At 39.4% G+C, this 57,671-nt stretch carries 49 protein-coding genes and 1 pseudogene (1 of these 50 running past the window's edge); 24 read left to right on the top strand and 26 right to left on the bottom strand.

The features are described 5' to 3' along the window. Both H5186_RS17720 and H5186_RS17715 read left to right on the top strand, forming a co-directional pair. Positions 1-707, top strand: partial view of a TIGR01777 family oxidoreductase gene (locus H5186_RS17720; protein WP_182794743.1) — the 3' portion only. The gene continues 187 nt to the left of window position 1, outside the view; 707 of the gene's 894 nt are visible here — the last part of the coding sequence; its start codon lies off the left edge, out of view; its stop codon occupies positions 705-707. Between the two features lie 221 nt (positions 708-928). After that, on the top strand, positions 929-1,978 hold the full coding sequence (locus H5186_RS17715) for a GGDEF domain-containing protein (RefSeq protein WP_182718898.1): 1,050 nt from the start codon (positions 929-931) through the stop codon (positions 1,976-1,978). A 59-nt stretch (positions 1,979-2,037) separates the two neighbouring features. Here the strand turns inward: H5186_RS17715 and H5186_RS17710 are convergent, their stop codons facing one another. After that, the gene (locus H5186_RS17710) at positions 2,038-2,502 is read right to left on the bottom strand and encodes an N-acetyltransferase (RefSeq protein ID WP_259400365.1); all 465 of its coding nucleotides are present in this window, start codon (positions 2,500-2,502) and stop codon (positions 2,038-2,040) included. Between the two features lie 483 nt (positions 2,503-2,985). Between H5186_RS17710 and H5186_RS17705 the strand changes: the two genes are divergently transcribed. The 3 genes from H5186_RS17705 to H5186_RS17695 all read left to right on the top strand — a co-directional run bounded on the left by H5186_RS17705 (position 2,986) and on the right by H5186_RS17695 (position 9,098). Next, complete coding sequence (locus tag H5186_RS17705; protein WP_149980989.1) at positions 2,986-5,958, top strand: TonB-dependent receptor; 2,973 nt, start codon at positions 2,986-2,988, stop codon at positions 5,956-5,958. 106 nt (positions 5,959-6,064) lie between these two features. Next, positions 6,065-7,600, top strand: a complete 1,536-nt coding sequence (locus H5186_RS17700; RefSeq protein WP_182739222.1) for a tryptophan halogenase family protein — start codon at positions 6,065-6,067, stop codon at positions 7,598-7,600. 7 nt (positions 7,601-7,607) lie between these two features. Next, the gene (locus H5186_RS17695; RefSeq protein WP_182739221.1) at positions 7,608-9,098 is read left to right on the top strand and encodes a tryptophan halogenase family protein; all 1,491 of its coding nucleotides are present in this window, start codon (positions 7,608-7,610) and stop codon (positions 9,096-9,098) included. 71 nt (positions 9,099-9,169) lie between these two features. On the opposite strand, the gene H5186_RS17690 is transcribed toward H5186_RS17695, so the two are convergent. Beyond that, on the bottom strand, positions 9,170-11,746 hold the full coding sequence (locus tag H5186_RS17690; protein WP_182794742.1) for an exo 1,3/1,4-beta-D-glucan glucohydrolase: 2,577 nt from the start codon (positions 11,744-11,746) through the stop codon (positions 9,170-9,172). Between the two features lie 321 nt (positions 11,747-12,067). Between H5186_RS17690 and H5186_RS17685 the strand changes: the two genes are divergently transcribed. Genes H5186_RS17685 through H5186_RS17675 form a run of 3 tightly spaced genes read left to right on the top strand, consistent with a single transcriptional unit; the run spans position 12,068 to position 16,026 of the window. Next, on the top strand, positions 12,068-13,396 hold the full coding sequence (locus H5186_RS17685) for a GH1 family beta-glucosidase (protein ID WP_182734311.1): 1,329 nt from the start codon (positions 12,068-12,070) through the stop codon (positions 13,394-13,396). Positions 13,397-13,439: 43 nt separating this feature from the next. Next, entirely contained in the window at positions 13,440-14,966 is a 1,527-nt protein-coding gene (locus tag H5186_RS17680; protein WP_182794741.1) for an MFS transporter, read from the top strand. Between the two features lie 58 nt (positions 14,967-15,024). Continuing rightward, positions 15,025-16,026, top strand: a complete 1,002-nt coding sequence (locus H5186_RS17675) for a LacI family DNA-binding transcriptional regulator (protein WP_145233053.1) — start codon at positions 15,025-15,027, stop codon at positions 16,024-16,026. Between the two features lie 38 nt (positions 16,027-16,064). On the opposite strand, the gene H5186_RS17670 is transcribed toward H5186_RS17675, so the two are convergent. Further along, positions 16,065-17,030, bottom strand: a complete 966-nt coding sequence (locus H5186_RS17670) for a LysR family transcriptional regulator (protein WP_182718892.1) — start codon at positions 17,028-17,030, stop codon at positions 16,065-16,067. Between the two features lie 130 nt (positions 17,031-17,160). Between H5186_RS17670 and H5186_RS17665 the strand changes: the two genes are divergently transcribed. Continuing rightward, positions 17,161-18,108 carry a sodium-dependent bicarbonate transport family permease gene (locus tag H5186_RS17665; RefSeq protein WP_182718891.1) on the top strand — a complete coding sequence of 316 codons (948 nt, stop codon included), beginning with the start codon at positions 17,161-17,163 and terminating at the stop codon, positions 18,106-18,108. A 45-nt stretch (positions 18,109-18,153) separates the two neighbouring features. Here the strand turns inward: H5186_RS17665 and H5186_RS17660 are convergent, their stop codons facing one another. The 3 genes from H5186_RS17660 to H5186_RS17650 all read right to left on the bottom strand — a co-directional run bounded on the left by H5186_RS17660 (position 18,154) and on the right by H5186_RS17650 (position 22,636). Then, positions 18,154-21,075, bottom strand: a complete 2,922-nt coding sequence (locus H5186_RS17660) for a UvrD-helicase domain-containing protein (protein WP_182794740.1) — start codon at positions 21,073-21,075, stop codon at positions 18,154-18,156. 86 nt (positions 21,076-21,161) lie between these two features. Further along, positions 21,162-21,671 (bottom strand): M23 family metallopeptidase, encoded by a 510-nt coding sequence (locus H5186_RS17655; protein ID WP_182794739.1) that lies wholly within the window; start codon positions 21,669-21,671, stop codon positions 21,162-21,164. A gap of 20 nt (positions 21,672-21,691) precedes the next feature. Further along, entirely contained in the window at positions 21,692-22,636 is a 945-nt protein-coding gene (locus H5186_RS17650; RefSeq protein ID WP_182718888.1) for a Gfo/Idh/MocA family protein, read from the bottom strand. Positions 22,637-22,937: 301 nt separating this feature from the next. Here H5186_RS17650 and H5186_RS17645 point away from each other — a divergent pair, with 301 nt between their 5' ends. After that, positions 22,938-24,107: an MFS transporter gene (locus tag H5186_RS17645; RefSeq protein WP_149980981.1), complete on the top strand. Its 1,170-nt coding sequence runs from the start codon at positions 22,938-22,940 to the stop codon at positions 24,105-24,107. A gap of 75 nt (positions 24,108-24,182) precedes the next feature. Here the strand turns inward: H5186_RS17645 and H5186_RS17640 are convergent, their stop codons facing one another. Continuing rightward, a complete protein-coding gene (locus tag H5186_RS17640; RefSeq protein WP_149980980.1) occupies positions 24,183-24,590 on the bottom strand; it encodes a hypothetical protein in 408 nt (135 codons plus the stop codon). Positions 24,591-25,051: 461 nt separating this feature from the next. On the opposite strand from H5186_RS17640, the gene H5186_RS17635 reads away from it, so the two are divergent. The 4 genes from H5186_RS17635 (at position 25,052) to H5186_RS17620 (ending at position 30,664) form a co-directional block, all read left to right on the top strand. Beyond that, complete coding sequence (locus H5186_RS17635) at positions 25,052-25,873, top strand: AraC family transcriptional regulator (protein WP_182718886.1); 822 nt, start codon at positions 25,052-25,054, stop codon at positions 25,871-25,873. Between the two features lie 16 nt (positions 25,874-25,889). Further along, positions 25,890-26,486: a LysE family translocator gene (locus tag H5186_RS17630; RefSeq protein ID WP_182718885.1), complete on the top strand. Its 597-nt coding sequence runs from the start codon at positions 25,890-25,892 to the stop codon at positions 26,484-26,486. Positions 26,487-27,059: 573 nt separating this feature from the next. After that, the gene (locus H5186_RS17625; protein WP_182794738.1) at positions 27,060-29,009 is read left to right on the top strand and encodes a methyl-accepting chemotaxis protein; all 1,950 of its coding nucleotides are present in this window, start codon (positions 27,060-27,062) and stop codon (positions 29,007-29,009) included. 296 nt (positions 29,010-29,305) lie between these two features. Continuing rightward, positions 29,306-30,664 carry a GGDEF domain-containing protein gene (locus H5186_RS17620; RefSeq protein ID WP_182794737.1) on the top strand — a complete coding sequence of 453 codons (1,359 nt, stop codon included), beginning with the start codon at positions 29,306-29,308 and terminating at the stop codon, positions 30,662-30,664. An 82-nt stretch (positions 30,665-30,746) separates the two neighbouring features. On the opposite strand, the gene H5186_RS17615 is transcribed toward H5186_RS17620, so the two are convergent. Both H5186_RS17615 and H5186_RS17610 read right to left on the bottom strand, forming a co-directional pair. Beyond that, positions 30,747-31,574, bottom strand: a complete 828-nt coding sequence (locus H5186_RS17615; protein WP_182794736.1) for a phytanoyl-CoA dioxygenase family protein — start codon at positions 31,572-31,574, stop codon at positions 30,747-30,749. Between the two features lie 115 nt (positions 31,575-31,689). Further along, positions 31,690-32,583 (bottom strand): LysR family transcriptional regulator, encoded by an 894-nt coding sequence (locus H5186_RS17610; protein WP_182768022.1) that lies wholly within the window; start codon positions 32,581-32,583, stop codon positions 31,690-31,692. A gap of 91 nt (positions 32,584-32,674) precedes the next feature. Between H5186_RS17610 and H5186_RS17605 the strand changes: the two genes are divergently transcribed. Together H5186_RS17605 and H5186_RS17600 are read left to right on the top strand one after the other, a co-directional pair. Further along, positions 32,675-33,598: a DMT family transporter gene (locus H5186_RS17605; protein WP_182739213.1), complete on the top strand. Its 924-nt coding sequence runs from the start codon at positions 32,675-32,677 to the stop codon at positions 33,596-33,598. 172 nt (positions 33,599-33,770) lie between these two features. Then, positions 33,771-34,016, top strand: coding sequence for a hypothetical protein (locus tag H5186_RS17600; RefSeq protein ID WP_182718880.1), 246 nt, complete (start codon positions 33,771-33,773; stop codon positions 34,014-34,016). Positions 34,017-34,108: 92 nt separating this feature from the next. Here the strand turns inward: H5186_RS17600 and H5186_RS17595 are convergent, their stop codons facing one another. The 3 genes from H5186_RS17595 to H5186_RS17585 all read right to left on the bottom strand — a co-directional run bounded on the left by H5186_RS17595 (position 34,109) and on the right by H5186_RS17585 (position 36,462). Next, complete coding sequence (locus tag H5186_RS17595; RefSeq protein ID WP_149980966.1) at positions 34,109-35,458, bottom strand: SPFH domain-containing protein; 1,350 nt, start codon at positions 35,456-35,458, stop codon at positions 34,109-34,111. Beyond that, complete coding sequence (locus H5186_RS17590) at positions 35,451-35,789, bottom strand: methanolan biosynthesis protein EpsI (RefSeq protein ID WP_145233034.1); 339 nt, start codon at positions 35,787-35,789, stop codon at positions 35,451-35,453. Before H5186_RS17590 ends, H5186_RS17595 begins: the two co-directional genes overlap by 8 nt. A 265-nt stretch (positions 35,790-36,054) precedes the next feature. Next, on the bottom strand, positions 36,055-36,462 hold the full coding sequence (locus H5186_RS17585) for a hypothetical protein (protein WP_182718909.1): 408 nt from the start codon (positions 36,460-36,462) through the stop codon (positions 36,055-36,057). Between the two features lie 941 nt (positions 36,463-37,403). Between H5186_RS17585 and sbcB the strand changes: the two genes are divergently transcribed. Next, positions 37,404-38,849, top strand: a complete 1,446-nt coding sequence (gene sbcB / locus H5186_RS17580) for an exodeoxyribonuclease I (RefSeq protein WP_182757574.1) — start codon at positions 37,404-37,406, stop codon at positions 38,847-38,849. A gap of 47 nt (positions 38,850-38,896) precedes the next feature. Here the strand turns inward: sbcB and H5186_RS17575 are convergent, their stop codons facing one another. The 11 genes from H5186_RS17575 to H5186_RS17525 all read right to left on the bottom strand — a co-directional run bounded on the left by H5186_RS17575 (position 38,897) and on the right by H5186_RS17525 (position 47,991). Beyond that, entirely contained in the window at positions 38,897-39,559 is a 663-nt protein-coding gene (locus H5186_RS17575; RefSeq protein ID WP_246175522.1) for a hypothetical protein, read from the bottom strand. 38 nt (positions 39,560-39,597) lie between these two features. Then, complete coding sequence (locus tag H5186_RS17570) at positions 39,598-40,338, bottom strand: iron transporter (protein ID WP_182719151.1); 741 nt, start codon at positions 40,336-40,338, stop codon at positions 39,598-39,600. Next, a complete protein-coding gene (locus H5186_RS17565) occupies positions 40,325-40,651 on the bottom strand; it encodes a cupredoxin domain-containing protein (protein ID WP_246175520.1) in 327 nt (108 codons plus the stop codon). The genes H5186_RS17570 and H5186_RS17565 overlap by 14 nt, the downstream gene beginning before the upstream one ends. Before the next feature lie 13 nt (positions 40,652-40,664). Continuing rightward, positions 40,665-41,969, bottom strand: coding sequence for an ATP-binding protein (locus tag H5186_RS17560; RefSeq protein ID WP_182719150.1), 1,305 nt, complete (start codon positions 41,967-41,969; stop codon positions 40,665-40,667). After that, on the bottom strand, positions 41,969-42,628 hold the full coding sequence (locus tag H5186_RS17555) for a response regulator transcription factor (RefSeq protein WP_182719149.1): 660 nt from the start codon (positions 42,626-42,628) through the stop codon (positions 41,969-41,971). The genes H5186_RS17560 and H5186_RS17555 overlap by 1 nt, the downstream gene beginning before the upstream one ends. A 1-nt stretch (position 42,629) precedes the next feature. Then, on the bottom strand, positions 42,630-43,277 hold the full coding sequence (locus tag H5186_RS17550; RefSeq protein WP_182785294.1) for a hypothetical protein: 648 nt from the start codon (positions 43,275-43,277) through the stop codon (positions 42,630-42,632). Between the two features lie 2 nt (positions 43,278-43,279). Next, the gene (locus H5186_RS17545) at positions 43,280-44,074 is read right to left on the bottom strand and encodes an SDR family oxidoreductase (protein ID WP_182719147.1); all 795 of its coding nucleotides are present in this window, start codon (positions 44,072-44,074) and stop codon (positions 43,280-43,282) included. Continuing rightward, positions 44,071-44,760 (bottom strand): TenA family transcriptional regulator, encoded by a 690-nt coding sequence (locus H5186_RS17540; RefSeq protein WP_145233019.1) that lies wholly within the window; start codon positions 44,758-44,760, stop codon positions 44,071-44,073. The genes H5186_RS17545 and H5186_RS17540 overlap by 4 nt, the downstream gene beginning before the upstream one ends. Continuing rightward, the gene (locus H5186_RS17535; protein ID WP_182785295.1) at positions 44,757-46,229 is read right to left on the bottom strand and encodes an AMP-binding protein; all 1,473 of its coding nucleotides are present in this window, start codon (positions 46,227-46,229) and stop codon (positions 44,757-44,759) included. The genes H5186_RS17540 and H5186_RS17535 overlap by 4 nt, the downstream gene beginning before the upstream one ends. Continuing rightward, positions 46,229-46,867, bottom strand: coding sequence for a thermostable hemolysin (locus tag H5186_RS17530; protein WP_149980952.1), 639 nt, complete (start codon positions 46,865-46,867; stop codon positions 46,229-46,231). Before H5186_RS17530 ends, H5186_RS17535 begins: the two co-directional genes overlap by 1 nt. 242 nt (positions 46,868-47,109) lie before the next feature. Beyond that, on the bottom strand, positions 47,110-47,991 hold the full coding sequence (locus H5186_RS17525; protein WP_182719145.1) for an NAD(P)-dependent oxidoreductase: 882 nt from the start codon (positions 47,989-47,991) through the stop codon (positions 47,110-47,112). Between the two features lie 122 nt (positions 47,992-48,113). Here H5186_RS17525 and H5186_RS17520 point away from each other — a divergent pair, with 122 nt between their 5' ends. The 7 genes from H5186_RS17520 to tnpA all read left to right on the top strand — a co-directional run bounded on the left by H5186_RS17520 (position 48,114) and on the right by tnpA (position 55,106). Next, positions 48,114-48,635, top strand: coding sequence for a glutathione peroxidase (locus H5186_RS17520; RefSeq protein ID WP_182731252.1), 522 nt, complete (start codon positions 48,114-48,116; stop codon positions 48,633-48,635). After that, positions 48,595-49,581 (top strand): 2-hydroxyacid dehydrogenase, encoded by a 987-nt coding sequence (locus H5186_RS17515; protein WP_149981180.1) that lies wholly within the window; start codon positions 48,595-48,597, stop codon positions 49,579-49,581. Before H5186_RS17520 ends, H5186_RS17515 begins: the two co-directional genes overlap by 41 nt. Positions 49,582-49,997: 416 nt before the next feature. Continuing rightward, complete coding sequence (locus H5186_RS17510) at positions 49,998-52,142, top strand: hypothetical protein (protein WP_182785296.1); 2,145 nt, start codon at positions 49,998-50,000, stop codon at positions 52,140-52,142. Then, entirely contained in the window at positions 52,129-52,431 is a 303-nt protein-coding gene (locus H5186_RS17505) for a hypothetical protein (protein ID WP_182785297.1), read from the top strand. Before H5186_RS17510 ends, H5186_RS17505 begins: the two co-directional genes overlap by 14 nt. Positions 52,432-53,144: 713 nt before the next feature. Then, positions 53,145-53,588, top strand: a complete 444-nt coding sequence (locus H5186_RS17500) for a hypothetical protein (RefSeq protein ID WP_182794735.1) — start codon at positions 53,145-53,147, stop codon at positions 53,586-53,588. 140 nt (positions 53,589-53,728) lie between these two features. Further along, entirely contained in the window at positions 53,729-54,790 is a 1,062-nt protein-coding gene (locus tag H5186_RS17495) for a hypothetical protein (protein ID WP_182785009.1), read from the top strand. Between the two features lie 124 nt (positions 54,791-54,914). Then, entirely contained in the window at positions 54,915-55,106 is a 192-nt protein-coding gene (gene tnpA, locus H5186_RS17490) for an IS66 family insertion sequence element accessory protein TnpA (RefSeq protein ID WP_259399704.1), read from the top strand. Positions 55,107-55,300: 194 nt separating this feature from the next. Here the strand turns inward: tnpA and H5186_RS17485 are convergent. The 3 genes and pseudogenes from H5186_RS17485 to H5186_RS17475 all read right to left on the bottom strand — a co-directional run bounded on the left by H5186_RS17485 (position 55,301) and on the right by H5186_RS17475 (position 57,530). Next, positions 55,301-56,275, bottom strand: a pseudogene (locus H5186_RS17485) (transposase). 286 nt (positions 56,276-56,561) lie between these two features. Continuing rightward, complete coding sequence (locus tag H5186_RS17480; protein ID WP_182785010.1) at positions 56,562-57,119, bottom strand: hypothetical protein; 558 nt, start codon at positions 57,117-57,119, stop codon at positions 56,562-56,564. Positions 57,120-57,143: 24 nt separating this feature from the next. Beyond that, positions 57,144-57,530, bottom strand: a complete 387-nt coding sequence (locus tag H5186_RS17475; protein ID WP_182794734.1) for a hypothetical protein — start codon at positions 57,528-57,530, stop codon at positions 57,144-57,146. Positions 57,531-57,671: the final 141 nt, after the last annotated feature.

Genomic DNA, 57,671 nt, shown 5'->3' with positions numbered 1-57,671 from the left:
ATTTAGCCGGTGAACCCATCGTAAATAAACGCTGGAGCGACAAACAAAAACAAATACTGCGAGACAGCCGTATTTCGCTCACTCAACAAATTAGCGCTGCAATTAACCAATGCGATACACCGCCGCATACTTTTATATCAGGCAGTGCGGTCGGATTTTACGGTCGCCAATCCACCAGTGTAATTGACGAAAGCTTTGTTGATGTGACCCCTGAATTTAGTCATCAACTATGCCATGATTGGGAACAAGCCGCCCTGCAAGCAGAATCAGTCAATACTCGAGTATGTTTATTACGTACCGGTATCGTTTTAGCTAACAATGGTGGTGCATTAGCCAAAATGTTACCACCATTTAAATTAGCACTAGGTGGTCCTATTGCTGATGGCCAGCAAGGCATGTCATGGATACATATCGAGGATATGATTAATTTAATTATACATATTATCAATAACGTGCAACTCAGCGGCGCAATTAATATGACCGCTCCAACACCTGTATCAAATAGCGAATTTAGTCAAAGTTTAGGTAAGGTATTAAATCGACCAGCAAAAATAACTATGCCTGCATGGGTACTAAAATTAGTAATGGGTGAAATGGCAGATTTGCTGCTTTACGGACAATATGTACAACCAACTAAAGCACTTGATAGCAACTATTGCTTTCGTTATAAAAAATTAGACAGTGCACTTACAAACCTATTACAATAAATGCAGCAATTTAATACTACCTTGCTATTTAAATACTAATACATAATAATTATAACAACAGTGACTAAAGCAGCTCGATTAAACAAGGCAGATTCATAATGCTACATTTACCTACTGTGATGAGCATATCATTACTTTTGAATGTCCTGATCGGCGGCTTTTTTTTTACCGTTTATAATTATAAAAAACAACCCTGTTATTTATACTTAGGCGGGTCGTGTATGGTATTTGTGGCCGCGCAAATTTTAGCATGCCTGCGAATAGTGCTTGATAACCCTTTTATTACGCACTATCTGGCTGATATGTGCATCATAATTAGTCCTATACTCGCTCTTATTGGTTTGCAGAAAGTAACTAACCTCACTAAAAATACTAACCGGCACTTTTTAACCTTAGTGATTGTCAGTGCAATTGTGTTACTACCAATCTATGCTATTACAGCAGGCCAATTGGTGACAAGTATTGTTATTGCAACACTCTTTATTTACGGCGCATGTTTAGTTCATAAGATGAAATGCGTAGCACCAATGCAACAAAAAATCTTGTCCGGCTGTTTTATTAGCCATTGTTTGATCATGTATATACAAGCATTTATGTTATTAGCTCCTTTGGTTAGTAATTCTGCAACTGATTATAGTCTTTGGCTACAAATAATTTTAGTAAGCCATGTCATTCTAGCGACTGCTACAGCTTTGGTATTGCCGTTTTTATTATTTGTAAATATTGAAGAAAACCTTCAGCGACTAGTCAATCACGATGTGCTCACCCGCCTCTTAAATAGACGTGGTTTTTTTATGCAAGGTGAAAAACTCCTCAAACAAGGCGTTGCATATCAGCAATCATTTTCGATAGTTATGATCGATATTGATTACTTCAAAAGTGTTAATGATAAATATGGTCACAGCACAGGTGATACCGCTATTAAATGGATCGCGCAACATATCATGGCACAGCTAAATGATAACGATATTGCTGCGCGAATTGGTGGTGAAGAGTTTGCTTTATTACTCCCTGATCAATCTCTTAATCAAGCTCAGGTAACTGCTCAAAAACTCTGTGATGCAATTAGAGGGCATAGCTTACGTTTTAAAGGAAACACTATTAATTTATCAGTAAGTGTGGGAATTAGCAGTAGTTATGATGCCAATGCTTCAATTAAAACACTGTTAGATCAAGCCGATAAACGCTTATATATCGCTAAAGCAAAAGGGAGAGATCAAGTGGTTATTAGTGATCAACAAACCGACCATGTTGCCAACGGTGTTATGTAACCGAACTGAATTGTAATTTTTTAAGCACTGAGTCCACTGAGTATAACCACTGATTAAACTTAGCCTGGTGTCTTTGTCATATACAAACAATTAGCAAGTGGTATTGGCTCTGGGTAATCAGCAAGCACAAAGCCAAGTTTTTTATACGCTTTAATCGCACTTTTGTTATGAGCTAATACAAATAAAGAACATGTTTGCGTAGCTAAAGTTGATTGACCTAGTTCACTGAGCTGCGTAATTAGTGTTGCTACAATGCCACCACCACGATACTCAGGGTTAACCACTAACCTACCTAGATGACAACGACCAATACGTAAATAAAACTGACCAAAAGCCATTAGCGTATTATCATCAGCAAGCAATACAAATGAGTTTATTTCATCAAGTTTTAAACCCTTTTTGAAAGAATTAAAATCGTACGGGTATCTAAAATTAGGCCCAGCCCATGCATGAACTTCTTCTTCATTTAAAAACCATGACATGATTTCTTTTATGTGGGTATTTCTGACGTGAGTTAACAACATAACGACTCTTACTTAATCTCGGGAAGTACGATATATTCCATGTTAATTGATAACAAACAATACGTTATAAATATACCAACCGCAATTAGATAATAACAATAAGGTACTTTTTACTTATGCTAATTGCTACTCCATCATTCAATTAGCCTCCCGTTTAAGTTCAGTTGTTTTCATATTTATGGGCATAAAAACCATGCGAACACTCATTTACCTAATAAAGTTACAAAGATGAAAATAAAAAATAATTGACCGATAATTATATATAAAACAATAAACACCACATCCAAATAAACAAATTTAATACATTTTAGCTGCAATAAATTAAACACAGTTGTTGACGCAACATAAAAATTACACTAGCCTTTCTGGAAGCGCTTCCACAGAAATTAATACAAGCCGCTATGGAAGCGCTTCCACACACAGTGATACCGCCGCATTTTTGTGGCGAGTAAATAATAATGATAACAGTACGAGGGAAGTCTAATGTCCAAGCATATTTTAATGAAAACAAAGTTAGCCACCAGCTTATCTTTGATTTTAGGTGCCGCAACCACTATGTCTACGTTTGCCGCCGAGGTTGAACAACAAAGTGAATTAGAAGTGATTCAAGTCACCGGTTTTAAAGGCAGTATCAAAGAATCAACTCAGCTTAAGCGTTACTCTTCTGGGGTTGTTGATGCCATTTCTGCAGAAGACATTGGTAAATTTCCAGACACTAATTTAGCTGAATCGCTGCAACGCATTACCGGTGTTTCAATTGACCGCAGCAATGGTGAAGGTTCTAAAGTGACGGTGCGTGGTTTTGGTCCAGATTATAATATGGTGACATTAAACGGACGTACAATGCCTGCGGCCTCTCTTCCTGCTGGTGGTGGTGCTCCAAACTCTCGAGCCTATGATTTTGCTAATCTTGCCTCAGAAAGTGTGAAATCAGTGGAAGTATATAAAACAGGTAAAGCAAGCATCGCATCTGGTGGCATTGGTGCAACCATTAATATCAATACTGCTCGTCCGCTTGATAACCCTGGCCTAGTTGCCAATATTGGTGTTAAAGCACAGCACGATACAACTAACCGTGTCGGCGATGATGTTACTCCAGAAATTTCAGGGATCTTTAGCTGGACAGATGAAGATGCTAAATTTGGTGCTTCACTCACAGCAAGTATGCAACAGCGTGATAGTTCAGCAACCGGGGCATTTGTTGGCGAATGGCGCACCACAGAATATGATGGCACCATCCCTCAAGCAGCAGATGACATTGTATTAGAAAATGCTCCTGCGATGGGCCAGTATTATTCAATGCCATCAGACTTGCGCTACACCATTGCAGATCGTGAGCGAACTCGTACTAATGCTCAATTAACATTGCAATACAGCCCTATTGACTCGTTTACCGCAACACTTGATTATACTTACTCACAGCAAGAGTTATTTGAAGCCCGTGCAGAGCAATCAATTTGGATGGACAACTATAAAACCCATTTAACATTTGATGACAATGCTGTTAAAACACCTATTTATTACCGTGAAGAACGCCGCGACTTATCCACTCGCGACTTAGGCTTAGCATTACAAGAGCAAAATCAAGTAAACGAAAATAATTCAATCGGTTTAAACCTTCAATACTACTTTAGTGATCAACTGAACTTTACGTTTGATGCCCACAGCTCAAAAGCCACCAGCAAACCCGATGCGCCTTATGGTAGTTGGATAAATGCAGGCTTAGGTGCCAATGTCGTGGCCGCACAACAAGTTGACTTTAGCCGTGACTTACCCTCTATGGTAATAGATTTCGATGACTGTAGTCGCACAAATCTAAACTGCTCAGGAGCGCTTGATCAAGCTGATGTAGGTAGCTCAATTTTAGATGCAAACTTTGCAAGTCAAGAATCAACCGTTGATGAATTTCGACTACACGGTAGTTATCTCATAGACAACGGCAGTATCGACTTTGGTATTGAGTCACGCTCAATGGAAAGTCACTCTTTACAATCGCTAACACGTAATACAATGGGTAACTGGGGCATTGAAAACCCTGGTGAACTACCCGATGGCTATTTAGATCCAACTAATTTTTTAGCCGAATTTGATGATTACGATACCAGTGGTTCGTTTGATCAAGGCTTTACCGGTAGTGCTTCACAGATTGGTTACTGGGCGGCAGATCAATACGGGTTCAATTTTGCGGCTGATGGCGCCTTTGCAACAAATCGCACTATTGAAGAAGATATTCAAGCGGCATTTGTACAATATAATTACAGTAACGAAATCAATGGTATGGTATTTAACCTTGTGATTGGTGCGCGCTATGAAACAACCGATATTACCTCAACTGCTAATATTGATTTACCTGATGCAGTTGCATGGGAAGGTAACAACGACTTTAATGTGCGTTACGGCACCAATAAAGATGACTATTCCTTGAGCTCAAGCTATAACCATTTTTTACCTAGCTTAGATTTTAACATTAACGTTATTGAGGATGTGACTCTTCGCGCCTCTTACAGTACCACTATTGCCCGCCCTACTTACGACAATTTAAGTTCTGCGGCAACGGTAGGTGTACCTACCGGCCCTTCGATCATTCCAGGCACCACTAATGCACCAGCAGCAACTGGTAACCCTAGCCTTGTCCCACTTGAATCGAATAATTTTGATGTATCTGCTGAGTGGTACTTCACTGATCTAAGTTATGTGTCGATTGGTTACTTTAATAAAAAAGTAGATAATTTTATTGGTCTATCACCAATGACTCAAAACTACTACGGCTTACGCGATGCATCTGCGGGTCCAAGAGCACAAGCAGCCAAAGCAGAGCTTGAGGCACAAGGTCTTGCGTTTACTGATTCAAATTTATTCCAAATGGTCGCTGCAATGGAAAATGGTGTAGCATTTGACTCGATGAGCTATGAAGAATTTGAAGCCGCTTACGACGTTCTACCAAACAGTGATGACCCACTGATGGACTTTACGGCACAAGTACCAACCAACAGTAAAGATGCCAAAATTGATGGTTATGAATTTGCCGTACAACACTTCTTTGGCGACACGGGTTTTGGCTTACAAGCTAACTACACCATAGTAAATGGTGATATTGATTATAATGTAGCCGCTGATCCAACCGTCACACAATTTGCCCTCGTTGGCTTAAGCGACACAGCTAACTTTATAGCCATGTACGAAAACGATAAGTTTCAGGCGCGTATCGCCTATAACTGGCGTGATAAATTCTTAAACAGTGCTGCCCGTTACGTTAACGAACCGGGCTTTACAGAAGAGTATTACCAAATTGATTTTAATATTGCTTACAACTACAGTGAACAAATGTCGTTCTTTGTCGAAGGGCTTAACATTACTGAACAAAATATGCGCCAACATGGCCGGTATGAAGCACAGTTATGGAATTTAGAACAAAATGGTGCACGCTATAATATTGGTATGCGTTATAACTTCTAAGCAAGGGTTATTGACTCATTAACGCCATGAGTATTAAGCCGCTAGTTGTTAGCGGCTTTTTGCGTTGCAGGTTAATAGCAATTTTATTAAAACAACAGAGCACACAATGAATAATAAAATACAACACATTGTGGTATTAGGTGGTGGCGCAGCAGGTTGGCTAAGTGCAGGGCTATTAGCCGCTGAACACCCTAAACAAAAGGTTACCTTAATAGAGTCTGCAAACATTGCTATTTCAGGTGTAGGCGAAGGCACTTGGCCGTCTATGCGCAATACGCTCAAGCGAATTGGTATCGAAGAAATAGATTTTATACGTCACTGCGATGCTTCATTTAAGCAAGGTTCAAAATTCATAAACTGGCGTAACATAAATATAGGCGAAAACTACTATCATCCGTTTATGACTCCCGAAGGCTATTTAGAAACCGATTTACACGCTTACTGGCAACATCATGCAAGCACTCAAAAATATGCCGACGCCGTTAATATGCAAAGCTTTGTTTGCCAAGCAGCACTTGCACCTAAGCAGTTACACACACCAGAATACGCGGCGGTCACTAATTACGGCTATCATCTTGATGCCGGTAAGTTTGCCACATTTTTAAAACACCACTGCGTAGAAAAACTCAATGTGCATCATATTATTGATGACGTCATCGAAGTAAAAAATAGTCATGACGATTATATTCATTCACTCACCACCATAAAGCACGGTGACATAGACGGCGACTTATTCATTGATTGTACCGGTGCTCGGGCGCGTTTGATTGGTGAGCACTATGGCGCAACGCTTATCACACAAGATCATATTCTTTTTAATAATAGCGCTATCGCTGCACATCTCCCTTATAACGATAATCAACAAGAGATCGCCTCAGCCACTTTATCAACGGCGCAGCCACATGGTTGGATCTGGGATATTGGTCTACCGAGTCGTCGTGGTATCGGTTATACCTATAGCGATAAATACTGCGATGAACAAACCGCTGTGAACACCTTAAAGAGCTATGCTGCGCTATCTGTTGGTGAACAAGTCGCCGAGCAAATACAAACTCGCAAGCTGAGTTTTCTTCCTGGTTACCGCACACAGTTTTGGGTAAAAAACTGTGTTGCTGTTGGTATGTCGCAAGGTTTTATAGAGCCACTTGAAGCATCAGCACTGGCGATGGTGGAGCTTTCAATCAGCATGTTAAGCGAACAAATGCCGCAAAACCGTACTCATATGGACTTGCTGGCTAAACGATTTAATCAGCGCTTTAGTTATCGCTGGCAGCGAGTAATCGACTTTTTAAAGTTACATTACATATTAAGTGAACGTGATGATAGTCAATACTGGCGTGATATAAAAAAACCATCGAGCATTCCTACTCGTTTGAATGAATTGCTGGCACTTTGGCAATATCAACCACCAAGCAGGTTTGATTTAATTGAAAACGAAGAGGTATTCCCCTCTGCCAGCTATCAATATGTATTGTATGGAATGGGCTTTCACACGCAAAATACAACAGCAGAAAATACCTTTAATAACGCTAAAGCTGGGCAGTATTTTTATCAGCAAAACCGTGAAAAAATTGCCAAATACTTACAAGGGTTACCAACAAATCGCGCATTATTAAATCAACTTTTAAACAATAAGGCTTAACCTGACAATGACACACAACAAACCTATAAAAAATGTGGTTATCGCTGGCGGTGGTACAGCTGGTTGGATGGCTGCGGCTGCATTCAGTAAACTCGTTGGTAAAAATATCAATGTCACCCTTATCGAATCCGACGACATTGCTACGGTTGGTGTTGGTGAAGCTACTATTCCACCGATCCGCACTTTTCATAAATTACTTGGCATAAATGAGCAAGCATTTATGAAAGCTACCCAAGCAAGCTTTAAATTAGGGATCAGTTTTGAAAACTGGGGCGAAAAAAACACCGATTATATTCACTCATTTGGCATGACGGGCAAAGAATGCTGGGCAGGTGAATTTCATCATTTTTGGCTACACAGCTTAACATTAGGACTTGAATCCGAGTTTGGTGATTACTGTTATGAACTGCAAGCAGCTAAACAAGGTAAGTGTGCTTTTAATCAGCAAAATCCAATTAATTATGCATTTCATATGGATGCGAGTCGTTATGCATTATTCCTACGTGAATTTTCAGAACAACTAGGGGTTAAACGTCTAGAGGGAAAAATAATCCACGTTAATAAATGCGCCACTTCGGGCTTCATAAACAGCCTAACTCTTGCAGATGAAAGTATCGTAAATGGTGATTTTTTTATTGATTGTACCGGCTTTAACGGACTACTTATTGAACAGGCTTTGCATACCGGCTATGAAGATTGGTCACACTTACTGCCGTGCGATAGCGCAATTGCAGTACAAACTAGAGCCATTAGCGATGATATAGTGCCTTATACCCGCTCAATTGCACATGATGCAGGCTGGCAGTGGCAAATTCCTCTGCAACAGCGCGTAGGTAATGGTCTAGTGTATTGTAGCCGTTATTTAAACGATACTGATGCAAAGCAGCTTTTACTCAGTAATATTCAAGGTGAAACTCTCACTGAACCCAAAGTAATTAAATTTAAAACTGGCCGCCGACGCAAAGGCTGGAACAAAAACTGCCTTGCTCTGGGGCTTGCCAGTGGCTTTGTTGAACCCCTTGAATCTACCAGTATTCATTTAATTATGTCGGGCATTATTCGCTTTATCCGGCTATTTCCATTTGATGGTATTACCGAACAAGCAATCCACGAATACAACAAACAGCTAAAAAGTGAGATTGAAAACATTCGTGATTTTATTGTCTTGCATTATAAAGTCACTGATCGCACTGATAGCGAATTTTGGCGTCATTGTAAAAATATGGAAGTGCCTGATACCCTTGTTCATAAAATTAGTTTATTCAAAGAAACTGGGCGGGTATTTTTAGATGACGGCGATATTTTTAGAGTCGACTCATGGGTGCAAGTAATGTTGGGTCAAGGTCTCAAACCCAAACAATACCATTTAATTGCAAGCCTGATGAGTGATGATGAGTTAAGCCACTTTCTGAACAGTATCAAACAGCAAATTGCTCAACGCGTGGCACAATTGCCAACACATAAAGCATTCTTACAACAATATTGTCTTGCTGAATAATCTGAGTGAGCATAAAAAGCCCTTTAAAAACGTAAAGGGCTTTGCACAACACAACAAAATCAAAGACTAAGTTAACTATCTGGGCAGATAATTGTTGCCTGTTTTGCTCCTTCTGGCACAAAGTTGATATTCGCCACAGAAACCGAACCGTTACCCGTGCTCTGTAATGAAAATGGGCTAGTCACTCTTGAAAAATCAACGCCTTGCTCAGTAAAGCAGGTTAAGTCTATGCTGAGTGTTTGCCATCTATTTAATGTAGCCTTTTTGAGTTCTGCGCTGATATCAACACGTCCACCACAACCATGCTCGCAACTCATAGCAACAAATAATGGAGCAGCAAATTCGCTATTTATCTTGTAATCAAAACTCAGCGCTGAGTTTGCTTCGATATAAGCCACTTTATCTTCAGTGAAGTTACTATTGATTTCGGCTGTAGTAAGGCCTATACCTGTAAATACAAATGCCATTGCATCTTCTTGAATATTTTTATCTTCAGTACGATAACTAATACCAGCTAATTCAACGCTATTGCTAGCTACTTGAACTTGCTGCTGTGCTGACTTTAAAAACAATCGCCATGGATCAGTCAGCACGCCATTAAAAATAGCCATATTAGGCAAACTAGCTATATCAACACCTGAGTCTTCATTTAAATTATCTGCCAGGGTATTTTTATCTGTATAGGTTAAACCAAAGCCATAAGGAAATAGTGGCGAATAGTCTACATCATCTCTATTTACTGCGGTTTGCAGTGGTGATTTTGGCCATGAAAACGACAATTTACCAGTAAAGTCATGCTGAATATCACCTCCTGCGTCAGTTAATAATACATCGGCCACACCTTGTCCTTCTGTACCCGGTAGCCATGCGGCGACAAACGCATCAGAGGTATTTAACTCAGCGTTAACCCACATTGGTCGACCTGAAATGAATACCGATACGACCGGCACGCCTTTTGATTTAAGCTGTTTTAATAACGCTAACGACTTTTTATTATTACGCTCAAACTCAAGATTATCCCTGTCACCGTGTCCTTCTGCATAAGGTTCTTCTCCAAACACCACAATCGCCACATCAGGTTTTTGTGTAAAGTGTCCATCAGGACTTAAAATGGCCTCTCCACCTGCGGCCGTGATCTGCGCTTTTAAACCCGCAAAGATTGACGTAGCACCAGGGAAATCGGTATTTTCGTTATTGGTGCCTTGCCAAGTAATACTCCAGCCCCCCGCTTGCTTAGCAATATTATCTGCGCCATCTCCGGCAATTAATACTCGTGAATTAGCCGCTATCGGCAAAGTATTGTTGTTGTTTTTTAATAACACCAGTGATCCACGCACAGCTTGTCGCGCAATATCGCGGTGCGCTTGCGCGCCAATTAACTGCGTTTTACCTGAGAACTGACGTTTTGCAGGGCTCGGTTTATCAAATAAACCCGCTCTTAGTTTGACTCTTAAAATACGCGCAACAGCATCGTCAATTCGGCTCATGGCAATTTCACCGGCTTTCACTTGCGCTATCGTATTTTCATAAAGTGGTTTCCACGCCCCCGTAGGAACCATAAAAATATCAAGCCCCGCGTTTACAGCCTGTGGGCAGCTTTCGTTACTACAACCTACAACTTGTCCGTGGCCATTCCAATCACCAACAACAAAGCCATCAAAGCCCATTTTCGTTTTCAGTACATCGGTAAGCAGGTATTTATTGCCATGATTTTTCTTACCATGCCAGCTATTAAACGACGCCATAACAGATTGACTACCAGCCGACAAACCACCAATGTAGCCTTGAGCATGAGTATCAAACAAGGCTTGCTCTGAATCGATATTGTTACCTTGATCGTCACCATCGACGGTACCGCCATCACCTAAAAAGTGTTTAACTGTGCTAATCACCCGCTTATTACTTAAAAAATCACCATCGGCATGGCCTTGCAAGCCGTTAACAATGGCAACTGAGTACCGGCGGACAATCTCTGGATCTTCAGAATACCCTTCATAAGTTCGACCCCAGCGGTCATCACGTACAACAGCAACAGTCGGCGCAAATACCCAATCAATACCAGTAACCATCACTTCGATTGCCGTCGCAGCGGCTATTTTTTCTATTAAAGCGGGATTATTTGCTGCGCCTAAGCCAATGTTATGTGGAAATAACGTTGCACCAATCACGTTATTATGACCATGTACAGCATCGGTGCCCCACATGGTAGGAATATCGATGCCATCAAGAGAATCATCAACCGATGCTTGATACATCTGTTCAGCAAGTGCAATCCAATCTTGTGGTGTGGCATGTTTATTCGCGTTCGGAAATGAGCCTCCGCCATTTAAATACGAGCCAAAACCATATTTACGCATATCATCAGTCGTTATATCGCGGATCTCAGGTTGAATCATCTGCGCAACTTTTTGCTCTAATGTCATCGTCTGCAAGTACTGAACAATCTTAGACTCAATTTGCGGATCAGCTCGAACCACATTATTCAGCTTTGGCCAAATAGCTAGCGATTGTTGCTGCTGCATTTGTTCAACAGCTCTATTATTTTGAGACGTATCTTTACTTTCGCTTGCTGAACAACCAGCCAGAGTAACTAATCCAGCTAACAAACTTAGTGTAGGTAACTTAGCTGTGTGTAAGTGTGTTTTCATTTTTATATACCTATCTATTATCAACTCATTGCTGCTTAAAAGACTCTAAGTACCTGCTGTATTACAAAAGCGAGACCAAGCGGTTTATTCATCTAAGCAACGGTAGAACTATTTTTTGTCATCATTGAAATTAAAATTTAACTGTTGACCTGTTAAGAAATAGTCACTAACCTAAATGTGGAAGCGCTTCCTTAAAGTCATTAAATACCATCTATTGGCATTAATCAAATTAAATATGGAAGCGCTTTCAGATATGTTAGCTTTAAAAGCTAAAAATAACAGCATCACGGACTATAAAAAGAAAGCAGAGGTTTTCTATTAATGAAACAATTATCTTTACCTAAACACTCGCCGCTACTGAGCAAAGACTTCACTTTTGGCGTAGCAACTGCTTCATTTCAAATTGAAGGTGGTGCAGCAGATCGTCTGCCATGTATTTGGGACACCTTTTGTGCTCAAGACGATAAAATTGCCGATAACTCAAATGGTCTAATCGCCTGTGAACACTACACTCGTTGGCCTCAAGATATTGAGTTAATAGATTCTCTGGGCGTTGATGCCTATCGTTTATCAATTTCTTGGCCACGCGTAATGCATCAAGATGGTAGTTTAAACCCATTAGGTGTGAAATTTTATACTGATCTTCTAGATGAACTTAAACGCCGCAACATCAAGGTATTTGTCACTTTATATCACTGGGATCTACCGCAGTATTTAGAAGATCAAGGCGGCTGGTTAAATCGTAATACCGCCTATGAATTTGCTCACTACACAGATCTTATTAGCAAAGCGTTTGGTGATCGTGTTTATTCATATTCAACCTTAAATGAACCTTTTTGCAGCTCTTATTTAGGGTATGAAATTGGTGTGCATGCCCCAGGTATTGTCGGTCGGGAATTTGGCCGAAAAGCTGCCCATCACTTATTACTAGGTCATGGTTTAGCGATGCAAATGCTGGCTAAAAATAGCCCACAGACACTTAATGGTATCGTACTCAACTTTACTCCCTGTTACCCGGTAACACAAAGTGACGCAGATCTTAAAGCCACAGCCTTTGCTGATGATTATATTAACCATTGGTATATGCGCCCTGTAATGACTGGCAAATACCCAGATATTATTGAGCAACTTCCAGCAGAGCAGCGTCCAGATATTCACCCCGGTGATATGGAAATTATTGCGCAGCCATTAGATTACCTTGGCGTTAATTTTTATACGCGTTTACATTACCAAGCAAGCGCTGATGATTTTTATGACGAGCGCCCACATCAAGGCCTATTAACTGATATTGGTTGGGAAATTTACCCGCAAGCACTTACTGAATTATTAGTATCGTTAAATGAGAAATATACCCTACCACCGATTTATATTACTGAAAATGGCGCAGCAATGGCCGACAAGATGATAGATGGTAAAGTTAACGATTCAGATCGCATAGCTTACTATCAGCAACACTTAAACGCATTGCATAACGCAACTGAACAAGGTGTGGTGATCCATGGCTACTTTGCATGGAGCCTAATGGATAACTTTGAATGGGCTGAAGGCTATTCAAAGCGATTTGGTATCGTTTATGTTGATTATCAAACTCAACAACGTACTGTAAAAGCCAGTGGCCTTGCGTATAGTAGTTTAATTACTAGCCGGTAAACTTAGCTAGTGCTCCTTTAAAAACAACAATAAGAAACACACAGTGAACAAAATTCCTTTATACGAAAAAATCGGTTATGCGATGGGTGATGCCGGAGCCAACTTAGTTTGGCGAGGTGCACTTGCCTACCTAGCAGTATTTTACACTGACACATTTGGCATATCGGCTGCGGCCGCAGCTATGTTATTTTTGGTGGTTAGGTTATCCGATGGTGTAACCGATATCATTATGGGAATGATTGCAGACAGAACCACCACTCGGTTTGGTAAATTCAGACCGTGGATTTTATGGTCTGCTCCTTTTTTAGGACTGTTCATGGTGTTGTGTTTCACCACACCTGATTTCAATGACACCAACAAGTTAATTTACGCCTACGTTACCTACATAGGCTTAACGTTAGCTTATACGGTGAGTAACGTGCCTTACTCTGCATTAATGGGAGTAATGAGTCCAGACGATACCGAGCGCACGAAACTATCGAGTTTTCGCTTTGCCGGAGCCTTTGCAGGCGGTTTATTAGTGATGGGCTTTTTACCTGAACTGGTTGCTTATTTTGGCGATGGCGATAACGCCAAAGGTTATCAGTTAACCATGTACTTATTTGCAGCATTACTAATTGTTTTGATGGTGATCACTTTTGTTAGCACCAAAGAGCGGGTAATCCCCCACAAAACAACCAGTGGTAATTTAAAATCAGAGCTCAAAGATTTAACTAAAAACTTACCCTTTATTATTCTGCCATTATTGGCAACTACCTTGTTCTTTTATTATCGCGAAATCTACAGTGGGCTATTTTTTGCATTTATCATGACTATGATGACTGTTGTGATAAAAAAATTACTCAACAAAGATCATCAAAATCTCACCGGAACTCAACGTGATATGGTTGATTTGCTCACCAACAAGCCTTGGTTAATTTTATTAGGCATGGGCTTTTTGACCATGATGTTCAACGGTATAAAGTATGGTGTAATTGCTTATTACTTTAAATATCAGGTTGGCAGCGAACTGATGGCAGGCCAATACTTCGTTGCGTTATTAGTGGTGTCTATCCTCGGCGCTCTTGCCACTGGTAAACTTGCCGAACTAATAGGCAAACGTAATTTATTTATCATCTCTTTAATATTAAGTGGCTTATTAACCACAGCATTTTATTGGGTGACTGCTGACAACATTGTTGCCATATTTACTTTTGGGTGTGCAGCTGAATTTTTTGCTGCCATGATGCCTACCCTGTTTTTTAGCATGTTAGGGGATGCTGCCGATTATTCTGAGTGGAAAAACAAACGCCGCGCCACGGGCTTAATTTATTCAGCAGGGACGTTTGTGCAAAAAACTGGCGGCGGTTTCGCTGGGGCATTAGTATTAGTGGTATTGGCAGGCTATGGCTATAACGGCATGAACGAAGCAACCATTACGCAATCATTACCTGGCATGCAACTATTAATGAGTTGGATCCCCGCAGCATTTGCTTTTTTAGGTGCCGCCTTGATGCTTATCTATCCGTTGACACCCGCAATGACGCAGAAAATCACGGAAGACTTGGCTTTTAGACGCAGTAATGTGTAAATTATATTTCATTATCAATACGTTTTTATAAAGTGCGAATAATAACGCTAGGAAATTAATGGCTACAATTTATCAAGTATCAGAACTTGCAGGTGTCTCTCTCTCTACGGTATCAAGGGTTCTGAACGACAATGATTATGTAAGTAAAAAAACCAAGAAAAAAGTGCTCGAAGCAATGCAGCAACTTGGCTATCAACCCAGTTCTATTGCCCGTTCTTTAGCATCGAGTCGTACCAGTAGTGTTGGTGTTTTAGTCTCTGAACTAGACGGCCCGTTCTTTGGCCAAATGATGTCGGCGATAGAGCAGCAACTTCGTGCCGCAGGTAAGCATGTTATTATTACCGCAGGGCACAGTGACGAAGACAAAGAGAAAAATGGCTTTGAATTTTTAATCAGTCGTAACTGTGATGCCATAATTGCCCATGTGGAAATAGTATCGGACGAATATCTAATTGAACTTAGTAAGGGAAAAATCCCCATTTATTTAATGAGCCGTTATGTTGAGGAAATTAAAGACAACTGTATTAGTCTTGATAACGTTCTAGGCGGTTATCTTGCCACTAAAACGATGATCAATAAAGGGCACAAAAATATTGCTTATATTGCGGGTCCACAATTTAAAGTTGATGCGTCAGACCGACTCGTAGGACATAAAAAAGCGCTTGCTGAATACAATATAGCCTTTGATGAAAGCCTTTTTTACATAGGCGACTTTAAAGAAACCGGCGGCAATGATGGCTTAAAACATTTTATTGAAAATAAAGCGCAATTTAGCGCAATTGTCTGTGCCAATGATGAGATGGCCTCAGGTGCGATGAAGTTCGCCAGAGAACACGGTTTTAATTTACCGAAAGATCTCGCCATTATGGGCTACGATAACGTGATTTTCACCAATTACCTTTACCCAACTCTAACAACCATAGATAACCCAGTCCCAGAGATGGGCAGAATGGCGGCTAACCTTGTACTTAAAGACATTTACAAACGCCCTGGCATTACAATTAATCGTGTATTCCAGCCGACTCTCGTTTTAAGAGACTCCACGCCAGATATTAATTAATGCGGTAAAATCATTCGTTCACTAGGTTGAATTTTCAACTAACGAATTTGCTGATCAGCTAAACTTAGATTCAGCCCATGCAATTCATTACGTACCCATCGACCATCTAAGTATTGTTCAAGGTGGTCTTGGGCAAATGTTAAAAAACTACGCGCAGCATGAGCAATATGCCGATCAGTGCGGATCACAAAGTACCAATGACTTGCTAAGCTTGCATCACTTACAGTTAATACTTTGAAGCCATGATCTCCTATTGGCAACACATGGCGAGACAGCACACCAATTCCCATTCCTGATGATACTGCAACACGAATAGCCTCATTACTTGCCATTTGCACGCTGTTGCTCAGTACTAAACCGCGTCTTTGCAGTTCGCTCTCAAATAACATCCGGGTTGCAGAGCCAGGCTCCCTTAATAAAAAGCGGTATTTCACTAGCTCAGAAAGTGCAACGTGTTGTTGATTAGCTAATGGATGATCAGTAGGCACAATAAACTCAAGCGGGTTTTTTAAAAACCGTGCCGCTTTTGCATGTTCAAGTGACGGTGGATGGCTAAATACATAAATATCATCTTCACCGCGTTCAAAGCGCGCTAACACCTCTGCTCTATTGCCAATCTCAAGAGGCAACTCAACATGAGGATGCAAATTACTATAGGGCCCGAGTAATTTTGGCAAAATATATTGTGCGGTATTCACCATGGCGATTTTACATCGCCCGCGCTCACCCCCTTTGAGTTCAGCTAAAAAATCGTTGTAATCATCAAAGTGGCCAAACACTCGTTGGCAAGTCCTAAATAACTCATGCCCGGCTTCTGTGACATGCAGTTTTTGTTGCTGCATAATCACCAGCGGCTCATCTACAGCCTCTTGTAAACGTTTAATTTGCAGCGACACCGTTGGCTGAGTTAAGTGTAAACGCCGTGCGGTTTCACTGATCGAGCCGGTTTTTACTACACTCATAAACACTTCAAGCAGCCGAAAAGAAATATGTCTTAAATCCATCGCTATCACATCCCCTCTGGTATTAATCAACCCATAGATAATAACCTATAACCAACTACCAATCATTTTATTATTTACAATGCATGATTTTATCTACAATAGCGCAACTTTAAATTAATAGGAGAAAGGTGTGCCAGATATTGTTGTAATGTTTTTTGTTTTGGGTTTAGTTGCGGGGATTTTACGTTCTGATCTCGTTATTCCAAAAGCAACTTACGAGACCTTAAGTTTGCTGCTGATGCTGACCATAGGCTTAAAAGGCGGCATGGTATTACACGGCAATCTTAGTTGGCAATTATTGCCAGAAATGGGCTCGGTGATGCTGCTTGGCGCATTTATACCTTTAATGCTCTACCCTATTTTAAAATATGTGATAAAACTTTCGGTAGCGAACAGCGCAAGTATCGCCGCCCATTATGGCTCCGTAAGCGCGGGGACATTTGCAGTCGCCCTCGCTTATGCTGAATCGGCGCAGCTAGCAGTAGGTGCTGAAGTAACCCTGTATTTAGTGATGCTAGAGCTTCCCGCGATTATCGTAGGGCTGTTAATTTATCGACGACTTGATAAACAACATAGTGCCGATAATACCTTATCGCTTAAAGCACTCTGGCATGAAACCTTAACCAATAAGAGCGTTATTCTCCTCGTAGGCGGTGTTGTTATTGGTATGATGTATGGCACACAGCAAGGCAGCCAAGTAACTGGATTATTAACCAATAGTTTTAAAGTCGTGCTTGCATTATTTTTACTCGAAATGGGTTTAACGGCAGCGCAAACATTACGCCCTATACCTTGGCATCACTGGAAACTGACACTATTTGCTATAATCAGTCCATTAATATTAGGCGCGATTGGAGTCAGTGTCGGCACTTTATTAGCGCTTGAGTTAGGCTCAATCGTTATCTTGGGGAGTTTAGTGGCCAGTGCATCTTATATTGCAGCGCCTGCCGCTATAAAAGCCGCGATCCCCAAAGCCGATATAGGTCTGGCCATGCTCAGTTCACTAGGCATCACCTTCCCATTTAACGTACTTATCGGAATCGGTTTGTATCATCAACTTGCTGTTGCGATGCAATAAATTAAACAACAGATAAGGGCTATTTAGCCCTTATCTGTCTATAGGTTAAGTAAGCTCGGGCCATTGAATTGACTTACTGTCTTTGCCATTTTTACAGCTAAGTGGATCATTACCTTTATAATTTTTGCATCCCCAAAACTGCCCTTTTGCGCTATTGCGTAATACCATTTCAGCACCGCATTTATCACACGTTGGCACTAGATGGTTACAGGCTGTATTTATACATAATTTAAACCCTGTATAGCGACTGCGAGTCATTGGGCTTTGGCACTGCTCGCACGATTTTTCTTTATGCTCACAACGCGGAAATAACGAACAGCCGTAGAATGGCCCAAAACGACCACTGTGTTTTTTTAATACCCCGCTATCACAGCGCATACAGTTTATATCTGCGATATGTAATTGATCAACATCACTAGTAAATTCATCCAGTTCTATGTCATGTTCAGCAATTAACTCCGAGACAAAACAACTGCTATTGGTCATATCAGCAATGATGTAGGCGCGGTGTTTTGCGCGCGTTAGTGCAACGTAAAATAACCGTCGCTCTTGTGCGTAAGCTAAGTTTTCTGGCGCTGGTAATAAAGCTTCGATAATTGCGGGCGCAACTTTTTCAGATGGAAAACCATGTTTACCCTTTTGTAATCCGATAATAATAACATGATCGGCTTCTTTACCTTTTGAGGCGTGAAAAGACTGCGACTGAATTTTTAACAACGGGTATTTAACACTCATGGTTTTAATATCCGTATTTGTTGGTAGCTGAAACCAAAATCGCGCTAAAAAATACACGGTTGTGGGTTTACATGCCTTGCTGTGTATTGTGCAGAGTATGTCATCAATCGCACCATTTAATAGTTCAGGAATGTCACTGTAATAACTATTTTTATAACCAATAGACGCATTACTACTGCGCCTTAATAACGACACACTAGGATGTGAAACCTGAGTTAAAGAAGTAATCGTTTTATCAAGCTGCGCGGGATTTTTACTAATAAATGCTGAGGCAACTTCACCAATTTTATTATTGAAACGAAACGTAAGATCCAGCGCCGTTTGCGTAGTAAAGCCAAAATACGTTGCAAACTCAGTGGTCAACTTAATATCAGCGCCGCTGAATCGGTAAATTGCTTGCCAATCGTCACCCACTGCAAATACTGAACTACCTTTGTTGCTATCGCGAAGTGCTTTAACCAATCGTGCTCTTGGCTGTGATATATCTTGAAATTCATCAACCATAATATAACGCCAAGGCGATTTAAACTTGCCCGACTCAACATACTCGATTGCCTTGATAATCATATCATCAAAGTCAATTTCACCGCGCTGCTGCAAGTGAGCGTTGTAGTTAGATAAAATTGGTTTTAATAGCGCCAACGCTTGGGTTGTTTGTTTGGCGTCAAGGGAGCGTTTAATGACATCAACTTCATCAGCATCAGTTAAATAAGCCGCCTTATATAAACTCAGCAATTGACTAAATAACGCAGCTAATACGGTGATCCTGCCAGTTTCTTTTAAGCTTTCGAGCAGTGATTCTAAGGGCAATATCTGTGTTTTCACGCTCGCACTTAAAAGCGCTTGTTCAAGTTCGTTTAACAGCTTACCTTGTTTATGTTGCCCATAAGTCAAAGCTATACAGTGAGTGTTATTACTGGCATGAGTGGTATTTTTCCAATCAATTTCGCTATGGTATTGCGCTTTATCAATGTAAGGCGCAGTATTGCCAGCGTCATCGATGCCGTAATATTCAATGTAAATATCGTACTCAGGTAAATAAAAATCAGGCTTGTACTGTCTGCGTTCAATGGTTTTTACGTCAACTTTATAAGGCGCTTCGTATTGATAATCTATGCCGTGATAAAACAGCCAATTAGCTATATATAACTCACCAAAGCTTTTTACCTTGTCGCCTTTTAGGCTACGGATATCGTTATCATTTAAGTAGCTGTAATAATCACCCAATGTTTTAAAATCAAATTCATTTTTTTCAACATAATAGTATTTACTAAAATAATCTAAAACCAGATGACGATACTCGGCACTGTTTTCAATCAATGATTCAAAGCACTGCTGCACCCATTTTGCTTTCACTTTTTCGTCTTCTGCAAATACACTCATAGTCGGTTTAGCACGTTCAACTTGTGAGATAATCTCCAGTCCGACACTATGAAAAGTAGCGGCTTTTATTTTATCGGTGGCGAGCTTATTTTCGATCCGTTGATCCATTTCATCAGCAGCTTTGCGACCATAGGCCAGCAATAAAATATCACTGTAACTTGCCTGCTGACTTTGCACTAAAAACCCCGCCCTGCCAATCATGACACTGGTTTTGCCAGTGCCTGCGCCAGCCAATAACAAGTTATTATCGTCATCAATCACACAAGCACGTCTTTGACTTAGTGTTAATGGATTTGCTTCAACACGGTCAAAAAAAGCGTGGTGTAGGTTAAGTTGCTTAGTAACGTATTTTTGTTGTAGATACTGGGTAAGTGCAGCATCCCAGTTTGCATATTGCTCTAATACGTTTATTTTTTTATCCACTAAAACAAATGCGGGGCTGTTTTTTATCCACGGCAACCAACGTTCATGCTCTTGCTGTGCCAACCGCTGAATATGACTAACATAAGACTGGCGTAAATATCGCTGCTTGACCAGTTTTGTTATTTTATTAAGAAAAGTGTCAAGCTTAGCTTCATTAGCGTTCACCCAATAGCGTTCAAATTCAGCTTGAAATTTACGGTGAGCACCATATGCCAGCAGCGAAAATGTATGATTTTGTTGTGCCGTAACAAAAGAAATCGCTTGACCAAACAAGCCGAAAGCAAACGACGGCGGTGCCTCCAAATCACTCCAACTTATTTGTCTCGTTGAGTTACCTTGGCAAATGGTCAACATATGGTGATCAAACGCCAACATGGCTTTATTAGAAAACATCCTGCCAAACAGGCTAACTGCAATAGAATTCATTACTGCTGAATTCCTAAATCAAAAGAGTGAATTACCGGTATTTTAAGTTAATCAGCTGGATAAGTGTGAAAATAACGGCAATTATTTTAGCGTAGTTTTTCATCTGGATTTAAAAAGAACATTTTCTTCCAGCCTTGGCTTTGCGCGGTCATTAACCATGGGTACGGCAGTAACGATAAAATAGAGTAATGTACGTGAGGTTGTTTACCTGCCGCATTCCCCGTGTCTCCTAAGCTACCAATCACCTCACTGACTGCAACATAGTCTCCTGCACTTACCGAATAACTTTCTAAGTGGGCAAAGTAATGCAGTCGCCACTTAGGCCCAAGTAATGCCACCACTTTACCACCGCGCTTTAGCTCACCTGAATACAGCACCACACCACTTACCGAAGCAACCACTGCCGTGTGTTTTTTGCCAAAAATATCTATCCCTTTGTGTACACCTGATTTACCCCAAGGGCTATACCAAAAGGTATTATGATGCCAATCATTTGCTGTTGCACCTTTGACTGGGATCACTATTTTTTCAGGTATGAGCAGCCCAATAACAAGGACTGTCAAGAATGTTAGTCCCATGTACTTCATCACTTTCATTACAGCTTCCTTGAAATAGTTTAACAGTGAAATAGTTCATTATTGTTTGATACGTGTGCAACCAGCCACTCACACAACTCATGTGTTAAACTATCTTTTTTAAGCTGTAATTGGTCTACCTGCTGCGTTGTAACCGCCGTTAGCCATGCCTCTAGCATTGACTCAAAGCCCCGTTTATATAGTGTTGCTTGCCAATCATTTTGCATCGCGCTCTGCTGTATTCCATTGACCATAGAGGTCATATTGGTTAGCGATTCAAACCGCCACTTTTCATTCAAACCGGTTATTTCAACCACTTCTTCATTACAGCCACTTAATCTATCCATAGCGCCTTGAAATAACCGCCCCTGAAACTCAAAACTAACATGTATTGCTGCCAATAAGCCTTGTGGATCTAGCTGTGAAAACACCTGTAACTGGTTAAGTTGATCAAAACGCTCTACATTTGCAAAATGGCATAAACTATCAACCACATGGATGAAGTCATCAAAAATAAAAGTGCGCGGCTGTGCTGGTAAATTTAAGCGGTTTTTTTGCCATTTAAGATGGCGTATTTGTGGCTTTGCAATATCGGCCATAATTGGTAAAAAGCGACGATTAAAACCTAAAAATAATGGCGTGTTATGTTTAGTTGCTAACGCAATAAGTTCACTTACCTCACTAAAACTATACGCTAATGGCTTATCCACAAACGTAGCGATTTTTTGTTCAAGTGCCTGCTTCGCAAACGTAAAATGAGACTCAGTATTAGTGTGGATCATCACCCCATCGGGCTTACACGCCAGTACCGCTTGGTAATCTGTAAAGCACTTTTGAACCCGATACTGCTTCGCTAACTGCGTTAATGTTGTCAGGTTTCGTGTACAAAAAATAGGATCGATCTGTGCATGTTGCGTGGCAATAGGTAAATATGCTTTTTGTGCTATATCCCCAAGCCCGACTAAAGCGATTGTTAGCTGGTTCATTTTTACTACTGCCTCTTGATGAAAAATAAAAACACAGCATACCAAGTTATTATTTAGATTGATAAAACAACTACAAATTTTAAACAATTTCGCTAAAAAAATGATACCAAAATGACGTAAATAACCGGTTTATTTACCTAACTAAGTGTTCTAAATAAAATGTTGAGTAAATATTCAAATATAACTTTACTTGTGTTCAAAATCGGATTAAATTCGCCGCAAAATTAACCAACCAAAAATAATTGCCAGCTATTAAAACACTCCAACGCAATTATTTATGCCCTTTAAATCGGATTCTTTAATGGTTGAGCTCGCTGCCGGTCATAAACCAAATAACCCACTTGCACCTGTTATTGGTTTGTCTTTTTTTGCTATTGCCTCAGGCTTTTTAATGAGTCTAATTCCTTTATCATTGAGCGCCTTTGGGCTTGATAATGAACTTGCCTCTTGGTTAGCTAGTGTCTTTTATCTTGGCTTATTAATTGGTGCTTTTTTTATTGAGCGTATTGTTGCAAGAGTAGGCCACCGTCATGCTTTTCTGGCATTTCTGGGGTTATTAATTTTCAGTGTTGCAGCACAGCTTATTTTACCTAATGCCAACGTGTGGCTTTTAGCCCGCTTTGTAGCTGGTATCGCCGTAGCTGGGGTATTTGTGGTGGTTGAATCTTGGTTACTAATGACTGACACTGCCAAAGCACGAGCTAAACGATTAGGCCTGTATATGACATCCCTGTACGGTGGCAGCGCCGTTGGCCAACTAGCTATCGATCCGCTTGGCACCAGTGGCCCACTCCCCTATTTGTTTGTTATTGCTCTATTATTTTTAGCGATGTTAGCACCGCTGCTGATTAAATCAGGGCAACCGCAAAGTCAGCACTCGCAAAAGCTACAATTAACTGAGTTAAAAAAGCTCAGTCGCCCAGCAATTTTAGGCTGTTTGGTATCAGGATTAGTACTTGGCCCAATATACGGTTTAATGCCAGTATATATCGCTGCCCAAAGTGAGCAGGCCGCTTTTACTGGCACCTTGATGGCGGTGATTATTTTAGGCGGTATGTTAGTACAGCCGTTGGTGAGTTATTTATCAACACGAATGGCAAAAAGCTTATTAATGGCATTATTTTGTTTATTTGGCGCGATGGGTGTAGTTGGTATTATGCAAGCTGTACACTTCAACGTATTGATGGCCAGTTACTTTATTTTAGGGGCTGCAAGTTTTGCACTCTACCCCATTGCCATCACCTTAGCCTGTGACGCATTGCCAATCGAAAAAATAGTCTCAGCAACGGAAATTATGTTACTGAGTTACAGCTTTGGCTCGGTCTTTGGGCCTTTGCTTGCTGCCAACTTATTTGCTTCAGCTAACGGCATTATGTTGTATTTAGGCGGTTGTTTATTCACCACCTGTATTTATATGCTGATCAAAAGCCTTAAAGGCATCTCCACTGACAATACCCCTGTGGCAGGATAAGCCATAGCCTAATAACGCAAAAACCCCATGCTGAGTTAACAGTATGGGGCTTTAATTCAAGTAATAAGGCCTAATTTATAAAGATAGGTATTCTTTAGCACGAGTAAGGTTATGCGATACCATCGCGCTATCAGCCATTTGTGCAGCTTCATATAAATCTGAAAGACCAGCGGTATCATTTTTAGCCATCATACGTGATACACCGCGATTACTTAATGCAAACGATGTTAATTCACGTAATTTCATTTTTGGGCCTTCGCTTTGTTTTAGCAACGCAATCGCTTTAGTACACATTGTTTCTGCTTGCGCGTAATTTTTTGATTTAACGTTTAGTGCGCAATTATTAAATGATTGTTCAACTGGCTGTGGCGCTGTTGCTGTCTCAATAACCATTAATTTGTAATCACTTTGATCAGCCAGAGCAACAGCTGAACATGTTAATAGTGAGCTAAGAGCAATAGTTTTGATAAGTGTACGTTTCATGATTATATTCCTATTTGATTATTTGCCTAAATCGTGTCGTATCTGGTGCCGACAATTGAACTTTAGAGTGTTAGCTCAATTTCAACAAACGATAAAAATAAACCTAATAGGTGAAGAAAATTAACTTATAGACTTTAGTCTAATAAAACAGCTTCCTCGCTCTGTTAATATTAATTGCATTAAATTATTGACCTTATAGCTTCACGAAAATAACTCAATAACAGGGCAAAAATTATGACGTATAGTTGTTCTCTGCAATTGCTCTTGCATTGCTCTACCTTTTGCCTCCATGAATTTACTTTAACGCAATTAGTGAGCTATTTGATCAGCAAGAATGCCCATATTTTTAATAGATATACTATAGCTGCTTGAATAGCTAAATCGCGCAATTTTGTTCAAGTTTTTATATTTCAATCTGCTTATACTCAAGCAATAGGTGATTAGCGAAGAGTGCGAAGCAAATGAATCAATTTCAGTACATCAACGATAAAACATTAAACCAGTTTACTTTGCTTGATGCGAAGATGACCGACTTTAGCTACTCAAAACATGCCCATGAAGAGTACTCACTGGGTGTTACCTTAAAAGGTCGGCAAGATTTTTTTAGTCAAAGAGCCTTTCACAAAAGTCCAACTGGCGGAGTAATAGTATTTAACCCAGAAGACGTTCACGATGGTCACTCAGGTTTAACAGAACATCTTGAATACGTTATGCTCTATGTACACCCAAATGAATTTGAACCAATGTTTAAAGCATTGGGTTACACCAAACATGCAACGCCAAGAGTCGCTACACCTTTGCTGGCAGACCCACAATTAGCACAGCAGATTTTAGCGCTCAAACAACTTATCAGTGGTAACAATTACACAACCATTGATACCGAAAACACGCTGTTTAATATTGCTCATTCAATCATCAAACAGACAGGCTGCGCCATAGAGCCGCTGGGGCTCAGTTCAAGAAAAGACACTTTATTACTTAAAGCAAAAGACTACATTATGGCGAACTTAGGTCATGACATCTCAATTGATGATATCGCTGGTGTCGCTACTATGTCGAAATATCATTTCATTAGGCTGTTTAATAAGCAGTTTGGCCTAACGCCTTATCAATATGTGGTGAACTGTCGGATAAATATGGCCCGAAAATATATCGAATCAGGCGCACGAGCATCTCAGGTCGCATTAGATTCGGGCTTTGCCGATAACAGCCATTTAAATCGCCATTTCAAGCGTATTTATGGTTTAACTCCTAAACAATACCAATTACAACTTTCGCTCTAAACAATAAGGGATCAAAATGTTAGAAATATTCGCTTATGCAATAGGTATAATGTACACCCCTGGACCCATCAATCTGCTCGGTTTACAAAGTGGCATCAATAATAAAACCACGGCACATTTAGGCTTTTTCTCAGGTGTAGCCACCGCGATGCTAATCTTATTTATATTACTAGGCTATGTGGGTATAGAGTTGATCCCGGCGAAAATATTACCAGTTTTAAGCTTTGCAGGTTGTTTATATATACTATATATCGCGGTTAGAATTGCTAAAACACAGGTCAATTTTAACAATCAAAAAACCACTACAAAATCGCTATCATTTAGTAACGGCTTATGGATGCAGCTACTTAATCCCAAAGCACTGGCTGCGACATTACCCATCACCACCATTCAATTTCCAGCAGCGGATATATCAGGCATGGCAGTCATCGTTTGGTCATGTATCCTCGCATTACTAGCGTTTGGCGCTCCTGCGAGTTACTCATTAGCTGGCCATGCTATTGGTAAACATATGACAAACTCAAAATACTTTAAAATAATTAACTTAGTCATGGCTGTTTTGCTGGTCGTGGTTGCCATTGATATAGCCCTCACACACGTATTAGTACAGTAATTATGATTATTACTTCACTCAGTATGAGTGAAGTAAACAGTTAACTATCCTGCTTGAATCTCTACCTGCTTAATCTAAACCTTTTGATGAACGCACCACTGAATTCTAGCTGTTAAAAATAACATCTTGAAGATTACTTTCTGATAATTTCACATTTTTAACACTACAACCTTGCAACTACACCTTTAAGAGTAAGCATAACGGTTATTAAAAACCACATAAATGTAATATAATACTATATGATTACTTTAGCTCCTCTGCTAATCTACAAAGGAAATTAGTTTTTCTATATCAACCTGAACTCTGGTTAACATTTTAACTAACAGTTTGTTCTTATTTTACAAACTTATATTTCACCTTTCCATCCATAGACTTCCAGTGATAATAAAACGAATTTAAGATATAAGTATTTGATTATTAAATAAATCGAACGCTGGAAATAGCTGCTGGAAATAGATTTATTATCCACAGTTCAAATTATATTAATGGTTCATATTGTGTTCTTTACAGCGTCCCAGTCTTCACTGTTAAGAATATAATATGCTTAACCCCAACTAGAAGGTGTGATTATCAATGTTCAAAAATTTAAACTTAGGGAAAAAAATAGGTGTTGGCTTTGCAACGGTACTTTGTTTGTTATTAGTCGTTGTTGGCATCAGCATGAAAGCATTACAAAAAGCCAGCACAGAAACAGATGAATACCAAAAAATAACGCAAGTCACTACTCTAGCAGGTAGAATTCAGGCCAATATGCTGATGATGCGAATGTCAGCCTCTAAATTTCTGCGCAATAAGGATTCCGAGTCAGTAAAAAGCTTTAAAGAGCGCTTTAATGCCACAATGCAATTTACTACAGATAGTAAAAACGATATCAGCGACCCCAAAATGAATGCTGTAATTGACCAAATATTACAGTTGATAAAAGAATATAATCAGGCGTTTGAGAGCGTTGTAGTATTAATGGATGATATACAAAAAAAACGTATACCAGCCCTTGGTAAATACGGCGAAGAAATGCGCCGTGAATTAGATTCAATTACCGACACGGCGTTTACTGATAACAGCCTGACCTCTTCGTATCAGGGCGCAAATGCACTAAGTTCAATGCTAACTGGCCGTATTTTTGTACTTAAGTTTATTGAGTCGGTTAACAACAAGGACTACCAAGCTGCAATGAACTTTTTAGTCAACGATCTAAAAGGCGAGTTAGACACGCTCGATAGCAATCTACAAAATCCGCAAAGAAGAGCATCTCTTAAAAAAGCGATGCAAAGCTATAACTCATATATTAATCACCTTAAAGAGCTTAATGAGCTGTTAATTAAGCAAAACGATATTTCTAAAAAGACTTTAGACATGATTGGCCCAAAAGTCGCGAATCTAATTGAAGACATTAAGTTGGAAATGCTGAGTAAGCAAACCGCTCTTGGCACTGAATTAAAAGAGGCTATTAGTTATAGCTTTTATTTTTTATTATCAATATCGCTACTCGCTATTGTTATCGGTATTGCAGCTGCAATGATGTTATCCCGCATTATTACCAAGCCAATTCATGAAGCAGTAGCAGCTGCAAATCAGCTAGCAAAAGGTCAACTTAATATAAATATACAAAACACTGCAAACGACGAAACTGGCTTGCTACTTAATGCTATTACCAATACAGCAAACAATTTAAAAGCAATGATCTCTACAATTACAAATGCAAGTAAAGAGCTTGAGTCTGCTTCACAAGAGCTTGCTGCGGTAACAGATCAAACCTCGCAAGGGATCCGCAATCAAGAATCTGAAACAGATATGGTTGCAACCGCTATGAATGAGATGACCATAACTGTGCGTGATGTAGCTAATAACGCAGCTCAAGCAGCCGATGCAGCAAATACTGCAAGTAACGAAGCCGTATTGGGTTACCAAGTTGTCAAAGAAACTATTTCCTCAATAAATAAACTTTCAAGTAATATTAATGATTCATCGTCCGAGTTAAGCGGTGTGCAACAATCTGTTGAGAGCATTAGCACGATATTAGATGTGATCAAAGCGATTGCCGAGCAAACTAACTTATTAGCCTTAAATGCTGCTATTGAAGCTGCCAGAGCTGGTGAGCAAGGTAGAGGCTTTGCAGTTGTTGCCGATGAAGTTCGTTCACTAGCATCTAGAACGCAAAATTCAACGGGTGAAATACATAATATAATCAAACAACTACAAACTGGCACAAATAGCACAGTGGCAACAATGGGTATAGGTAAAGAAAATGCCTTAGTATGTGTTACTCAATCTGAAAAAGCCAGTGCAGCACTTGAGTCAATTACAAATAGTATTTCAATCATAAACGACATGAATATACAAATAGCCAGCGCCGCAGAGCAACAAAGCTCTGTCGCCGAAAGCATTAATCAAAATGTTGTCAATGTGAAAACTATTTCTCAAGAAAACTCAGTTGCAGCAAGTCAAACTAAGAGTTCGAGTGAGGATATCGCCCGTTTAGCAACGCAATTAAATCAATTGATCGTTAAATTTACTGTTTAATGTCATTTTTATATGTAACTGTCTGGTGAAGATTAATTACCGCACAGTTACAGTGCCAGCCAAAATGACTTGTAGAGCTCCATAACCCTTTACCAAATATATAGTTAGCTTGAGCTTTGGTTTAAATATTTAATAACATGTTGATTAAAAATCAATATTCGTTTTACTCTCCAGCCAGAGATAGATTTATCATCAACAGATCAGAATAATTAATGCTTGCTGTGGTCATACTGAATAAGCTAGATTACGCGCTTTTTAAACTATACTTGAGGGACTATTAAGCAGTGAGGAACTTTATGTCGGTATTCAACTGGTACAATGCGTCAATAAAGCAAAAAATTGGTGGATTATTTGTTTTTTTATTAACGTTTTTGTTTTGTGTTATTGTTTTTTCGGCCTATAAAGTAAATCAAATAGAGCGTGAAATGCGCGTAGTGGCTTTTCTGGATATTCCGTTAAGTCAGTTAATGCAACAAGTGGAATTCATAGAGCTTGAACAACACCTGCAATTTGAGCAATTTCAACTAAAAAACAAAATTGATGATAAGCCGCTCAACCCACATCAACAATTTGCTTTTGAAAAACAAAAAATAAAACAATTGCTCGATAAAGCGGTAGCAATGATTAATCACTCATTAGCATTAAAAGAAGTCATATTACAGCCTGAAGCACATCAAAAAGTGGCCACCACAATTGAAAACTATACGCAAAAAAGTGACGAGTTCGAAAACTATTTAGAAAATGTTTACCAACAAAATCAACTTACTGAGCAAGCGCGGTTGCAAGTCGAAACAATGGCAACTGAGCTAGAAAGTGCAGAAAAGCAAATAATAGCGCAATTAAATAAATTAACCTCTGATGATGCGTATTACACAGATCAGCACGAAAAAGACTTTCTATTTGTCAGCAGCTTACTCGGTATATGCGCCATCATCCTAGGCTTGCTGTTAACGACCTTTATTATTCAAATTATTTTACGTCGTATTCAACGCATCCAATCTAATATCGAAACGTTAAACTCTTCTGTTGAACACCATGAGTTACCCTTGGAACTTCAAAAAAAGATCAAAACTAAAGATGAGCTTGCAGCATTAGAACACGATATAAAAATTGTTATATCACGTTTGAATCAGGAAATGACTAGCCGTGAGGAAATTGAAAAACAATTAATAATATTAGCAACCCAAGATCGCTTAACCGGTGTATTTAACCGAAACAAGTGGGAAGAACAAATAGAAAACCAGATCAATATGGCAGCACGAAGCGAATATCTATTTGCTTTAATAATATTGGATATTGATCACTTTAAACAAGTTAACGACCAATATGGCCATCAAATAGGTGATAAGTTATTAAAACATCTTGCGACACAATTACAGCCACAAATACGCACCATGGATATGCTGTTTCGTATCGGTGGCGAAGAGTTTGCAATTATTTCCCCCACACAAGATAAGCAACAAGCCCATCAACTTGCAGAGCGATTACGAATGTATATTAGCGAATTAGATGAAGTGAGCTTACCTAAAGTGACCGCAAGCTTTGGGGTAACATGTTATCAGGCAGATGACTCGAGTTCAGTTATTTTTAATCGCGCAGATAAAGCACTCTATGAGGCAAAAGCACAAGGTCGTAATTGTATCGTAGTCGCTTAACTTGTATTGGCTGTATTAGTTCAGAGCAAATTTATATATTTAGGCTGGCTTTACACACATGTAAATACCTATGTTGATACTGTTAACTGGCAAACTCAATACAATATTCCGCCGGCTCTATTTGTACTTGAATTACATACAAATCATTGGGTAGCTGCACATTATTAGCCATATCAGCTGAATTAAGCGCGTTGAGGTTAGCCATTAACGCTTGCCGCTTTTCGATCCACTCACTAGGAAAGCAGGGATTATCAATAAAATGTGATACTGCTCTGAACTCAAAATAGATCGTTCTACGTATAGCTGAACCTTTCTGTCTTCCTGATGCATGAACCGTGTTTACATGGTGAATTACCACATCACCTGCATTGGCCGTAATATCCACACTTTGTAATTGTGCAATAGATAGCTGGCGCTTTAAATCACACACACTTGCTTGGCTACAATGAGACTGCGGGATCACTGTTAACGCCCCTTGCTGCGCTATAGCCTCATCTAAATATACCCCAACGGTAAAAATAGGCTCTTGAGTTCTCACCGCCATATCGCGGTGCCAATCAAATCCGCGTGCATCTAATGAATTTTTTATCACAAGTGACTCATAGCTAGGTAAAACAGCTTCGCCGATAATCGCTTCAACGTAACTCATTAGTTCGGTTTGCGCTAGCAGATGAGCAAATTGTGGCTGAAATTGAAAAAGCTCATTAACGCGATACACAAAAGGCTCATCTGCAGTTTGCATAACAGCAATATTATCAAATGGTAAACCGGCTACATAGTGTGACTGTGCTTGAGCAACCAGCTCATCACAAAAGTGCTGCAGTTTTGTGATTACACTTGGTTTAAGTACTTGTTTAATTTTTACAAAACCCTGCTGCTTAAACCGTTCAACCACTAAATTGGTTTGCATATTTAATATCTCCTTTTAATATACAGGTACTTAAATTTGTAGTCCGGCGCTATTAATAACTAAACAGGCTGTATTTCACTTGCCCAACAGTTCAGAAAAGTAATAAAAAAGCATACTAACCTTGCTCAAATCTAGCTAGCACATATTCGATGAATAATCTGACGCGCAATGGTAAATGGTCTCGATCCCGATATAACATAAATAAAGTTCGTGCCTTGCTTTGCCAATCAGGCAAAACATGCTGAAGCTCACCTTGAGCTATCATTGGTAATGCATAATAGTCAGGAATATAACCAACCCCTAAGCCTTTTTTAACCGCGTGTGTGAGCATTTGAATTTCATCAAGCTCTAAACGAATGCCCTTATTGGGTTGAAAATCATAAACGTCGTCATTTTGTTTATTTACTAATTGCCAAATAGACATCGGCTGGCAAATCACAGCGCTTTTTGCACATAAATCAGTAGGATGCTTAACACTGTCGGCCACCGTCTGCGAATTACTGCACAAAATAAAGTGAATATCTTTTAGTGGCCTCGCAATCCAATTATCAACCACCGTATTACCCACCCTAAACACCACATCCATTGCTTGCGCTTCAATATCAATTAAAGTATTCGAGAGCCTAATATCTAGTTGGATCTCAGGATATTGCAGTAAAAAATCATAAAAAATATCCCTTAAAAATTGCGAGCCGGCATTAATAGGTGCACTGATTATGATCTTACCTTTCGGTTGATTCTTCTCGATATGAAGATCATCATTAATGCCATCTAACTCAGCAAACAATGCACTCGAACGTTGGTAATACAGCTCCCCCATATGGGTCAGCGATACGCGATGAGCATCACGGTTTAACAATCTAAGCTGTAAATCATCTTCAAGTTGTCGAATACGACGGCTCAATGTTGATAAAGGCACTGATAAAGCCAGTGCAGCATCTTTAAAACTTTTTAAATGGGCAACAATACAAAAATAGCGTAAATCGTCTAGTGAATATCTATATTTCATTTTTGGAATCTACCCTCTTATTTTTGCTTGTTTATCCACATTATGGAAAGTAATACACTTGCCGCAACTTTTCAACATCTCTGGATTGCTGATGAACTTCTCAGCCAACACAAAGGCTATTTTACTCTTGTTATTATGTGCATTTTTTTGGGGAAGTTGTTTTCCTATTGGTAAACATGCATTAAATCAAGTACACGCACTGACTTTAGTATTTTGGCGCTTTAGTATTGCCGCAACCTGCTTGGCTATCTACTTAAAAATAATTAACAGTGCAAAACCGAGTTTAACGTTCAACCAATGGGCTTGGGTGATTATTGTTAGTGCTGTTGGCGTAGGTGGCTTAAACCTAGGTTTATTTACCGGGCTGGAACATACCAGTGCCGCAAACGGCTCGTTAATAATGGCGCTGAGCCCACTTTCAACCTCATTAATAAGCTCAGTTGCAAAGCGCTCAATGCCTACTGCAGCACAATGTTTTAGCTTAATCGTTAGCCTATCAGGTGTATTATTAGTTATCACCAATGGCGACTTAGCCGTGCTTTTGAATATGCAAATCAATGCCGGCGACAAAATGATCTTTTTAGGTATGTTAGCTTGGAGTTCATACACTTACTTTAGCCAAGGTATCAATCAGTACATGCCTGTATTGCCTTATACTTTTGTTAGTATGCTAAGTGGTGCAACAATCATTGGCTTAATGTGTTTAGTGACCGCCAATGTACACCCGCTTAGCGAACTCAGTAATAGCTCAATGGTAGGTATTTTCGATGTTATTTATATTGGCTTATTTGGAACTGTTGCCGGCTATCTTCTGTGGCTGAATGGCATACGCCAACTTGGCTCAGCGAATGCGTCGTTATTTTTTAACTTCGTTCCGGTATTTGCCATGTTAACAGCATTTTTGATGGGCCAACCAATTACAGAACTACAATTAATTGGCATTATTGTTGTGATCATCGGCTTATTACTGCCACGAATTGTTACCCCAAAACGCATTCCTGAACCTTGTAAATAACAAGTAATACAGCACCAGCTCATGATATATAGCGATGGGTTACCTACAACTCTATCGCTATTTAACCGCGTATTATTTTAGGATAAACAAGTAAGTGTGGCAGTTACTCTTTAAATAGAAAGAGTTACAATAATGCATTAGCAGCACACATAAACACCAAAGAGCAAAAAAAATGAAAAATAACGACACCTTTAAAACTATCGCCACCTTAATTTTTAAGCAGCTTTATAAGCAGTTTCCAACACCAGTCAATTTAGATCCGAAAGCTATTATAGAAAGTGCATCAGCAGAGCAAATCGAATCAGTTAAAGGCACAATTGCGTTTCTTAACTACGAGGGCTATATTTTTGCTACCCCAAGCGCGACTTTTTTATTAACTGAAAAAGGCTTTGATCACGCTTTATGTCCAAAGTTTTAAATATTAAATCAATACGTTAGCCTATAGTTCACTAAGGCTAATCACATAAAAAAGCCCTAGTTGACTAGGGCTATTAAATACAATTGACTGTTCTACTTTGTTTTTTTATCTTTATCTAAACGCTTTTGTAAGCTCAATGCTGCATCCGCTGCAAGTATGCGCATAAACTCAGAGCCATTGCTTTGCTCGCCCTGCCCGGCACCTATTACAATTTCAGGCACTAAACGACTATTACCTAAACTGGTGAATAAAGCAGTTTGAATTTTAACTTCAGCTTTTAGTGTTTCATCAAACACATACTTAGGATCAAGGGCTGCCGATTTAGCCCGTTGACGCGCTTCGGCAAGTACATCCATCCCCATCGCTTCTAAGCGCTGCTGTTTTAAGATCTCTGCTTGCTCTTTAGCCAATTCAGCTTTCACCGCTACGCGTTGCTGCGCAGAAATAATTGCATTCGCTTTTACTCGTTCAGCATCAATTTGTTCTTTGATTTTTAACTTTTCTGATTCTGCGCGCTGTTTAGCAATCGCTTGTTCACCTAGAGCAACTTCAGTACGGGCTTGTTGTTCAGCTTTTTTTAAATTCTGTCTTGCTAAAGCTTCATCAGCAGCCGCTTGCTTTTGTGCCTCAAGTCTTGCATTAACCTTACTTTCGTAGTCAATATCAATAATACTGGCGTCAACCACTGTAATACCATACGCACCTAAAATAGGCGCATTACGTAATGCATTACCTTCTGAATCCTTTTTGATATTGATCGTGACACGTTGCTGTTTACTCAAATTATTTAGCTCATCCGTTTTATCACGTTCACCGCTACTAATAATTTGTTCAGTCACAAAAATACCATTAGTAAGTTGATCTGCAAAATCTTGGCTTAATTGACCATTACCACCAGAATAATGCTGCTCTACAGACATCATCCGCGCAGATGCCTTTACATTTTCAGTGGTAGCGCGCATTAATAAGTTTGAGATCAAGGTTTCTTGCGAACCAAACTCTTCATGGATCTTAAGTAATCCACGTAAAGAACCAGATTCACCAGCAGGCACATTACCAGGTAACCTAAATCGCGACACCCCTCTTGCACCGCCTGTTGTTGTATCTAAAAATCGAATCGGAATTAGCGGCACAATGGCGCTTGCTGTAGCACTACTGTCGCCAGTAAAGTTAATTGAAATAACTTTTTTATAAGCAGATGTAGAACCAAAAGCTTTTAAATAAGGTCCAGCCTGATCGATAACAGTTAAGTTACCCGTAAATGCCGATTGATGAACTAAACGTTCATCAGCTTCATTCCATGAAATAACTTGCGACATAAGCGTAGCAATTACAGCTAATACTATAAAAATAGCACTCACTAAAATAACATTACGACGACCAAATCGACTTATAAAAGAACTTTTATTGCCTTGAGGGGTTACAGCTTGCTGACTATCCATTTTTATTACTCTCCATATCTAATTTTTTCTTAACAAAGTAAATAATTTCTTGCTCACTTAGTTGCCCGCAAAAACTACCAGAGCGATGCAACTCGATGAAAGTTGTTAAAATATCTTCTTTGCTTTTAAGCACTTCATTTTCGGTTTCTTGGGTTTTATTCTTTTCTGTTAGCTGGGTAATTAACTCATCTACAATCGTGTCTTTATCAAATAACACATTGTATTCTTTAGATTTATTAATCCTATTTTTATGCATGTTACTGTAAATTATATACAAAGCAGCGCACAAAATAATGATGAGTATCGTTATCCCAATAAGGTAAAAAATCATAAAATCTACTTATATTGTTTTAATATTGGGGGGTTGGTAATAAGTGTAAAAATGGTTTACACCTGTTAAGCCGAGTATTATACAAGGTAACAGGAACAAAATGCAGGTTTTAAAATACCAAGAAGAAATATAATTTCTCTAATTGTATAAGTAATAACATATAAGTGAGTTTTACGGTTGGCTCAGAAGAGAAACACTTTAAAAAACAAAAAACCACGTTGGCTTAGCCTAACGTGGTTTTGTCTTTAATCGTTTATAAAAACAATTATAAAGAAAGGTATTCTTTAGCGCGCGTCAGGTTATGAGACACCATTTCGCTATCCGCGATTTGTGCGGCTTCGTATAAATCAGAAAGACCAGCCGTATCATTTTTTGCCAACATGCGGGACACGCCACGGTTGCTTAAAGCAAATGATGTTAGCGCGCGAACTTTCATACGTGGACCATTACTTTGCTTTAGCAATGCAATTGCTTTGGTACAAATTTCATCTGCTTGTGCATAATTTTTTGATTTCACATTTAATGCGCAGTTATTAAATGATTGTTCTACTGGCTGAGACGCTGCCGCATTATCAATAATCATTAATTTGTAATCACTTTGATCAGCCATAACAGCCGCTGAGCAAGTAAATAATGAGCCAAGTGCGATGGTTTTGATTAGTGAACGTTTCATGATTATATTCCTATTTGGTTTGAGTCGTGTCATATCGTCTGGGTTGCCGACAACTGAACTTTAGAGTGTTGGCTCAATTTCGACAAACGATAAAACTAAACCCGACAGGTGAAGAAAATTAACTTATAGACTTTAGTCTAATAAACGAACTGATATTCTATTTATTAACGGCATTAAATTGTTCATATACGCCTGACAATGAAATATTACTGGACTTGTACGTAATCGCTATTAGTATTGAATATAAGATAAGTTGTGGACTTTATATTTAGTTTCAGCAACTTAATTATAAAAATAATAATTCTCTTGTTATTTTCAAAGTTGAAATCCTCAACTTGGCTAAACGAGCCTCTGATTGCCGAGTCCCAATTATATAAATTAGCTGCAAACATGCTTTTAAGCTCTTTCTAGTCGTAACAATCTGAAAATAAGCAATTGATGATGAATTCCATCTGAGCAATAGGAAAGCTTTAAAGTATAGAACATGATAAAAAGGTAAAAAACATTCGTGGCTAAAGCACACTCCTACTTATAGGGCCAAAAAGCTCAACAACAATTTAAATATTGCTTTTAATTTAGAGCACTGATTTATAAAAGCTTTAACGCTGATACTCGCCCTTGTTTTCTCGACCAAAAAATACGCCAGCAAGCTTAACGCCTACGATAATGCTCTTGTAGCTCGCAGTAAAATTTTTTCGGGCTAAAACTCAACCTACAATTGAATGTATTCATAGTTATGAGTTTTTAAGCAGGCTTTTCTTTTAATGATTAATTAGGTTTCGCAACACTTAAGACAAGCTACCCGAGAATAGTATGATTACCATCATTTCATCATCCAAACCTATAAACTCCCTCGCCTGTATGCCATAATCTAAATAATTCATGAATTTAGTAACTTGGCGGTATTGCAACCGCTTCAAGCTAACTTAAAGGGTTTTTAAATGGCTTATCAAGAGCAAAATCAAGCAACTATTTATTGGCACGATTATGAGACCTGGGGGGCGAGTCCGCAAAAGGATAAGCCGAGCCAGTTTGCGGGTGTTCGTACTGATCTTGATTTAAACATTATTGGTGAGCCGTTGATTGAATATTGCAAACCTGTGGCTGATTATTTACCGCACCCTGAGGCATGTTTGATCACCGGTATTACTCCGCAAGTGGCGATGCAAAAAGGTTTAGTTGAGGCTGACTTTATTGCCAAAATTCATGCTGAGTTTAGTGTGCCGAATACCTGCGTGGCCGGTTATAACAGCATTCGTTTTGATGATGAAGTAAGCCGTTATAGCTTTTACCGTAACTTTTACGACCCTTACGAACGCGAATACAAAAACAATAACAGCCGCTGGGATATTATAGATTTAGTGCGTGCTTGTTATGCGCTGCGCCCTGAAGGTATTGAATGGCCGTTAAAAGAAGATGGCAGCCCAAGCTTTAAGTTGGAGCATTTAACGGTTGCCAATGGTATTGAACACGCTGCGGCGCATGATGCGTTATCTGATGTAACCGCGACGATTGCTTTGGCTAAACTAATAAAAGAAAAACAGCCAAAACTGTATAACTTCTTTTTTAGTTTGCGCGGTAAAAAAGCCTTAGCTGAGTTAGTTGATGTATTTAATATGACGCCGCTGGTGCATACTTCATCACGTATTCCTGCTACCCAAGGCTGTACCAGTTGGATTGCGCCAATGAGCTTTCATCCGACTAATAAAAATGCAGTAGTGTGTTTTAACTTAACCGAAGATCCAAAGGTATTACTCGATTTATCAATTGAAGAGTTGCGCACCCGCCTTTATACCAAGCGCAGTGAGCTTGCCGATGATGAACTGCCTGTTGGTTTAAAATTGGTACATTTAAATAAATGCCCTATTTTAGCGCCTGCTAAAACTTTATTACCTGAAAACGCCGCCCGTTTAGGCATTGACCGCGAGCAGTGTTTAAAAAATCTTGCGATTTTAAAAGCCAACCCAAGTCTTCGCGATAAAGTCACTGAAGTATTTAACGATAAGCCCGATTACGGTAAAACCACCAATACTGATTACATGTTATACGACGGCTTCACCAGTCATGCTGATAAAGCTAAATTTGCCATTATCCGTGATGCCAGCCCTGAGCAATTAGCGGGTATGAAGTTGGATTTTGAAGATAAAAAGTTTGATAACTTATTGTTTAAATACCGTGCCCGTAACTGGCCGCAATCACTTAATCAAGATGAACTTGATCAGTGGCGTCAATATTGCCAAAACAAATTAATGCATGGTGAAGATCAACCATCGATCAGCGCACAAGATTTTATGGTTACGCTAGAAAATCTTGCCCATGAACATGACGATAATGAAAAAAATCTAACTATTCTAAAAGCGCTTTATAACTACGCGCAAAGTATGTAGTTTGCAGAGATTTAAAGCCGCGAGCAGAGTTTTCGCGGCTTTTTGCTTTAAAATTCAAACTCTAGGGCAAGGCGAAAACTGTGATCTTTACCTTGTTGGCTCAGCTCGGTCACAAATCCTGCTTCCCACTTTAGTTGTCGCTTCGCTGAAAATCGATGCAGCCCAATAAAACCAGGGCCAATACCAAAGAAGTCTTCTCCGGCGTATAGCTCTAATGCAGGCTGAAACTCAGAGCGAAAACGATAGCGATACTGCGCGCGAAACTCAGTTTCCCATTCGTTTTTAATATCACCGCCCCACTCGTAGACTAAAAATGCATTCATGGTGAGGCTAGTCCGACCAAATTCTTTTTCCCATAAAAAGCCAGTTGTGGCTTCATAACTATCTTTGCCTTCTTGCTTTTCAAGTTCAAATAAGGCGCCCCAATCAGCCCATAGCCGCCCTTGCTCAACCAACTGCCAACGCAGTTCTAGTTCGTAGGCTGAGAAACCAAAGTTACCGTCGTCATCGCGTTCTCCAACTGCATAACCTTCCAAACTCATGGTGTCGTTGAACGAGCCACCTAAGCCAATTCGTTGGGCTAAAATATTGCCCTTATCTGTTTGATGAGAGATCAAACGCCATTCAAATTCGCGCTCAAATGGTAATACGTAAGGGTGGTAAACTTTATCTACGACTATTCCATCGGCTCGCACATTAAACGATGCCATGAACAAAAGCGAAGTTAAACACCACGCGAGAATAAATCTCATGATGGCTCCTTTTGAGAAAATTGCCGAGTAAATACTATGCTGGTGCCAATAAAGGCTAAAACCGCCACTAGATAAAGCCATAATGCAGTTTTGCTTGGCGTTGCTTCATAGCCGACTAAGGCTTTGAGTACACGGCCTAACTCTGAGTTTTCGACTAGCACTGCACGCCAATCAAAGTAGTTGGACGTAATATTGATCAAGTCAATTTGGCTGGCCAGATCTAATACTATCAGTAATTTTGCCGAGGCATTAAAAGCCAAAAACAACATCAGTGGATACACACCAAATCGTGCTCTAACACTATGCAGTAAAAATAATAGCAACACACCAAAACTACCACAGATCCCTATTCCCAAAGATGTCCCTATAAGCAAAGGTTTTGATGTGTCGGTGTTATGCCAAAAACCAACCAGATAAATAAAATAGTGACTCAAATACAGCGCCATAACCGCAACTATTGCAAGCAATGCGAATAAACGCTGCTGTTTACAACTTATTAGTGATGCAACATACACAATGACACACAATAGCATTTGACTAAACTCAAGGCCGCGATGATCAAATAACTGGCTCAACCAAGCGGCACTTTGTACATAAATAATACTACAAAGCAGCCCAACAAAAGCGGTCACTATCAGCACACGCTGGTTTAGCTTTAGCAATGACTGTAACAGCACGAGTAAAATCACGACTGGTAACAGCTGATTTATACTCATCAATAAACTAGTTATCAGCATCAGTCTTTCCTTCTACTAATACTGCACCACGGGCTGTGTTAGGTGAAAACTCACCAAAAAACTCATAACGCCCAGGGCTCAGTGGCCCGATATAAATCACACTACTACGATTTGGATACAGCACTTTCTCTCGATTTAAATCAAAGCTGTCAAACTCTTCTGGCGTACTATCTTGATTTTCAATTAAAAGTTTTAGTTTAGTATTGGCCGGAACAATGATCTCCGCTGGATAAAAAAGGTGATCTTTTAAAATTAATTTATATTCTTTAGCAAAACACGAAAACGGTAATACGCTAAATAGCAGCAGGCTGATAAACCCTAACCAGTTATTCACTCTCTGCTCCTTGCATAAATTCTACTCGTACTTGTAAGCCGCCTAATTCACTGTCGGCTAAAGAAATACTTGCATCATAAATTGTTACTATATGTTCAACTATCGCCATACCTAATCCGGCACCTTGCTCTCCAGAGGGGTGTTTATCACCTCCAACACGGTAAAAACGGTTAAAAATTCGTGCTTTATGGGCATCATCAATGCCAGGACCTGAGTCATCAATCTGCCAACCATACTCACCTTGTTGATTATTTAAGCGGATCACTATATTGCCACCACTGGGCGTATATTTTATGGCGTTACTTAATAAATTACTAAATAAGGTTGCCAAGGTAAATTGGTCACCATTAATAACATAATCATCGCCTTCAATACTGATCATATGTTGTTTTGCATCAAGTCGTTCGTATAGCTGTGCAACCACTTGTTGACTGACCTCTAGCACTGAAATTGGGCTAAATTGTGCCTGCCATTGCTCTGGATAGGTGCGTCCCAAAATCAACATTTGCTCAACAATATTACTAAGTTTATCGATACCTTGCGCCATTGCATCAAGTTCCAAGCAACCGTCACCTTGTGCGCGTAGATTATGAACATTTATTTTTAAACTACTCAACGGGGTGCGTAATTCGTGGGCAGCATCTGAGGCAAAAAAGCGTTCTCTTAAGTAGGCACTTTCTACACGTTTAAACAGATCATTTAACCGTGAGATCACCGGTTTAATTTCGTATTCGCTCACTTGCCAATTAATGGCAGTAAAGTCATTGGCTTGTCGCGTTTTTAATAATGTTGAAAGGCGTGTTAAGGGCCTTAATCCTTGTTTGACAAATAGACTGATCAACACCGCAAGCAGTGGCACACTCCAAAGCAAAGGTGTCATTGCTGACAAAATCATGGTCTCGCTAAGGGCATAGCGTTTACTCAGCGGCTCTGCCACCAGCACTTGTTTTGTCTGCATGGTTAATCTGAATACTCGCATCCGCTGTCCGGCTAAGTTTTCAACACTAAATCCATTCAGGCTTGGTTTTTGCGCCAGTTCAGCTAATGATTTAGACGCGCTAAGCAAATTGTTATCTTGCCAAATTTGAAACAGTAATCGAGTTAGATCACTTCTTAACACTGGCTTGTCGCTGTGTATAGGTTGCTCGATCAGTACATGAGCAATGGTTTGCAATTCGTTATCAAGTAGCAGCTCGGCCTGGCTCATACTTTCGCGGTAGCCTTTGCTGAATGCCAAAAAGCAAGTCAGGATCACCGTTGATAAAATAATCAGCGTTAATCTGCGTTTAATTGACACTAACGTTTACCTACCACATAACCTATGCCACGTAAGGTTTTAATTAGATCTTTAGGGAGCTTTTTACGTAGATGATGAATATGCACCTCAATAGTATTTGAACCTACTTCTTCGCCCCACTCATATAGTTTGCTTTCTAATTGTTGTTTGGACAATACGCGCCCTTGATTTTCAAAAAGTGCTTTTAGTAACATAAACTCTTTACGCGGCAGGTTTACCGGTTGCTGATCAAGTGTGACTGTAAAAGCGGAGGTATCCATTTCTACATTTGCTACATTAATAGTACTTGATTGCGCATGAGTTACGCGCCGACTAGCGACTCTTAAACGGGCAAATAATTCAGCAGGATCGAATGGCTTAGCTAAATAATCATCAGCACCTAAATCTAGCCCTTGTACTTTGTCGTCAATACTACCGCGTGCCGTTAAGATTACTACTGGTAAGTTAGGGCGATGCTTTTTGACGTGTTTTAATACATCAATGCCATCGCCATCAGGTAGTCCTAAATCAAGCACAAGTAATTCGATCTCGTCATTTTCGAGCCATTGCATGGCTGATTTTATACTAGCACAGTGCTCGACACTGTAACCTTGTTGGCGAAGTGAACGACATAATCCTTCAGCCACTAACTTATCATCTTCAACCAGTAGTAAATGCATATTATCTCTTTAGTTTCTTATCTACTTTTACCAATAACTGGGTGATCTCTTGCTGGCGGTATAAATCCGCTTTTGGCCTATCAGGGCGTGCCGGTGCCTGTTGAGCGGCAAGTAAATGTGTTTTTGCCTTTTTGTATTCTCTTTCGTCATACAAAAATGCCGCGTATAAGTAATTACTATCGATACCGTTTGGATTAATAGCAAGCGCTTGGTTAAATAATTTACTCGCTTTGTCATCATCACCAAATCCAATTGGCCAACCCGGTACTTTACTGTAAAGGGTCGCTAAACTGGTGTAAGCAGAGCCTGATAACGCATTGGCATCAATTTCTATGGCTTGCTCTAACTGTGCTTTAGCATCTTTTGCTAACCCTAACGCACCTAAGCCGCCTTTTGCCCCAGCATAACTTGATAGCACAATACCATACCAAATATGGCTTTGTGCCTGATCATCATAGGTCTTTGCAAACCCAACGGCCTGCTCTGATAACTCTTCAAATGCATTGAGCTGCGCTTTATCTACTAATTCATAATTCACAGTTGCCCAACTTGTTTGCACCTGAGTTAATTCGCTAGCAAGATCGGCATGCGCTGCGCTGGTTAAAAATATCCCAGTTAACAAGCAGCTAGTATAAAGTAGTTTAGTCATAGTCATTCACCTTTATCAATTTTATCTGCAAAAAAACTTTTAATTTTAGGAAGTTGTTTTGCAATTGCGTTATCTACTAAGGATGGAAAAGCACCATTTAGTTTGACAAATAAGCGTTCTGGAAAGCCAATGTAACTGCGTGAATTTCCAGATTTCAATAATGAAATGAGCGCATCTGCCACTTTATCAGGTGGATCCATTGTATTGCCTAAAGCTTTATTCATCGCGCGTACTTGCACTGAATTGATATTTGTATCAGTTGCTCTAGGTGCTAAATATAATATTTTTACATCACAGTGACTGAGTTCGCGGGCCAGCGCTTCGGTCATTCCTCGTAAACCAAATTTACTTGCGCAATATAAGGTTTGATAAGGGTAACCAATACTACCAAACGATGATCCCACATTAACAATTGAGCCTTTTTTAGCTAAAATTTGTGGTAAAAATAGTTGGCATAACTTAATTGGCACCGACAGATTAACGATCAGTAAGTCATCTATTTGCTGCTCCGTCATTTCACTAAAACCTTGCATCACATTAATGCCAGCGTTATTGATAAGCATTGTTGCACCGCCAAGTGATTTAGCATGTTCAAGTAATTTTTGGCGAGTCTGTGCTGATGTTAAATCACCAATAAATATCTCACAGTCTTGGCCACACTTAACCTGTAATACCTCTAGTTGTGCTTGTTGACGACCAACTAACAGTAAACGCCAGCCATGCTGAATCAACTTTAATGCAACGGCTTGACCAATTCCGCCTGTCGCACCTGTTAACACGCAAAGTGGACGGTTCATGCAGTTTGCTCCAAGTCGCTACTTGCAAACTGTGGATCTGTATCTAATTCACGAAAAATATTGCCATATAACTTATAAAAACATTTAGCGGCATGCACAATCGCTTGTTGATCTGCAGGAGACTCTATTTTATTCATCAGATCTTCAAAAAACTTCACATGCTCAATATCCAAAGCCCCATGAGATGTTAAATAGCTAAATGCCTTTTTAGGTAATCCGGTCATATTGGCTATATTACTTGCCGCATTATCGGCTAACGCAATTGAAGTACCTTCGAGTACATGCACCATGCCAAAAAATGCCAATGGATTACCACGATTAATTGTATCGTAGGCATAAGCAACCATTAACTCGGTGGCAAATTTGGGAGCACTTTGACGTACTTGTTGTTTATCAAAACCACAGGCTGCAATATCATTGAGCACCCACTCTTGATGACCTATTTCTTCTTCTATATATTCTGCAACCGCCTCGCGGATCCACTCTTGTTCAGTCGATAATTTCGCGCCCACGGCCATCATTAATGGCACCGTATGTTTAACGTGATGATAGGCTTGAGCTAAAAATGAAGCATACTCAGTTGTGCTTACTTGCCCCTTGAATACTCGAGCAATGATCGGTGCAGCCAGTAAATACTCGCGTTCTGCTTGGGTTTGTGATTTTAATGTCTCGAAAAAATTGCTCATAATATTGCCTCACTGTACAGTGCTGTTAGTTGTGCATGATAATAGTTTGCTATCGCTTGGCGTTTAGGGCGGTTATTACTGGTTAATAATCCCCGATCTGCAGTAAGTGGTTCAGCTAAGCGATGAAATGTTTTAATTTGGGCATATTCAGGTAATTGTGCGTTAATACCTCTACAATGCTCCGCTAATACCTCATCAGTCATATTTACTGATGCATAAATAAGTGCTACTAAATGCGCTTTACCTTCACCAAAGACAACAGCTTGTTGTACTTCACTGTTACTGAGTAGCAAAGATTCAGGCCACTCAGCGCTGATGTTGCGCCCAAAACTAGTAATAATTTGGTTTTTTAAACGCCCCTTAATAGTTAACCGACCTTGTTGTTGATCAACCAAATCACCGGTTGCATACCAACTCGTTTGATCATGGGGTTGTTGACCTAAATAGCCTAAAAATAAGGGTCCTTTAATAAATAGCTGCCCGTCTACCAGTTTGCTTTGCAAGTGATTTAACACCCGCCCTGCACACTCTATGTCATCATCATTTGGCGTATTTAAGCTCACCACTGATGAAGCTTCAGATAAGCCATAACCTTGATAAACTGGTAACCCTAAACTACGCGCCACAGTGATCAATTCACTGCTGAGTACAGCGCCACCAACGGCAATAAATTTCAGGCTCTTTGGTACTGTCCACCCCTGCTTGGCAAACCAAACTAAACAGGTCAATAATTCTGGCACCAAAATAAGCGTATTCGGTTGCACACGATCAATGGCATTGATCAGTTGACTGGCATCATTTAATTTTGCCCCAGAGAAGCCTAATTCTGCCAGTGTCATAACATGCACTTCACCTGCGGCTAATAACGGTGCAAAAACCCCTGCAATGTTTTCAAGTAATACTGGCAAAGGTAATAAACACAGATGTTTTGGCTGTTTTATCGCTATTTTTTTATGCAATGAGGTCGCCACTTGTAATTGACTTTGTAAAGATAAACACACTCCCTTTGGCTCACCGGTAGAGCCTGAAGTAAACGTCACTTTTTGGGTATCTGTAAAAAATGTTGTAGGGCTCGACGCGCTTACTTTATAGATATAAAGCGGGTAGCGGGTTAACACGCTCAAGGTCGCAATACATTCTAATCCGTCAAGTTCACAGGGGGTGTCGCTGATAAAATGCGAAACGCCGCTTTTATTCACGCTATTAGTTAGCTGTTGTGGGCTAAAAAAGGTCGGCAGCGGAATGCTTACTTGTTGTAACTCAATCAATGCAAAGTCAACAATTAACCAAGCAGGCGTATTGTCCATTACAAACGCCACGGCTGACATATCAAGCGCTTTAAAGTCGATAATTAACTCGGCTACTGCTTGCATCAGCGTCTGTTTACTGATCGGCTGCATTTGTTGGTCATGATGATCAACAATCACAGTATCAAGCGCTGCGTGTGGTAGTTTCGATAAAAACCCCATTATGCCTCCAATTGCGATGCTAATTGGCAACTCGCTTGATGATAGTGCTGTTTAATATTAAACAAATGAGGTGTATTTATTACGCAATCATGAGCAGCCGCTAAATCAACCACACACAGTGTTGGTTTATTTTCATAATAAGTCCCCCAATCTGCTGGGTTATCAAGTGCCTGACTATTGGCTAATGCAATTTCAGTGCAATTAACTGAGAGCATTTTTAATAATGCTCTAACCTTTGCAGTGGCACAAAATACCAAACGTTTTGCGCCAATTTGATAAAGTGCTTCATTCATTAGTACAAAATGAGCGAGAGTAGCTTTGCGATTTGTTGAGCATAAATTACCAAGCTCGTAAATATCTTCCCTCGGTACATCAACAAAGTATTCAATCGGCTCTGGTAAGTATTGCTCGATAAAAAGTGATTGAGTAGCAGCTCTAAGTCCCAGCGTGCAAGAATCAGCGGCAATACTTAATTGGCATAACACCGGCATAAACTGCTTAATATTGGCGCCGTAAGCTCTGGCAAAACTCGCTTTAACGACTTGCTCTAATTGCACACGAAATGGCATGTTTGCATTAGCACACACATAATCATGTGTGTTGGTAACAGGCAAATTAGTAACTTGAAGTGATTGCATAGTGTTCGCTCTTTTTAGACTATGGGTAAAATCTAACGAGCAAAACTTAAATAAACCTTAAGAAAAATTAATTTTTATAAAAAAACCCAAACAATGTTTGGGTCAGTGATTACGTAACTGGAGATTTCAGGAATAATAAGCCACATCTACCCGCTAATTGCGGGCTTATGCAAGTAAATTTAAGACAGTTAGCGTTTAATTTACTTGCTGGAGATAGACTTATTATCCGACGCTCTGATTATCTATTTTTTATGTAACGCTTCGATGCGCGCCAATAAGCTTGATGTGTCAAAACGCCCACCACCAAGTGCTTGTACGTCAGCGTAGTACTGATCGACCGTCGCGGTCATTGGTAAAATGGCACCATTATTTTTTGCTTCATCTAACGCAATACCTAAATCTTTACGCATCCAATCAACAGCAAAACCAAATTCGTACTCACCTGCCCACATGGTTTTGTAACGGTTTTCCATTTGCCATGAACCAGCCGCACCTTTTGCAATCGTCTCAATGACTTTTTCGCCATCAAGGCCTGCTTGTTTTGCAAAATGTAAGCCCTCGGCCAAGCCTTGTACAACGCCCGCGATACAAATTTGATTAACCATCTTACACAACTGCCCAGAGCCAACCTCGCCAAGTAACTGGCTAAAACGGCTAAATGCCGCCATAACTGGTTGTACTTTTGCAAACACTGCTGAGTCGCCACCAGCCATGACTGTTAATACACCATTTTCAGCACCAGCTTGACCACCCGATACTGGCGCATCAATAAACGCAATATCTTTTAGTGCCGCATTAGCGGATACTTCGCGCGCAACTTCGGCTGAAGTCGTAGTGTGATCGACTAAAATAGTGCCTGCTTGCATACCTTTAATCACCCCGTCAGCACCATAAACGACTGAGCGTAAATCATCATCGTTACCTACACACATAAATACGATATCTGCATGTTCTGCGGCTTTTGCTGGCGTTAATGCCACCTGACCTGCGTATTTTTCTGCCCATTGCTGTGCTTTTGCTGTGGTACGGTTATACACGGTTACTTGATGACCGGCAGTTGCTAAATGACCCGCCATTGGATAACCCATTACACCTAAACCGATAAATGCGACTTTCATTGACATAAAATTGACCTATTTCAGTGGTAACTTAAAAAGATAATTTGATTATCTCAACCGAACAGTAAAAAAGCGAATGAAAAAGTCTTCATTAAATTTCTTCATGGACGAAACAAAATAGGTAACCTATGGATAGCATATATCAATTCAGTGCCCCGCTTTATAACGGCGAAAATTTTGCCTTAAGTCAGTTAAAAGGCAAAACGATTTTAATCGTCAATACCGCCAGTAAGTGTAACTTTTCGGTGCAGTTAAGCGCACTCGAAAAACTATATCAGCAATATAAAGCACAAGGGTTTATTGTGTTAGCATTTCCGTGTAATCAATTTGACTACAATGAGCCAATAGACAACATTGATATTAAAGACTTTTATCAACAACAGTTTAATGTTAGTTTTCCTGTGTTTAGTAAAGTAATGGTCAACGGCCCTGATGCTCATCCGTTATTTAACTATTTAAAAGCACATACCCGAGGAATTGCACAAAATCGTGCTATAAAATGGAATTTCACCAAGTTTCTAATAAACTCTGAGGGACAATTGGCGGTACGTTATGCACCGCGCACTAAACCCGACACCTTGAAACAGGTCATAGAGAGTAATATTAATGATGCAACTAACGGTAGCGCTTTTCAGTTCGCAAAAATATGAACATGCATCTTTTGATGCCTGTTTAAACAATCAAACACGCATCAAATTAACCCGTTTTGAACAATCTCTTGATGCGAAAAGTGCCATACTTAGCCAAGGCTTTGATGCTGTATGCGTATTTGTAAACGATATCGTTGATAAAACGGTTATTGATCAGCTTGCTCAATTCGGCGTGAAATGTATTTTATTACGCTGTGCTGGCTTTAATAACGTTGACCTAGCTGCGGCACATGCCCATAACATCAAAGTATGCCGAGTACCCGCTTACAGCCCTGAGGCAGTTGCAGAGCACTGTGTAGCATTAATGCTTACCCTCAATCGCAAAACTCACAAAGCCTATAACCGTATCCGTGAAGATAATTTTGATTTAAATGGCTTGCTTGGCTTTAACTTATTCAAGAAAACCATTGGTATCATTGGCTGTGGAAAAATTGGCTTGGCTTTAGTAAATATACTCAATGGCTTTGGTGCAAATGTATTGGTTTGCGACCCTTATGCAGTACCAGGTAATTATACAATTTGTGATCTAGACACTTTATTAAGTCAAAGCGATGTGATCTCTTTACACTGCCCGTTAACCGAGCAAACTCATCATATGATCAACGAACACGCTTTTGCCAAAATGAAGCAAGGGGTGATGCTTATAAACACTTCCCGCGGCGCATTAGTTGATAGCAAAGCCTGTATTGGCGCACTTAAAACTAAAAAATTGGGTTATTTAGGGCTAGATGTGTACGAACAAGAGTCAGAACTATTCTTTAAAGACCGCAGTGATGAAATTATGCAAGACGATGTGTTTTCGCGTTTGGTAAGTTTTCCAAACGTACTGGTCACCGGCCACCAAGGCTTTTTTACCAAAGAAGCATTGAGTGAAATTGCGCAAATCACCGTAAATAATGCACTTGAGTTCGCCAATAACCAACCACTAAGTAATGAAGTTAAATAAGGGGTTGATTTAGGTGCTAGAAAAAGTTTAAAAACGAAGAAGCAAAGTTAACTGAGTTAGCTTTGCTCAAACCTTTTAAGTTGCATAAGCTGAAGTAACTCATATCTGTTCTAACACTTTTAGCTAATAAATTTAGAGTTCAACTGACAGGCTGCTATTAGTTAAAAACGGCCATTGAAAAAGTTAAATTTAGTCCTGTTTAAATGGGTAAACTCCCAGTTTTCTTCATGAATACATTAACCACCGTTTTGGTAAAAATAACAAACTGTAAATTCGTGCTATTTTAATTACTTGTTTACAAAAGTAATTATTGGTGGAATTATCAGAGTATATAATAAACGCCGTTTGGGGTGTTATAAACCACACAAAACGGTGTTCGATAAGCTGTTAGCTTTCAATCATAGATAAGGGATGTCATGAAGATAGATATACATGTTCATACTAGAAAAACTAAGCAAGGAGATGCTCCTACTAGAGAAGTCACACCTGAAAAGTTCTCTAAAATAGTATTGTCAACTGACGTAAAAATCTTAGCTATAACAAACCATAATGTTTTCGATTTACAACAATTCAATCAAATGGAAGTTTGTTTAGATGGTGCTGTTCAAATTTGGCCCGGTATAGAGTTAGATGTAATCGATGACGGAAAAAGGTCTCACTTGATAGTTATTGTTTCTCCTAACAAACGGGATGAGTTTAATCAAATAATTAATCAATTGACGGAAGGGAAATCCGCAGATGAGTTTACCATTTCACTAGAAGATACAGTTGAATCTTTTGAAAAACTTGACCCATTATATGTAGCACATTATTTGGGTAAAAAGCCTGATATGAGCGAAGCTAGTATTCTCAAGCTATTGGGTATGGGAATCAACTCTAATCGTGTAATTAAAGAAGCAACAAATTCCATCTCTGCGGGAATATTTATTGCCCATGGGCACAAATCTATGTATGGCTCTGATGTGCGGGATTGGGATAAATATACAGAAATTGTAGGGGAGCTACCTGAGTTGAGGTTGTCTGTAGACAGTTTTGAACATTTTTGTCTTTTACTTGAAAAAGATGTGCCCGCCATAGATACAGCTATAGAGCGTAAGCACTCTGAAGTTTTAACGCTGCAACCTTTCGAAGATGAAACAAAGGTTAAAATTCGAGCGTTTAATGATATCAATATTATCTTTGGCCCTAAGGGGACTGGTAAAACTAAAATTCTTGAAGCGATCGCCAAACATTATTCTAATCGTGGAACAATGGCTTCTGTATTTGAGTCAGCACCAGACAAGTTAGCAGATCGGTTTGATATTAAAGGAAAAAACATTGAAGAATCTATAGATTTACAAGGTGTAGATTGCTGTCACGAAGAAATTAGTCGGATTAGAAAAGCTAAAGAATTAGATATTACAAGCCTTTATAAATACCGTGAATTCTTCAATTCAGAAAACAAGAACAAAAACGCTAAAAGAATGAAGATAAAAGATCTTCCTACTCTTCTTTCAGAAAATTCTGACAGCAAGTTCAATGAATATAAAGATGCACATAGTAAAGTACAGGATATGGTAAATTTTCTTAAAACTAATTCCTCTATAGATGAAGTGACGACAGATGAAGAGCGAGCTAGCCTAATATCTGATTTAAATGTGCTTTCATCGAAACTTAAAAATGGCTCTTGGGAACTTTTTTCTGAATGGAAGAGTGCAAAATTAACTGACAGTGCATCTCAATGTTTTCGAGACGAAGTTACCCGTAAAACAGGAGAAAGAAGTAAACCAAGTGAGACAGGTTTTAAAATATTCGCGACAAATAGGTTGAACATCGGTCGGGATTCAAAAAAAGTCATTGAAAATATCAATAAAAATATTCAAGACAAAATAGAAAACGTTGGTGTTCTTGGCCCTGATAAGGGTTTGCTAAAATGTGCAACTAGCTTTCAGTTTCAGAATGGCGATATTCATGAGTCTAAATACTTATCAATGAAAAGTATGCGAAAACAAGACCAAAAAGAATTTGTTCGGATTATGGGCTCAATAAATGATAAAGCAACATCTAATGATTTATTTGACTCACTTACTGAATTAAATGCAATTGTTGATATAGATAAAATATTAAGTCTTTCTGATTTGTTGCTTTTCTGGAGACGATTCACCTTATCTGGCGAGGATTACTCTCCTTCTAATGGTGAATGTTCAATGCTTAACTTACATAGTGAGTTAGCTGAGGATAAAGAAATTTACCTACTAGATGAACCAGAAAGAAGCCTTGGTAATGAATATATTAATGATGTAATTATTCCACTAATAAATGACAAAGCAATACAAGGTAAAATGGTGTTTATATCCACTCATGATGCAAATGTCGCTGTCAGAACATTGCCTTATAACTCTATTTATAGATGTCATGATAAAGATGGATACGGCACGTATACAGGAAACCCATTTTCAAATAGCTTGATATGTTTGGAAAATACAGAAAAAACTTTAGATTGGAAACTAATCAGCATGAAAACCCTTGAAGGTGGGCAGAATGCTTTTGGTGAGAGAGGGAAAATATATGGAAACAATTGAAGCAGAGTTGGTTACGATTGATGGTGATTACTTTATTAATATCCTAGAAGAACCCCAAATATCAATCCCTATATCAAGTGATGATCCTAATGCTGTAAAGTCTGCATTTAACTGTTTAATTGAGCGCTTGAAAAAGGGTGTGTTTTCAATCAGTTTAAAAGATGCTGATAAAGACCTGTTTTATCATGTTGCAAAAGAATATCTTGAGCAATTAAATGGTGAATTACTAGATGTTTATCAAGAGATGGAACAGTACGGCTTTGTAGAGGTTGGAGCACAAGAAAGCTAATCGGGTAGCCGGAGGTCTCTAACCTCCAGCCACCACACCACCCATCATGCGCTTTTTATTAACAGGAAGTGCAATGGGCGGTTCATCTCCCGTAATGAATATTGATCCAAATATCTCTCAATGACACTAACCCTTGTGAAGCTAAGTAATCATTGCCTAATGCAATGTTAATTCCTTTTGTTTTTGAGCTTCTACAAGGGCCTTCGCTTCCAAGCGCCTACTTTTGGTACTGGTGATACCACATGCTATGACGAGTCGCTCACTAACACCCAATTTCATTAAACTGCGTACTTTGGTGTGGACTATTCCTTTGGAAAGAGCGCCATTGCCGCCAGTAGCACATTATTACCCTACAGCGGCCGTTAGATCACATGACTTCGCTATTTTGTATTAGCTCGTCTTCAGCCTATGCCTCATATGATTTTTTGTTCATCAGCTCCCACTTACTTTTATAAAGAATGCTAGCGACTTCCTCCAAACTATCTCTCGCGATTTAGCCCTTGCCATTTGCGAGTGTCTATCGTTTAATAACAGCATGTTATTTAAGCGGTGATCTTCCTACAGAGGACTTTCACCTCATAAGTCAATGCCCATGTCGGGAGTACACAATGCAATTAAATGAGACTAAAACAGTGAGTTAGGTTTCTCTTCGCTTCACATTATAACCCACTATTTTAGTCCGCTTATTGCGGCGTTAAGCCTCTGTGAGAGCTATGGATAAAATTAATCTTCAAAATAAGACGAAAGCTCTTTCAGCAGTAATTGAGTCTTATTGGTTTGAAAACGAAAGCATTGGATTGGAGAAAACTCTTTTCCATAAAATATCTATTCCACTAGAGCCTTTTGATTCGGGTTTGGACTATGAAGAACAGCCATTAGAAACATTAATAGTTTGCGACTGGTACAAACTTGAATTATCCAATCCAGAAAATTTGGATGGGATTGATATGAATCATGATATATACACTGATGCAGAGGCTTCTGTTTATGTCGGCTGTGCTCATAATTGGTGTCATGTAAAGAAGCTGAGTCTAGAACTAATTTCACCTAGCACCTATCAAATCTCTGGCGAGCTATTAGTCGAGTTTGAAAATGAAGGTGTCGGAGAAAATGAACCATTTAATTTTACAACTGTAGCTACATATGCAAAGGCTTAATATGTTGCTCAAGCCTCGTTCCGGCGCAATAAAACGCGCCTCCTCTGGACAGTCAAACTGCTGCTTAGCAAAGCGTTAGTTGCCATGATGCAGCGGCACTCAAATTAGAGAATCTTTACCAAATTCTAAGGAAAGAACCATTGAAAGATAGCGATATTATAGATTTAGCATGTGATGTTTTTTCTAAGATTACTGGTGATTTAAATTCAAATTTATATAAGGGACTAAATGGCAATCTATCAATTCGCTGGAGTGAAAAAAGGTGCTTTTATGCATATGCCGCTGCCGATCCTGATGTAAGCGGCCCACCAAAACATTTTATTGGCCTAACATACGAGACTGCAATCTTGCTTTATCGCGATATAGAAGATTATCATCTCTATATTGGTTATGGCGCAAACAATCAAAAATTTGATGTTATTTTCCAAGATTTTGAATACCCAAAGACCCTATCTACTGAATCGACTAAAGAGCATTGCTGTAAAAACATGTTTATAAGCGGCATTACATGGATATTATTCCATGAGCTAGGGCATCTAATTCAAGAGCATGGGCATATACGATCTTTATATAATTGTAATGTAGGCAACAAGATTGTTGATTGCGCTGCAAACGATAGCGAAACTAATACTAAGCTATCCGGAAAAGCTTCAGCGGTTTCACATGTTACGGAAATGGCTGCAGATTATTACGCTATGGTTTCATGCCTTAGGGCTTTACTTCGTCACTTCGAAGAAGACGAACTTAAATCTGAGGTTAGGTCTTTCTCTTCTGTTCTAGCACTTGTACTTTATAGATTTCATGGGGTTAATTCATATATTCCAACAGAAGTACCTGAAGGCTCACATCCGCCTCCGTTAATTCGGCTTGAGCAAACAACACCATTGATCTTCGAGCTATATTCTAAATTAACAATAATAGGTCGACTCGAGCTCATCAATATAACTTCATGGTCATCTTATACTGTTGGTCTTTTCTGGCTTAGAAAGAATAGGCAGATGAATCCTCAGTTGCCAGATGATTTCTTTCTAGCTGGTAGTCTTCAAAGACCTGGAATGGTTAGGTATCATAAGGTTATGATTGATACATGGGATGAAATTAAGCCTATTATAGATAGTGTTAAGCGTATTGATGATCATTTTTCCGAATTACAGTTCAATGATGAGTACAGAAAAAAACTATTAACTTTAAAATCGATTTAGCTGTGATTAAGTGGCAACTAATCGGGTAGCCGGAGGTTTCTAACGTAAGCGTCTAGCAAAGTGCACCTGCCAGTAACTCGTCAAACCGATTAAACTATTTCTTAATTTCAATTAGGAGATAGCCATGAGAAAAATACGTAGCCTTGAGCAGTGGCGCAACATTATCGAAGAACAACAAGACAGCTATTTAACTATTACTGAGTTTTGCCAGCAACATGCCTTATCAAAAACAAGCATTTATGCGGCACGAAGTAAGCTTACTGCTGCATCTGGTAGTTTTGTTCGCGCAAAAGTCACTAAACACGTAAACAACTAACGCAGACAGCCACTCTTATTGAACAAGCAAAACTGTGTCACTAAATTTACTCTTTTAGGCTAAAATATATCTTTTGCTACTTGGTTACTTTCACCTCATCCATTAAATAGGTCATTGTCACTATTAAACCTAAATTACATGCATGACAATAACTGCATGATGCAGTTTTAAATTTTTACTGAGTAGTTTGATTCTCATGCAAGTAACTTTTCACAGTTACTCATATTCGCTCTTCGTTTCCTTCCTAAATTATCACAATAGCTTTCATGTGACGAAGGTCTTCCAACAGCGCCATGGAACACGCGGGTAAATTGCGTTGTGAGTTTTAACCAGTTCTCTGGGCTAATATTGACTCGCTCTAATAAAGGAAGGGATGTGTTTTCAATGTATCCTCGCTTATCTTCTCGCATTACACGGCCCGTTAATTCAACAAGTTCAAAATACGATTTAAGCTCAAACGGGAGTCCTTTTGGCATTCTTTGCCGTGGCATCCCTGCAAAACGTAATAGCTTTTTAGGTTGCTTACCTGTGGTTGCACTTTCAATTCGTTTTTGCACACTGGTATGGATTGATTCTTCTGGCGTGTTGGCTATTTTTGCTCTTATTGGGTTTAAATCAACATAGGCCATACAGGCTGCAAGTGCTGCTTCATCTAGTAGAGCTTGTTATTTAAAGCGACCTTCCCAGAATCGGCCTGTGCAGTTATCTTCTTTATTGGCTCTGCGGGCAATATCTTCATTTAACAACCGCATAAACCAGCTAATACTGGATAACCGCTCTCGATATTGCTCAACCGTTTGATTAAAAAAGATGAGCTCTGATTTACTTAATTTTTCACCTTGCAAATATTTTTTCGTCAATAACGTGCCTTTACACAGCTTATGCCAGCGTAGAATAATGGCTTTGTCATTAAGGCGTTTGGCTTTTTTATCATCAACATACAACACTAAATGTGTGTGATTGCTCATCACTGCATACGCACACACATCAATGCAAAATACCTTAGCCAATGCGAGTAGTTTATCTTCTACCCAGCCTCTGCGGTGCTCATAGGACTGACCTGTAAAACGGTCTTCACCGCATAAAAAAGCACGGCGTACACAGCGTGAAATACAATGATAGTACTTTGTATCAATCAAACTTACTTGACGCTTTCTTGCAATTGCCATGGAACACCCTATTTGTTTTTCATACTAATTTAAAGCTAGTAAAAAATAGGGGAAATACAAACTTTAGGGTGGGTGTCATCTTTGTTCCAAAAAGATCAAGAAAACACGGCAGCCTGCTTGACCAGAACTTTCTAATGGGTGACCCCTTTGGTTTCTCTTTTGGACATAAACACGTAGAGTATTTAATCAGTAACGCTTCGCTTAACCAGCGCAAAGTAGAAGGCTAAAATTAGCGACGAAGGAGCGCAAGCCTACTGTTGTGCGTCCTATGTGGTTAAAGCGTTTATTAGCTTTTAATTGCAAGTTGATCAATTAAACCCGGCAGCTCACTGCGCAATTGTTCCAAGTTTTCGTGGTCATCAAGAACCTTAACAATACCACCAACTTTATTAGCCTCGTGAATATATATAGATGCAAAGGCTGTCTGTTTATATGCTTCAAAAAGTTTAAATACTATATTGTTTTGAGTTGCTGTACCCGAACTATTTTTTTCTATAAATTCAACAATTGAATTGTATGCTCGGATATGATCACGGAATACACGAATATTGTATCGTTGTTCCTCAGTAAAACTATCAGCAACATCACAATAAAAAGCGTCAAGAACAGGTGTTGAAACAGGAGCACCTAGCGAGCAACTATAGTTGTGATTATGACCGTATTCTAAAGCTGATTTCTTAGCAGTTTCACTACGCTCACCAAGAAGTATTTCTAAATCTTTTAATTCTGTAGATATAGCTAACTTTAGTTTTTTAATTTTAGATTTTGATTTTATTAGTTCCGTCAGTTGTGATAAGCCCCAACCAACTACTAAAGCAATTAATGCTACTTGCAATCTATCCACGATTCTTCCTTAAAAGCTAATGCTTCAAGAAGAGGCACGCGCGGTTTGCGCGTCCTTCTTGCTTGACTTGTTAAGTTCCATTTCATCAAGCTGTGCTTCTATTGATTGAATGGCTTCAGCTGGGTTTTTTGGTATTTCAATTTTTTGAACCTGACCAAGGGCTAAAAATAGATAATAAATACCACCAATGAAGCCAATTATCCCTAACATGCTATAAACTGATTGAAACAAAAGCCCCAGGGATATCCAAATCAGCCCCTTAATAAGTTCACGCAAAGATGAATAGATAAGCCCTGTTTGGCAGGCATGCCCCTGCAGGTCTTCATTTTTATTAAAGTGTTCTACTCCAGTATATTTTAGCCAAAGCGTTTTAAGCCTTCGGCTTTTTATGCCTTGTGAATACTTCGACAAAACTCTCGCTATAAACCCAGGGCAAGATCACGAACTTTACCTTGACTTAAAAGTATGATCTTATACTCCTTTTTAAGGAGCCCCCATGCCTGATATTCAACTATTTAAATATTTCGAATCAATTGACGACCCTCGCCAGCA

The organism is Pseudoalteromonas sp. SG41-2 (assembly GCF_014164535.1).
Lineage (GTDB): Bacteria > Pseudomonadota > Gammaproteobacteria > Enterobacterales > Alteromonadaceae > Pseudoalteromonas > Pseudoalteromonas rhizosphaerae.
This window is presented reverse-complemented; position numbering and strand designations above follow the sequence as displayed.

Excerpts from the sequence above, each read along its gene's own strand:
- H5186_RS17715 (WP_182718898.1), top strand. The coding sequence starts at position 929 with ATGGTATTTGTGGCCGCGCAAATTTTAGCATGCCTGCGAATAGTGCTT.
- H5186_RS17710 (WP_259400365.1), bottom strand. The coding sequence starts at position 2,502 with ATGTTGTTAACTCACGTCAGAAATACCCACATAAAAGAAATCATGTCA.
- H5186_RS17705 (WP_149980989.1), top strand. The coding sequence starts at position 2,986 with ATGTCCAAGCATATTTTAATGAAAACAAAGTTAGCCACCAGCTTATCT.
- H5186_RS17700 (WP_182739222.1), top strand. The coding sequence starts at position 6,065 with ATGAATAATAAAATACAACACATTGTGGTATTAGGTGGTGGCGCAGCA.
- H5186_RS17695 (WP_182739221.1), top strand. The coding sequence starts at position 7,608 with ATGACACACAACAAACCTATAAAAAATGTGGTTATCGCTGGCGGTGGT.
- H5186_RS17690 (WP_182794742.1), bottom strand. The coding sequence starts at position 11,746 with ATGAAAACACACTTACACACAGCTAAGTTACCTACACTAAGTTTGTTA.
- H5186_RS17685 (WP_182734311.1), top strand. The coding sequence starts at position 12,068 with ATGAAACAATTATCTTTACCTAAACACTCGCCGCTACTGAGCAAAGAC.
- H5186_RS17675 (WP_145233053.1), top strand. The coding sequence starts at position 15,025 with ATGGCTACAATTTATCAAGTATCAGAACTTGCAGGTGTCTCTCTCTCT.
- H5186_RS17670 (WP_182718892.1), bottom strand. The coding sequence starts at position 17,030 with ATGGATTTAAGACATATTTCTTTTCGGCTGCTTGAAGTGTTTATGAGT.
- H5186_RS17660 (WP_182794740.1), bottom strand. The coding sequence starts at position 21,075 with ATGAATTCTATTGCAGTTAGCCTGTTTGGCAGGATGTTTTCTAATAAA.
- H5186_RS17655 (WP_182794739.1), bottom strand. The coding sequence starts at position 21,671 with ATGAAAGTGATGAAGTACATGGGACTAACATTCTTGACAGTCCTTGTT.
- H5186_RS17650 (WP_182718888.1), bottom strand. The coding sequence starts at position 22,636 with ATGAACCAGCTAACAATCGCTTTAGTCGGGCTTGGGGATATAGCACAA.
- H5186_RS17645 (WP_149980981.1), top strand. The coding sequence starts at position 22,938 with ATGGTTGAGCTCGCTGCCGGTCATAAACCAAATAACCCACTTGCACCT.
- H5186_RS17640 (WP_149980980.1), bottom strand. The coding sequence starts at position 24,590 with ATGAAACGTACACTTATCAAAACTATTGCTCTTAGCTCACTATTAACA.
- H5186_RS17635 (WP_182718886.1), top strand. The coding sequence starts at position 25,052 with ATGAATCAATTTCAGTACATCAACGATAAAACATTAAACCAGTTTACT.
- H5186_RS17630 (WP_182718885.1), top strand. The coding sequence starts at position 25,890 with ATGTTAGAAATATTCGCTTATGCAATAGGTATAATGTACACCCCTGGA.
- H5186_RS17625 (WP_182794738.1), top strand. The coding sequence starts at position 27,060 with ATGTTCAAAAATTTAAACTTAGGGAAAAAAATAGGTGTTGGCTTTGCA.
- H5186_RS17620 (WP_182794737.1), top strand. The coding sequence starts at position 29,306 with ATGTCGGTATTCAACTGGTACAATGCGTCAATAAAGCAAAAAATTGGT.
- H5186_RS17615 (WP_182794736.1), bottom strand. The coding sequence starts at position 31,574 with ATGCAAACCAATTTAGTGGTTGAACGGTTTAAGCAGCAGGGTTTTGTA.
- H5186_RS17610 (WP_182768022.1), bottom strand. The coding sequence starts at position 32,583 with ATGAAATATAGATATTCACTAGACGATTTACGCTATTTTTGTATTGTT.
- H5186_RS17605 (WP_182739213.1), top strand. The coding sequence starts at position 32,675 with ATGAACTTCTCAGCCAACACAAAGGCTATTTTACTCTTGTTATTATGT.
- H5186_RS17600 (WP_182718880.1), top strand. The coding sequence starts at position 33,771 with ATGAAAAATAACGACACCTTTAAAACTATCGCCACCTTAATTTTTAAG.
- H5186_RS17595 (WP_149980966.1), bottom strand. The coding sequence starts at position 35,458 with ATGGATAGTCAGCAAGCTGTAACCCCTCAAGGCAATAAAAGTTCTTTT.
- H5186_RS17590 (WP_145233034.1), bottom strand. The coding sequence starts at position 35,789 with ATGATTTTTTACCTTATTGGGATAACGATACTCATCATTATTTTGTGC.
- H5186_RS17585 (WP_182718909.1), bottom strand. The coding sequence starts at position 36,462 with ATGAAACGTTCACTAATCAAAACCATCGCACTTGGCTCATTATTTACT.
- sbcB (WP_182757574.1), top strand. The coding sequence starts at position 37,404 with ATGGCTTATCAAGAGCAAAATCAAGCAACTATTTATTGGCACGATTAT.
- H5186_RS17575 (WP_246175522.1), bottom strand. The coding sequence starts at position 39,559 with ATGGCATCGTTTAATGTGCGAGCCGATGGAATAGTCGTAGATAAAGTT.
- H5186_RS17570 (WP_182719151.1), bottom strand. The coding sequence starts at position 40,338 with ATGCTGATAACTAGTTTATTGATGAGTATAAATCAGCTGTTACCAGTC.
- H5186_RS17555 (WP_182719149.1), bottom strand. The coding sequence starts at position 42,628 with ATGCATTTACTACTGGTTGAAGATGATAAGTTAGTGGCTGAAGGATTA.
- H5186_RS17550 (WP_182785294.1), bottom strand. The coding sequence starts at position 43,277 with ATGACTAAACTACTTTATACTAGCTGCTTGTTAACTGGGATATTTTTA.
- H5186_RS17545 (WP_182719147.1), bottom strand. The coding sequence starts at position 44,074 with ATGAACCGTCCACTTTGCGTGTTAACAGGTGCGACAGGCGGAATTGGT.
- H5186_RS17540 (WP_145233019.1), bottom strand. The coding sequence starts at position 44,760 with ATGAGCAATTTTTTCGAGACATTAAAATCACAAACCCAAGCAGAACGC.
- H5186_RS17535 (WP_182785295.1), bottom strand. The coding sequence starts at position 46,229 with ATGGGGTTTTTATCGAAACTACCACACGCAGCGCTTGATACTGTGATT.
- H5186_RS17530 (WP_149980952.1), bottom strand. The coding sequence starts at position 46,867 with ATGCAATCACTTCAAGTTACTAATTTGCCTGTTACCAACACACATGAT.
- H5186_RS17525 (WP_182719145.1), bottom strand. The coding sequence starts at position 47,991 with ATGTCAATGAAAGTCGCATTTATCGGTTTAGGTGTAATGGGTTATCCA.
- H5186_RS17520 (WP_182731252.1), top strand. The coding sequence starts at position 48,114 with ATGGATAGCATATATCAATTCAGTGCCCCGCTTTATAACGGCGAAAAT.
- H5186_RS17515 (WP_149981180.1), top strand. The coding sequence starts at position 48,595 with ATGCAACTAACGGTAGCGCTTTTCAGTTCGCAAAAATATGAACATGCA.
- H5186_RS17510 (WP_182785296.1), top strand. The coding sequence starts at position 49,998 with ATGAAGATAGATATACATGTTCATACTAGAAAAACTAAGCAAGGAGAT.
- H5186_RS17505 (WP_182785297.1), top strand. The coding sequence starts at position 52,129 with ATGGAAACAATTGAAGCAGAGTTGGTTACGATTGATGGTGATTACTTT.
- H5186_RS17500 (WP_182794735.1), top strand. The coding sequence starts at position 53,145 with ATGGATAAAATTAATCTTCAAAATAAGACGAAAGCTCTTTCAGCAGTA.
- tnpA (WP_259399704.1), top strand. The coding sequence starts at position 54,915 with ATGAGAAAAATACGTAGCCTTGAGCAGTGGCGCAACATTATCGAAGAA.